This is a genomic window from Bacillus sp. (in: firmicutes) (assembly GCF_031983925.1).
GTDB lineage: Bacteria > Bacillota > Bacilli > Bacillales > Bacillaceae_G > Bacillus_A > Bacillus_A pacificus.
In genome coordinates, this window is record NZ_DALYZR010000004.1 from 184,439 (window position 1) to 235,715 (window position 51,277).

The window sequence follows — 51,277 nt, forward strand, 5'->3', positions numbered from 1 at the left end:
TAGCTCCCGTTGGACCTTGTATTCCTTGCGGGCCTTGAATTCCTTGTGGGCCTTGAATTCCTTGGAGACCTGTCGCTCCGGTTGCTCCTGTAGCTCCCGTTGGACCTTGTATTCCTTGCGGGCCTTGAATTCCTTGTGGGCCTTGTGGGCCAGTCGGACCTATCTCTCCTTGCGGACCTTGGATTCCCTGTGGACCTTGTGCTCCTGTGGCCCCCGTCGCTCCTTGGATTCCTTGAGGGCCTTGTGGACCTTGAATTCCTTGGGGGCCAGTTGGACCTATGTCGCCTTGTGGGCCTTGAATTCCTTGTGGACCTTGTGCTCCTGTGGCCCCCGTTACTCCTTGGATTCCTTGGGGACCTTGAATACCCTGTGGACCGGTTGGACCTATCTCTCCTTGAACACCTTGTATTCCTTGCGGTCCCTGTAAACCCGTCACTCCGGTTGCTCCCGTTTCTCCTGTCGCTCCTGTCACTCCAGTTGAGCCTGTCGCCCCGGTATCTCCTGTTACTCCTGTCGCTCCTGTTGCTCCTGTTGCTCCTGTCGGGCCAGGTGGTCCACCAGATGGACCGGTTACTCCCGCCGGACCTGATGGCCCCGTTGGGCCGGTCGGTCCGGCAGGTCCTCCAGATGGGCCTGTTACCCCTGTTGGACCGGTTACTCCTGTTGGGCCTGTAGTGCCTTCCCCTGTCGCTCCTGTTGCTCCCGTTTCTCCTGTTGCCCCCGTCGGACCTTGTATTCCTTGAATTCCTTGTGGACCTTGCACTCCTTGTGCGCCCGTCGCTCCTTGAATTCCTTGCACTCCTTGCACTCCTTGGGGCCCCATTGGACCGGTTGGACCTATCTCTCCTTGTACTCCTTGCACTCCTTGTGGGCCCTCTGGACCTGTTGCTCCTATTTCCCCTTGTATCCCTTGAATTCCAGTTGCTCCTTGTGCTCCAGTTGCTCCCGTTATCCCTTGCACACCTTGGATTCCCTGAATTCCTTGTGGACCTTGTGAGCCTGTTGCTCCTTGCACTCCTTGAATGCCTTGTATCCCCTGAGGACCCTCTGGACCCGTTGCTCCAACTGGTCCTTGAACACCTTGTATTCCTTGCGGACCCTGAAGTCCCTCTGGGCCTTCTGGACCGGTTGGACCTATCTCTCCTTGTATCCCTTGAATTCCAGTTGGACCTTGTGGCCCAGTCGGACCTACGTCACCTTGCGGACCTTGGATTCCCTGTGGGCCTTGTGCTCCTGTTCCCCCTGTCGCTCCTTGGATTCCTTGAGAACCTTGTGGGCCTTGAATTCCTTGTGGGCCGGTTGGACCTATGTCGCCTTGTGGGCCTTGAACCCCTTGCGGACCTTGATCTCCTGTGGCCCCCGTTACTCCTTGAATTCCTTGCGGACCTTGAACACCTTGGGGACCCGTCGGACCTATCTCTCCTTGCACTCCTTGGATTCCTTGCGGACCTTGTAAACCCGTCACTCCGGTTGCTCCCGTTTCTCCCGTCGCTCCTGTCACTCCAGTTGAGCCTGTTGCCCCAGTATCTCCTGTTACTCCTGTCGCCCCAGTTGCTCCTGTTGGGCCAGGTGGTCCACCAGATGGACCTGTTACTCCCGCCGGACCTGATGGCCCCGTTGGGCCGGTCGGTCCGGCAGGTCCTCCAGATGGGCCTGTTGGACCGGTTACTCCTGTTGGGCCTGTAGTGCCTTCCCCTGTCGCACCTGTTGCTCCCGTATCTCCTGTTGCCCCAGTCGGACCTTGTATTCCTTGTATTCCTTGTATTCCTTGTATTCCTTGTGGACCTTGCACTCCTTGTGCGCCCGTCGCTCCTTGTATTCCTTGTACTCCTTGCACTCCTTGGGGCCCCATCGGACCGGTTGGACCAATCCCTCCTTGAGCACCTTGCACTCCTTGGGGCCCCTCTGGACCTGTTGCTCCTATTTCCCCTTGTATCCCTTGAATTCCAGTTGCTCCTTGTACTCCCGTTGCTCCCGTTATCCCCTGCACACCTTGTATTCCCTGAATTCCTTGTGGACCTTGTGGGCCAGTTGCTCCTACAGGTCCTTGAATGCCTTGTATCCCCTGAGGACCCTCTGGACCCGTCGCTCCAACTGGCCCTGGCACACCTTGTATTCCTTGCGGGCCCTGAAGTCCCTCTGGGCCTTCTGGACCTGTTGGCCCTATATCACCCATCGGACCTTGTAGCCCTTGAACTCCCTGTGGGCCTGTTGCTCCTGATGGCCCTGGTACTCCTTGTATTCCTTGTGGACCTTGATCTCCTGTGGCCCCTGTTGCCCCTTGTGGCCCTATAGCCCCCTGTATACCTTGTGGACCTTGATCCCCTGTTGCACCCGTTGCTCCTTGAATACCCTGAACTCCTTGTATTCCTTGTTCACCGGTTACTCCCGTCGGACCAGGAATCCCTTGAATACCCTGCGGACCTTCTGGACCGGTTGGCCCAATTGGCCCTTGAATCCCTTGTATTCCTTGCAAGCCCTGTGCTCCCGTGCTTCCAGTCGGACCTGTACTTCCCGTCGCTCCTGTTACCCCCGTACTTCCTGTTACCCCCGTACTTCCTGTAGCCCCAGTATTTCCCGTTGCTCCTGTTGCTCCTGTACTTCCACTCGGTCCACCGCCCGGACCTGTCGCACCAGTTGGCCCCGTCGGACCAGGAGGTCCTCCTGACGGACCAGTGATCCCTGTCGGACCTGTTACTCCAGTCGGACCTGTTATCCCCTGACCTGTCGCTCCGGTTGCCCCTGTATTTCCACTCGGCCCTTGTAGCCCTTGCATTCCTTGTGCCCCTTGTATTCCTTGTGGACCAGTTGCCCCAGGTAATCCTTGCACTCCTTGGATTCCTTGTGGTCCCTCTGGCCCGGTAGCTCCAATGGGCCCTTGTAATCCCTGTATACCTTGTATACCTTGTGCTCCTGTCGCTCCAGTTGGACCAGCTGGACCTTGCAATCCTTGTACTCCTTGAGGTCCTGTCGCTCCAGTTTCTCCCTGTGGTCCCCTTAATCCTTGTGGCCCCTGCTGTCCTTCTGGTCCCGTTGCACCTATTGACCCAACGGGTCCTTGAATTCCTTGTACTCCTTGAGGTCCTGTTGGGCCCATCTCTCCCATTGGACCTTGTAATCCCCTTGGCCCTTGAGGTCCTGTCGGGCCTTGTGGACCGGTTGGACCAGTAATCCCAATACCAGTAAATCCCGTTGGAACAGGAGGAAAGGTAGGTCCAATAAGATTTGGTGAGATTCTGAAATTAGAGTTTAATGAATTTTGTTTATCGCGCTCTTTCATACTTTCACCACCTACACACCATCTTTTTTACATTACAAACCTCTTCTTAATATGTATTTACAAAAATAATCTCAAAGACTATTTTTATTTTAAATAATAAAAACTCCCTTAATTCCTTAAGGGAGTCCAGCAACTGAATCCATATTATCTGTATTAGGGACAGCTTGTGCTATACCCGATGCATTTACACTTTGCCCCATATTTGTTCCTGTTACAGTACCAGCAGGGGTGCCTCTTGTATATGTTGTCGTCACCGAATCACCCGGCTGTAAACAAAGCTTCGTCTCCGTCCCTATTACTGTAACAACGTCAATCCAAGTGCATCCCATTGAACCACTGTACGATTTCGAAGCAGTAAATGAAGTATCACTCAAATTATCACCTGTAAATATATTCCCAGTGTTATTCACAATAACAAACTCTTTTATATGTGCTGGCATACTAACACTCTACCTTTCCCTTACTAACCCAATGTACGTGTACTCGTTGACAATGGTGGAAGAAATACTGATGTTCGAATCACCTCTGGTGGCTGCCTTTTTCCATTTAAAAAAATAGCCGCACTTGATCCTCCAGCACCCGCATAAGCTTTCGATACAGCAAAAGGCGCGATATTATAACAGTCGCCAACATTAACGGCTCCTGTATTGTTAATAATTTTTACTTTACGCATATTAATCCCCATTTACCTATCCCCCTTTTGTACACTGTATGCAAAAGAAAAAAACTTGAAACAGACTCGTTTCAAGTTTTTTAACTACTTATTTCGTTTCTCCCTCATATTGAAGCATTCCGCCTACCATGTTCACTGTTTTAAATCCTTGCTCATTTAAATAATGGCATACATTTTCACTGCGCATTCCCGAACGACAAATAAAGATATATTCATTCTCTTTATCAAAGAAATCTACTTTATTTGGGATATCGCCCATTTTAATATGTACAGCTTCTGGAATTTTTCCTGCCGCTACTTCTTCATCTTCCCTTACGTCTACTAAAAATAACGTTTCTCCTTTTTCTAAACGCTCTTGCACCTCTTCTGTAGTAATTGTTTTAACTTCTGTCATATGTTGTTCCTCCTTATATACAATAAAACCTTTAGTTTCCTCTTTAAATAATCATTCCTCATCAATTTTAGCACGCAAAAGAAAGAACGCAAAGAATCGAAAAACTATTTCTCAATTTTCTCGCAAAACTTATTCTTTACAAACATAACCCTTGCATTGTATCCTCAATATACTTGTTTTATGAAAGGAGCCAATGAAAATGACACTTTTCCTTTTCATTATGGGCATCATTTTCTTAATCGCTGCAATTATTGCACTTAGTATGAAAAATAATAGAAAGATAAAATCACCACAAGAAATGTCATTCTTATTTCTATTGCTTAGTATCGCATTCTTCGGTATAGCAATTGCCACATATATTTTCCGCCTACAAATCATGTAAAAAAAGGTGCCTACTACATACATTGCACCTTTTTCACATCATTTATTTTCTACACAAAACTAGACACTTTCCGATTTAAAAATTCATAAACTTTCTTTTCAAATAAATGAATATCAAATGCCCCCGCCATATGTCCATTTATACTTTCTATCTCATACACTTCCGCATACTTCCCTTGTTTTTGCAACATGTCTACCATTTTGTAATTATAACGTGACGGCTGAAGCAAATCTTGTTTACACGGAATCATAAGTACATTTGCTTCTATATTAGACAGTGCCTCTTCTAAAGACGAAAATCCATGCGCAATATCATGTAATAAAACTGCTTTCGCGGTATACATCCATGAATTTGCATCAACTAAAGCTATACTTCTATTTGTCACTTTGTTAATTTCTTTCTCAAATAATGTTAATGCAGAAAATGTTTCATAAGGCTCTTTCTCTATACTATTACGAGGAAATGTCGTTTCGTAAAAATGCTCGTCAAACGCGTTCATAAACATCATTCTATTTGCTAAATGAAGCCCCTTCATTGGCTGCTCTTCTCCATATTTTCCGCCCTTCCAACTTGGATCCAGCTCGATAGCCTCAATTGCATTTTGCGCTACATTTACCGACGTAATAATTGGATTTTGCGGGTTCGTAATAACACCAATCATCCGCTCTACCATATGAGGATAATGAACAGCCCATTGCTGCGCAATCATCCCGCCAGCTGACGGCCCCATTACAGCATGTAGCCTTGCGATTCCCATATCTTTTATTAACTCATATTGCATACGAGCTACATCAAGAAATGTAAAAACCGGAAAATCCATCGCATATTCATCTCCAGTTTTCGGATTAATCGATTTCGGTCCCGTTGTAATTACATTCGGGTTCTTCACCTGCACATTACAAAGATTATCAGTGCATATAACGAAGTATTTATTTGTATCAATTGCTTTTCCCGGTCCAATTAAACCATCCCACCAGCCAGACTCCTCATCATGCGCTGTATATTTTCCTGCTGCGTGACTAGTTGCACTAAAATAATGACAAACCAAAATCGCATTTGACCTTTCTCTATTTAAAGTACCATAAGCCTCATACCCCATTTGAACAGGAATTGTCCTACCATTTTCAAATGTAAACTCCTTTAAAATAAATTTCTCCTTTTTTACAATTTGCACAGACTCGCCCTCTTCTCGTCATAGTATGTACTGCTTACTAAAGGATTTTTTCTATGCAAACCAATCTCCTCCTTCTTTTCATAAATAAATGAATAATATACAAAATTAGCCACAAAATAGCACTATATTACAAAATTAAAGAGGGCATACATATGATTTGGAATTGGCTACGTAAGAAAAAAAAATCAAATACAACAGAGAAAAACGAAACAGATAACTCGGAGCAACACGCTAACAAACAAGAGGATGATAACAAAAAACTGACTAGAAGTATGAAGCATAATAAAGATAACAATGGCGAGCAAAAAAAAGAGGGACACAAGGAGTCTTCTCAAGGTCAGCAACAACATACTAAGCAAAATGAATCCAATCAAGATCAACAACAACGCTCTAAGCAATATCATTCGGATCAAGAGAAACAGCAACACTCTGAACAAGATGACCGTGATCAAAATAAACAACAACACGCTAAACAAAACGACTCAAATCAGCAAGATAAGCAGCAAAATTCTAAGCAAAACGACCCCGCTCAGGATAAACAACAAAGCTCTAAACAAGACGACTCAAATCAGGGTAAACAGCAAGATTCTAAGCAAGGCGACTCAGATCAAGATAAACAACAAAACTCTAAACAAGACTACTCTGATCAAGGTAAACAGCAAAACTCTAAACAACACAACTCTGATCAAGGTAAACAGCAAAACTCTAAACAACACAACTCTGATCAAGATAAACAGCAAAACTCTAAACAACACAACTCTGATCAAAGTAAACAGCAAAACTCTAAACAAGACAACTCTGATCAAGGTAAACAGCAAAACTCTAAACAAGACTACTCTGATCAAGGTAAACAGCAAAACTCTAAAGGTAATAGTATTTATGATTTTACGAAACCAGAAAAAGACCGTATTCATTCTCTACAAGATTTAATAGAGAAACTCAAAAAATCTAGTGATTTCGTTAATTATCACACATCTGACGATGAAACGATGCCTTATTGGATTTCTTACTATCGTCCTTCTCTTGATGGTGAGAAATTGCAAAAGTATTTAATGCCTACTCTTTTAGAACGACCTAATGCTTCACTAGAAGAGCTGAAAGAGCATATTCCGATGAGCGGCATTACAATTACGAACGATTTACAAAAAATTGAGGACATGGTGTTAAAGGGGCATGCGATCGTTCAAGTAAATCAACAAGATCAAAAATGTATGCTCGCAAATATTGCAATTGATAATTATCGTGCACCAACTCCTCCTTTAAACGAATCGACTGTTATTGGTCCGCAAGAAGGTTTTGTAGAGGATATTGATACAAATATTAATTTAGTTCGAAAACGTCTTCCTGTTTTAGATTTACAAACAAAAGAGATGATTGTTGGTGAGTTTTCCAAAACAAAAGTTGTCATGATGTATTTAGACAACCTTGCTGAAAAAGATAATGTTGATTTTCTAGAAGAGTCATTACGCGCTCTTGAATATGATCAAATTAATGATAGTGCTTATTTACAAGAATTAATGGGTGAAAAATCGATCTTTCCTCTCTATATCAATACAGAACGCACTGATAGAGTTACAAAAGCACTAATCGATGGGAAAATCGCTATTTTTGTTGATGGTTCTCCAAGTGTTTTACTAACACCTGTATCCTATTTCGATTTTTTCATTTCACCAGAAGACTACAACGTCTCTTGGTTATACGCTACATTCTCAAGAATTTTACGCCTTATCGCCGTTCTATTCTCAATATGCGCTACACCGTTATACGTTGCAATTTTAAATTATCATTATGAACTCATTCCGAGTGATTTACTTGAAACTTTAATTTTATCAAGAGCACAAGTACCATTCCCACCTTTAATTGAAGCACTCTTTTTAGAACTTGCAATCGACTTACTGAGAGAAGCTGGCGCGAGGTTACCGATGAAAGTTGGTCAAACGCTCGGTATTGTAGGCGGTATCGTAATCGGGCAAGCATCTGTACAAGCTGGTTTAACGAGTAACATTTTATTAATTATCGTTGCTTTATCAGCACTCGCTTCCTTTATTACACCTATTTATAAAATGGGTAATGCGGTTCGATTACTACGTTTCCCGTTTCTCATATTTGCAGAAATAGGAGGTCTCTTCGGGATTTCTCTTGGATTTATCTTTTTATTTACCCATCTATTTAGACTTACTTCTTTACGCAAGCCGTACGCTTTGTTCTACCCAACAAGACAACAATCTGTTAAAGATTCTTGGATTCGTTTCCCTTTAACAATGATTGATACACGTGATGTACAAGCAAGACCACAACATGTAAAAAAAGCAGCGAAAGGAATTTCAACAAAACATAGATCAGACTTTGATGATTAAGAAATGAGGTGCATTCGATGAGTAAAGTTCAAGAAAAATATCAAATATCTCCTATCTTCGTTTTCTTCTTAATTCACGGTGCACAGTTCGGTGCTGGCGTTCTCGGTTTCGCTCGAATCACCGCAAAGGCCGCTGGTTACGACGGATGGATGGGCGTTGTAATCACAGGGCTCTGTATCCATCTTCTTATATGGATGATGTATTTTTTATTAAAAGAAACAAATGGAAATTTAATTGATTTACAAAGGCAAACGTTTGGAAAGTGGATAGGGAATGTCTTTAATATCATCTTTGCAGCTTATTTTTTAATCGTCAGTATTTCGGTTATTCGAACGTATGTTGAAATTATTCAAGTATGGATGTTTCCTACCGCTTCCACCTTTATGTTAACACTCTTTTTGTGCTTAGTTAGCTATTACATTATCTCTTCTGGATTTCGTGTAATTACCGGTATTTGCGTCATCTCTGTTGGTGGTACATTAGGATATTTATTTCTAAGCTTATTCGTTTTGAAATATTCACATTGGGATAATTTACTCCCTATATTCACCCATTCTTTTTCAGACATTTTAAAATCCGCTCAACTGTCAATCTACAGTATGACCGGTTTTGAGATTTACCTCATGGTGTATCCATTTGTAAAAAAGCCTATGCAATCTCATAAATACGCTCAGCTCGGAGCACTATTTTCAAATCTTCTATATCTATTTAGCACCCTTTTAGCTTTTGCATTTTTTAGTGAAAAACAATTGTTAAAAACGATATGGTCCCAACTTTCTATGACTCAAGTCATTCAATTACCATTTATAGAAAGACTCGAATATATTGCAATTTCAGGCTATGCACTCGTTATTATTTCAAGTTTTATCCTCCCTTTATGGGCGTCAATGAGAGCAACTCACGAAATATTCCGCGTAAAGCAAAGAGGTGTTTTAATCGCTTTTATCTTTATCACGCTCATTGTTTCGCAACTTTTAACAAACAGACACGATATTAATAACTTTATTAGTAATGCATCGAAGGTTAGTTTTTGGCTCATTTATGTATACATCCCAATTCTATTTATTATTGTGTGGGTGAAAAGAAAATGGAAAAAATCAAAAGCACAAGCAAATTAATACTTATTTCTTGTATAACATTCTTCAGTCTAACTGGGTGTTTACAAAAAAATATTATCGATGATGTACAACTTATTCAAGGAACAGTATTTGATGTTGCAAAAGATAAAAAACTAAAAGTGACATTCGTTTGTCCCATTCAGAAAAAAGGAAATAAAGTTCAAGTTTTTGAAGGCACCGCAAATGCCGTAAAACAAGTAAAAGCTGAAACATCTTTAGAGTCTTCTCAACCATTTGCTAGTGGGCAAATGCGTGTCGCTCTATATACGATAAGACTTGCCAAAACAGGAATGTCTACTTCATTCGATACATTACTTCGAGATGTAAACATAGGGAACGCTTTATATGTTGGTTTATTAGAGGGGAATGGTACTGAACTTTTAAAAGGCAAATATTCGACTTCATACAACGTTGCAATTTATATAAAAAAGTTGTTAGAACATAATATGGAGACCGGTCCTTTACCAACAGATAATCTGCATGTAGGAGCATTCCGTTATTATCAAGAAGGGCAAGACTACTATATTCCCATTCTAAAGAAGCATGGTGATAAAATAAAAATCAACGGAATTGGTCTTTTTAAAAAGGATAAATATATCGGGAAAATCGCAGAAAAAGATATGTTCATCTTTAAAGGACTATTAGAGAAACATAAATTAGATTCACATGAATTCAAAACAGATTCCGCGTACGTAATGATTAATAATATTCGTTCTGTTCCAACTTACGATATAAAAATTAAAAACGGGAAGCCTTCTTTCTTCATTCACGTTCATCTTGATGCACGTATTCAAGAACTATCGAAGCAAATTAACTTAGAAAATAACAAGAACACAAAAAACATTGAAAAAAACATCCAAAAACAATTAGATAAACAAGCTGCTAAATTAATTAAGCAGTTTAAATCTTTAGGCGTTGATCCTCTCGGGCTAGGAGCTAAATATAAGCAACATTATCGCCCATTCAAATTAGAAAAATGGAGACAGCTGTACAAAGATGTCCCTGTCACTGTAAAATACACCGTAAATATTACAAATTCTGGTGTAATTGAATGAGAAATGATTGAACTCCTCTCTCCAGCATGATACAACGGAAAGAGGAGTTTTTATTTTAGATAGAGAGAGAAGATATTTATGGGGGAGCTTATGTCTAAAAAATTAGTAAAGCCTATTTTAAATGGTATTTTATTTCTCGGCGTCTTTTTATTTGCTCATACATATTTAAAAAATGTTTCCTTCACACGTTATTTACTTGTCGTTATACCAATGTTACTCGTTGGTATATTTGGCATCGATCTTATTTTATCCATTTTAATTAAGAAAGAAGAATAACAGGCGAGCATCTTATTTTCTATAAGATGTTCTTTTCATTTCATAATCACCTTATGTTACAATGAGATTCGGCACTAAGCGAGAAAGGATGAAACAACATGACAAACGAAAAAGGTCTAGATAAAGGGTACGAACTTGTTGCGAAAATGCATGAAGTATTCGGACATCCTGTGACAAATACTCCAACAAAATTAACAGAAGAACGCGCAAAAATCCGTGCGAGTTTTATGCAAGAAGAGCTAGAAGAATTTCTAGAAGCAACGACTGTTGAAGATCAATACGATGCACTGATTGACCTTATTTACTTTGCATTCGGCACGTTTGCCGAAATGGGCGTACGTCCTGATAAAGGATTCGAAATTGTAAATAATGCAAACATGGCAAAACTATTCCCTGATGGGAAACCAAGATTCCGCGAAGGCGACGGCAAAATTCTAAAACCTGAAGGCTGGCAAGCACCAGAGCCACAACTTCGTGCTGAAATCGAACGTCAACGCCAAGAAGCTGAAAAAAACTGCTAGGATTTCCTAGCAGTTTTTTATTATGTCTTTTTTTCTGCAATTCATTAATGACCCACGTGTCCAGCATGCCCTGCTGCTCCACCAATGCTAGCTGCTCCTGCCGCTGCCCCTGCTCCTCCTGCCCCAATTCCACCTGTCCAAGGAGAAGATTGTTGTTGTTGATACTGTTGATATTGTTGATATTGTTGATGTTGTTGATGTTGTTGATGTTGTTGACCTTGATGACCATGTTGGCCATGATGACCGTGCTGACCTTGATGGTGATGCTGGCCATGGTGACCGTGCTGACCTTGATGGTGATGATGACCATGGTGACCGTGTTGATGGCCTTGATGTGTTTGATAAAGAACAGCTTGCGGATGAATATGGTGTTGACCGTGGTGATGTACTTGTTGTTGGTGATGATGACCGTGCTGACCTTGGTGATGATGATGTACATGGTGGCCGTGTTGGCCTTGGTGATGGTGATGACCATGATGACCGTGTTGACCTTGATGATGGTGATGACCATGATGGCCGTGCTGACCTTGGTGATGGTGATGACCATGATGACCGTGCTGACCTTGGTGATGGTGATGTACATGATGACCATGAACAGCTTGCGGATAACCACCTACTCCGCCTGCCACAACACCTACTCCCGGTACCGGAAATCCTGTTTGTACCCCTCCAACGAAAGATGGGAATGTAGTTGGTACCCCTACTGGAATTCCTGTCTGTACGCCAGCTACTGATGTTGGAAAGCCTCCTGTTACTGTAGGCATTCCAGCCCCTGATGTCGAAAAGCCCCCCATTAATGTAGGCATTCCAGTTTGCATACCAGCTACCGATGTCGGAAAACCTCCTGCTCCTCCGCCCATCCAGCTCGGAATACCACCGTATCCTTGTTGGCCAGCTCCTCCCATTAACATCATTTGTTCATAACTATCCGAACCACCTCCGAAAAAACCATGTGGTGCATTATTGTCCATCCCTTTCATTCCTTTCACCTCTTCTACTCAATTTAGCCTACCTTTTTTATCATATTTCCTATAGAAAAATAGGTGTTTGTCTGTATGGGAATTCCGCTCCTTTTTCTTCATTCATGGTAAAATTAATTAACTGAATATTTTTTCTAGGGGGTATTTCCATTGAAGAACGTAACAAAAGCTTCTATCGATGATTTAGATTCAATCGTACATATAGATATTGATGTAATCGGAAATGATAGTAGACGAAATTATATTAAGCACTCTATTGATGAGGGACGATGCGTCATCGTAAAAGAAGATAATTCTATTTCCGGTTTTCTAACATACGATACAAATTTCTTTGATTGTACTTTCCTCTCATTAATCATCGTTTCGCCAACAAAAAGAAGGCGAGGCTATGCAAGCTCGTTACTCTCATATATGTTAAGTCATTCTCCTACTCAAAAAATATTTTCTTCAACGAACGAATCAAATGAAAGTATGCAAAAAGTTTTTAATGCGAACGGTTTTATACGTAGTGGAATAGTTGAAAACTTAGATGAAGGGGATCCTGAAATTATTTTCTACACAAAAAAGCTCAGAGCATAAGCGCTCTGAGCTTTTCTTTCATACATTAGTTTGCAACAACGTTAACAAGTTTTCCAGGAACTACAATTACTTTACGAACTGTTTTCCCTTCAATTTGGTCCTTAATTGCTTCAAGTGCAAGTTGTTCCATTTCTTCTTTTGATGCGTCTTTACTCATTGTTAGTTTTGCGCGAACTTTACCCATAACTTGAACAACGATTTCAACTTCATCTTCTACAAGTTTAGACTCATCAAATGTTGGCCAGCTTGCATATGTGATTGTTTCATTGTATCCAAGTTTGCTCCATAGCTCTTCCCCGATGTGAGGTGCAACTGGTGCAATCATTTTTACGAAACCTTCTACATATTCTTTCGGAAGTGTTTCAGCTTTGTATGCATCGTTGATGAATACCATCATTTGAGAAATCGCTGTGTTGAAGCGAAGCTCTGCATAGTCTTCTGTTACTTTCTTCACTGTTTGGTGGTAAGCTTTTTCAAGCTCTTTATTTGGTGCATCAGTAATTTTCTCACTTAATTCACCGTTATCTTGAACGAATAGACGCCATACGCGGTCTAGGAAACGACGAGCTCCGTCAAGACCATTTTCAGACCAAGCGATTGAAGCATCTAATGGTCCCATGAACATTTCGTATAGACGAAGTGTATCTGCACCGTGGCTTGCTACGATATCATCAGGGTTTACAACGTTACCTTTTGATTTACTCATTTTCTCGTTGTTTTCACCTAGAATCATACCTTGGTTGAATAATTGTTGGAACGGCTCTTTCGTTGGAACTACACCGATATCGTATAATACTTTATGCCAGAAACGAGCATATAGTAAGTGAAGTACAGCGTGCTCTGCTCCGCCGATATAAATATCAACTGGAAGCCATTGTTTTACTTTTTCAGGATCTACAAGTGCTTCGCTATTGTTTGGATCGATGTAACGTAGGTAGTACCAGCAGCTACCAGCCCATTGTGGCATTGTGTTCGTTTCACGACGACCTTTTTTACCAGTCTCAGGATCAACAACATTTACCCACTCGTCAATGTTAGCAAGTGGTGATTCACCTGTACCTGAAGGACGGATGTTGTCTGTTTTCGGAAGAACTAATGGTAATTCTTCTTCTTTTACAGCTGTCATTGTACCATCTTCCCAGTGAATAACTGGAATTGGCTCACCCCAGTAACGTTGACGGCTGAATAACCAGTCACGTAGACGGTATGTTACTTTTTGATTTCCTGCGCTCGTTACTTCAAGCCATTCAATCATTTTTGCGATTGCTTCTTCTTTATTTAAACCATCAAGGAATGCTGAGTTTACGTGTTCACCATCACCTGTGTATGCTTCTTTCGTAATGTCTCCGCCTTTTACAACTTCCTTCATCGGAAGATTGAACGTTGATGCGAATTCATAGTCACGCTCATCATGAGCTGGAACTGCCATTACAGCACCTGTTCCGTAAGTTGCAAGAACGTAATCAGCGATCCAGATTGGTAATTTCTCACCATTTACTGGGTTAACTGCGTAAGCACCAGTGAATACACCAGTTTTCTCTTTCGCAAGTTCTGTACGCTCTAAATCACTCTTCATTTTTACTGAATTAATGTAAGCTTCTACAGCTTCTTTTTGTTCAGCAGTTGTAATATCAGCAACAAGTGCATGTTCCGGAGCAAGTACACAGTAGCTTGCACCGAATAGTGTATCAGGACGCGTTGTGAAAACTGTGAACTTCTCGTCTGTACCATCGATATTGAAGTGTACTTCGGCACCTTCAGAACGACCGATCCAGTTACGTTGCATATCTTTTAAGCTTTCTGGCCAATCAAGCTCATCTAGATCTTCTAATAGACGATCTCCGTAAGCTGTAATTTTTAACATCCACTGTCTCATCGGACGACGCTCAACTGGATGTCCACCGCGCTCACTCTTACCGTCAATGATTTCTTCGTTTGCAAGTACTGTACCAAGTGCTGGGCACCAGTTTACAGGTACTTCATCAACGTAAGCTAAGCCTTTTTCAAATAGTTTTAGGAAGATCCATTGTGTCCACTTGTAGTAGTTTGGATCTGTTGTATTTACTTCACGGTCCCAATCGTAAGAGAAACCTAATGATTTAATTTGGTTACGGAATGTATTAATATTATGCTCTGTAAATTCAGCTGGGCTGTTTCCAGTATCAAGTGCATATTGCTCTGCTGGAAGACCGAATGCATCCCATCCCATTGGATGAAGAACGTTATATCCTTGCATACGCTTCATACGAGATAAAATATCTGTTGCTGTATAACCTTCCGGATGTCCTACGTGTAAGCCTGCACCTGATGGATATGGGAACATATCTAGTGCATAAAATTTTGGTTTTTCTGTCTCATCTGGCGTACGGAATGTTTTATTCTCTTCCCAGTACCCTTGCCACTTCTTCTCAATTTCTTGATGATTAAAGCTCATGAGATACCCTCCTTGAAATTCTATTTATTTTCACCGCCCAAAATACAAAAAACCTCTCATCCCTAGAAAGGGACGAGAGGTTATAGATTCCCGCGGTACCACCCTAAATTAATGTACAAATATACATTCGCTTAGATCCGTAACGTGGATTAACGGCAATTGCTACTATTAGTTTCACAACTGCAACTCAAAGGCGAGTTCATAACGAAACGTGGATTGACTTGCACCGACCGTCAACTCTCTAAACCAGCTTCTATTACTACTACTCCTTCTCACTGTTATTACAAATATGAGTTAAGTGAACTACCCTTCGCTTAAAATCTCTTAAGAGCTTACTTAAAGCGGGGCTTCTCGATTAATCGTTACTCTTCATAACTAATGAATTGTCTTACGACAGCCGAGCTATCTCCCTTGTTCCAAAGGTTGTTTTATTTAAATATATTCTAAAACATGTGAACATGTTCCGTCAAACTAAACTGCAATTTTTTCTTCAACTGTTTCTTCTACTTTTACTCGTTTATCATAAATGCTCGTTGCGATAAGCGCTACTACAAGCATTACCATGATCGCTATAAACAATACTTCCATATTATATAAATCAACAATCGCTCCGCCAACGACCGGCCCGAACATTTTCCCTACAGTCGCCGCACTATTTACAACACCTTGATAAAAACCTAGCTTATCTTTTGGCGCAAGTATATTTGCAATCGTTGGAACTGCTGGCCATACGAATAACTCACCAATTGTTAATGTTACCATCGCAACGAGGAACATCGTAAATTGCTGCGCTTGACTTAAAACAATGAATGAAGCCGCAAAAATGATGATTCCGATTATAATTTGTTGTTTTAAAGAACGCTTCATCCAGCGAATTAGCATACTAACTAGCGGCTGCGCACAAACGATCATCGCTCCGTTTATCGTCCATAATAAACTATAGTGACGAAGGCTAATGTTTAATTCTTGCATATGTGTTGCAATCGCTCCTTGCCACTGTACGTATGTAACCCAGCATAAAGCATATGCTACACATACGATAAGAAGTGCTTTGAATCCAGGTGTAAGCGACCAACCTTTTTTCGTTTCCACTTCTTTTTGTACTCCTGGCTCTTTCTTGTCTTCCATACCACGGAATCCAATAAAAGCAATTAAGAAGAAAACAAAGTATAAAATAAAGTTCGCTAAGAAAATATAATCAAAACGATACGATGCAACTAATCCACCACACGCTGTTCCAATCGCAATACCAACGTTTTGTCCAACATACATCGCATTAAATGCTCGTCTTCCGCCCTCTGGCCAAACCGTACCAACCATCGCATACATCGATGGGAAGACCATTCCAGAACCAAAACCGATTAACGCTAGCCACACAACGTATAAAGGCCAACCGTGGAAGAACACAAGACCTAAAATCGATACGAGTGTAATCACAATCCCTACTAAAGTTGATTTATAACCGCCCCATTTATCAAATAAAACACCGCCGAGCAAGTTTCCGATTACACCAGTAAGCGAGTTGATCATTAATACCATTCCGGCCACAGATAAAGATTTTCCTAGGTGATCATGCAAATAAATTGTATTAAAAGGCCATAAAAAAGAAGCACCCGTGACATTAATAATCATCCCAGCTACTAATAGCCATACTTTCCTTGGCATAGTCTCCCCTCCTATTCTATTTTTTCGTTCATCTATAACAGTAAAATTGTAGTCGTTTTTAAATAGGAAGGCAACTGATTAATAGTTGATGAAATTCAGATAATGGTTTGTCGGTAAATGAAATTATATTGATTGCTGTTTGAAAATATATCGGCGATTTTGGAAATATATCAGCGATTATTAAGATATATCGACGATTCTCGAAATATATCAGCGATTATTAAAATATATCGACTTACCGACAAAAAACGACAACAGTAACAATATATAAAGAGGCTGCATGAAGTTCATGCAGCCTCTTTATACTATCCAACTTCCTTTTCTCGCTTTGCACGTTCTTTCGCACTCCATTTAAACACCTTATCTAGTAGCGAGTATATTCTCCCAGACTCTTTCGTTAATAACGGTCCTAACGATGCCAATATTAAAACATATAAAGCAGAGAACGGTTTAATCGCTGCCATTAAGCCTCCTGCAATGCCGATATTCGCTACAATAATGGAGAACTCTCCGCGTGATACGAGTGTTAAACCGATATTCGTAGAAGCCTTATGCGATAACCCGGCTTTACGTCCCGCCATCATTCCAGCTGTAAAATTACCGATGAGTGTAATAAGAACTGCTCCTAACGTCAACCACACTGCTCCTCCAAGTGAAAACGGATCTATACTTAAACCGAAGCTGAAAAAGAATATAGCTCCAAAGAAATCACGAAACGGGACGACGAGATGCTCAATCCGATCGCTATGCTCTGTTTCAGAAAAAACGAGTCCTAACAATAATGCTCCAATCGCCTCAGCAACATGAATCGTTTCTGAAAATCCTGCTACAAAGAATAAAATAGCGAATATTACGATAATAAAAATTTCATTTGACGAAATATCTAATATTTTATTTAGAAACGGCGTAGCTTTTCTAGCAATTACAAAGAATAGTAGCATATATCCTACTGCGATTAACACCGATGTAAGAGCACCTACAAATGATGTTGCACCACCAAGTACTAACCCTGAAACGACTGATAAATATACAGCTAAAAAAATATCATCAAACATAATGATTCCTAATATTAATTCAGTCTCTTTATTACCAGATCTTCTTAAATCAACAATTACTTTTGCAACAATTGCACTCGATGAAATTGTAATGATTCCAGCAATAATTAACGTCTCTAATAAGGGGAAGCCCATAACATATCCATAAAGCAAACCTAATATGAAATTAAGTGATATGTGGACAGTCCCCCCAAAAGCAATTGATTTTCCTGATTTAATTAATTTTTTTATTGAGAATTCTAAGCCTAAATAGAATAGGAGGAATATGACGCCAACACGGCCGAGGAAGGAAATAACTTCTCCGCTTTCAATAAACCTTAAATCGATAAGTCCTAAATCGGGGGCATGAGGCCCCACTAACATACCGAGTATAATGAGAAACGGAATAATCGAGAACTTTAACTTCGCAGCGAGGATAGCTGCAAAAGCTACTAATACTAACGCAGTTCCAACTTCAAAGATTAAAGTATCCATCGATTATGAATCACCTCCTGATGAAAGCAATTCATTAATAATTCTTTTCACTTCATGTCTTTCACCCGATAACACGAGCATATCGCCAGCTTCAATAATAGAGTCTGGACCTGGATTAAAGAATTTCTTCATATTCTTTTTTAAAATAGCAATAATCGTTACGTTATATGTTTTTCTGACATGTAAGCTACCAATTGTTTTTTGTAAGACTGGTGCATGATTCTCCACCTTAAACCATTCAATTGATAATCCTTCAAAAGCCATCTCAATTGTGTCTAACGCTTGTGGTCTATATACCATTCCGCCTAATATAGCTGCAATTTGTCTCGCTTCAGAATCACGAAGAGAAATGCTTGAAATACTTTCATCATGATTTGCATCAAAATGATACATTTCTCTTCGGCCATCATCATGAATAACGATAACCATTTTTTCATTACCTTTTGTTATAACTTCAAATTTACATCCAATGCCCGGTAATTCACTCTCTCTAATATTCATAATTTCCGCCTCCTAAAGTTTTTAGTTACGGCTTTTACAAATCTACATCAATCTCTGTTTTAAATTCTTCATCTTTTGAGATTCCCAAATACTTTAATGTCTCTGAAGGTGTCGCGTGATGGAAATGCTTTTGCAATAGCGCAATTGCTATTCCCCTTTTGTACGCGTGAAATCCAAATGTTTTTCTCATTGAGTTCGTTCCAATTTTTCCAACAATCCCAACCGCTTCAGCAGCATTATGAATTACACGATACGCTTGTTGACGAGTAATTGAATTTTTCGTTTTATTAGATTGAAATACGTAGTTTTCTCTTTTCACATCAATAGATTGTACGTACTCTAAAAGTGCTTCTTTTACTTTTGTATTTAAATAAATATCTTGTTTAAACTTTTCATCTTTCACAGGAAGAGAATAAAACTCTTTAACAGTTCCATCTTCATTTAATATCTCTTCAAATTTCATACTAAGTAGCTCAGTAATCTTTAATCCAGTGTTAATTCCAATAACAAATAAAAGATAATCTCGCTGAGAGTGCTCTTTTAAATACTTTTTCATAGCCTCAATTTGGCTTATATCTTTTAATGCCTCTACAACTTCCATACATGTATTCTCCTCATCTTATGAACGGTAATTTTCTCATCATGTTGTCCATTTTACCTTATCAGGCTATGAGATTTCCATGTATTATCCATTATTTTTACAATATACTTTTAGGTTTGGAAATTTATAATTGTGCAAATACAGTAGGGGTAGGAATAATAGGGGGGATACAAGTTCAGCCTCTTTCTACAGATCGGATTCCTCCTTTCATTTTCCAGCTGCTTCTACTTTTATATTATGTTACTTATTTGCATTATATTATACATTTCAGTAACATTGAAGTGTTTTTTCTGAAAATAATAAAAACCGAGCGTTTTTGCTCGGTTTTTATTATTAATCTTCTTTCGGAAGAACAATTCCTTTATACAATTGAACTGTAATGAAGTAATAAATCGCATAAATAACTACGAAAATTACGATTGGTACCCAAATACGGAAGTACGGATCAACTAAAATAAATCCGAAAATATTCATACCAACTAATACGTGAGCGATACCTACAATCGCTGGGAATAGGAAGACTAAGAATAACTCTTTATAAATGGATTTTGTTAATAATTCACGGCGCACACCGATTTTACGAAGCATTTGATAACGTATAATATCTTTTGATGCACCAGAAAGAATTTTAAACATTAGGCAGCTTGCCATCATTGCTAAGAACGCAATTCCAAGGAAGAATCCCATAAATACTGTCCCGCTCGCAAGACCGTAGAACATGTCATACATTTGATATTTACTACTCATTTGTTCAGCTTTTATATTTTTATATTTAACTAGCTGCAACTCGTCAAGTTTTTTCCATTCTTTTGTGTATGCTACGAAATCGTCTGTTTTTCCAATAAATACGATTCCTTCTTTACCGTTTACAGTATCGTACATTTTTTGATCTACAATTTTAACGGCATGATCTTTGTATATATAGTATGGTTGAATTGTTCTAAATGCCTCTTCCCATTCTTCAGGCATTGCTTTTTCATTTTGATCTTGCACTGCTCCTGCTACTGTACCTACTGGAGCTTCTCCTGAAACTTCTTTATATTTACCGAAACTTTCCTTCCCTACACCATCTCGAATGAATGGTTTATGTTTCTCTAAATCTTCTTTTACATAATAAATATATTTGTCGTCTACTTTATAACGATACTCAGTTTTATTTTTAAATGATATACCATCTAAAATTTTCTTCTCTTCAGCTGTAGGATTATGAATAATCGAATCATAAATTTCAAATCCATCAACCGTTTTTATAACGTTATTTTTAAATGCCATACCACCTGAAATTGCACCGGCTCCAAGAGCAACTAACATTGCTACTGTTGCAAGTACCTTTGTTAAACTATTAATACGGAAGTTTAATTGTGCAAATGTAAAAGCGTTAAGTCCCTTTTCACTACGCTTTTTATTACTTTTTAACTTTTTAATAATGACTGGAAGAAGTGAGCCAAATAGCATGTAAGTACCAGCTGTTGTTGTAATTAATGCAATAAGGATTCCCATTTCTCTTAACGTTTCCATATTTATCATCGATGCATATCCAATACCTAATAAAATAACCGCAAGGAATGCAACTACACCTGTCATTTTTCCTTTTACCGCAACACGTTCTGTTTGTGCATCTGCATGTACAAGTTGCAATACAGAAATACGTGATAACTTAATACTATTCATAATTGCTGATAATACAAATAGTGCGAAGAAGAAGATACAAGTAACAGTCATTGATGGAAGGTAAAATGCTTTATAGCCTTCACCAGCAAATTCTAATTGTTTCATTAATAACTGACCGATACCTTCTGCAAGTCCTACACCAACTGTAATACCAATCGCAAGAGACGCAGCGCCTAATACGATTGTTTCGATAAACATAAGTAATGTAACTTTATGCTTTTTTGCTCCTAACATCATATACATACCAAACTCTTTTTGACGAAGAGATAATAAGAAAGAGTTCGCATATAAAATATAGAAGAACGTTATAATAGCAAGTAAAAATGAACCTGCCTGGAATACAAATCCAATTGATTGAATAACTGAGTTAGATTCAATAAACGCTTTATTTAGAGCTAACGTTTGAAACATATAAAAAATTGAAATCGACATGACAAGGCCGACAAGTAAGACGATGTAATCTTTCAGCTTACTTTTCAGTCCTGACATGGAAAGTTTAAATAACATACTGGAGCCTCCTTTCTTACGCTTTTTGTGTGCCTAAGTCTGCAAGCACATCTAAAATCTCTTTATAAAATTCTTCACGTGTACCACCGCGGTGAATTTCTTTATATAGCTCACCATCTTGAATGAATAAAATACGCTGACAGTAACTTGCACTGTACGGATCATGTGTAACCATCATAATCGATACACCTTGATCTTTATTTAAGTTTGTCATCGCATCAAGTAAACTCGTTGCATTTTTAGAATCAAGCGCTCCTGTTGGCTCGTCCCCTAAAATAATTGCAGGTTCATGCACCAGTGCGCGCGCCGCTGCTGAACGTTGTTTCTGTCCACCAGATACTTCAGATGGATACTTTTGAAGAATTGCTGAAATGCCTAACATATCTGCTACCTTTTCTACTTTTGGCCCAATATTTCGCGACGAGACACCTTGAAGAGAAAGTGGAAGTGCAATGTTTTCGTAAATAGATAAGTTCTCTAATAAGTTAAAGTCTTGGAAGATGAATCCTAATTTTTGTGAACGGAAATCTGAAAGCTCACCTTGCTTCATTTGTGTAATATCCGTTCCTGCAATTTCAACAACGCCGCCCGTTGCTTTATCTAGCGTTGAAATTACATTTAATAATGTCGTTTTACCCGAACCAGATGGTCCCATAATCCCAACAAACTCACCCTCTTGAATTGAGAATGATACACCTTTTAATGCATGTGATTGATTCTCACCTTTTTTACCGTACACTTTTTGAACGTTTTTCACGTCTACAACTGGTTTCGTCATATATATCCTCCTACGCTTGTTTTTCCATTACCTATTTTGCGCCTTTTGGAGATGAACTGCTATTTGTTAACATTACAATTACCTTACACTTTTGTAATATAACAAAGGTGTACTTGTAAGCTTGGCTATTAATACTAGTAACATATTGAATTGGTAAATGAAATTATATCGGTGATTTTTCAAATATATCGACCGTAACTCCAAATATATCGGCGATTTTCAAAATATATCGACTTATCGACGAAAAATGACAATAAAAATAAGCTGTTCCACAAAAGGAACAGCCCACTTCTCTCTTTATTTCTTTAAAGGTGTTACCGTCCAATACGTAATAACACGCCAAATCCATTCTAATGGACCCATTTTAAAGATTTTCATCCAAATTACACTAAACACAATTTGAATTGTATAAATTGCGATACATACATATAACGTCTGCATGTAAGTTAAGTTTTCCACAAAATTAAATACACTTCCTGCGATTAAAATCATTGCAGTTTGACCGATATAATTCGTTAAAGCCATACGACCATAATATTTCAGTGGCGCTAACAATGTTTGAACTGGTTTTAATTGAAGTAGTAAAATTAATGCTCCAACATAGAAAGCTGAAATAATTGGTCCAACTGTAATACCAATTTTTAAAAATTGGCTTGCAGCATCCACTGTTCCATCTTCAATTTCCACTATCCCATTTATAAATGGTTCAGCAGGAACGTGCCCATATTGATACCATACAGCTATTACGCTTAAAACAAACATAATACCTGTAAAAATAGCGACTTTCTTTATGTTCTGCGTAAGATTTTCAAATACACGATATTGTCCTGCAGCAAGCCCTAATAAAATTAAGCCAAGTGGTAATAATTCTTTAACTCCCATTACACTAAAAGCTATTGTCAAAATAAGACCAATGACTAAGTTCACTTGTTTTTTCGCCTTATAAAATGGTAAAACGATTAACCCGCAAATTGCGTATAACGCTAGTGCTTCTCCAGGCTGAAACATTTGATGAATCAAACCGAAAATAAATAGTGCAACTAAGCGGCGGAAAAATAAAACATATCCATTTTTCCCCTTTGCAATTGCTCTAGAGATAAAGATATAGAATCCAACTCCAAATAAGAATGAGAAGATTGAGAAGAAACGCCCTTCTACAAATAAGTATAAAAACCTTTGATAGCTAGCATCCACTGTATTAGGATCCGGGATTTTAATGTTAAGTAGTGCAAGAATATTTACTAAAATAATCCCCAGTAATGCGAAGCCACGAATGTAATCTAACTCATCAATTCGTTTGTTTGTCATATTGTTCCCCATAAAGCAACTCCTTGTCCAAAATTTAATCCTCCCCTACTCTACTGGAAATGTAGTCTTACAACTATCGACAAACCTTACAGAAATCTTACATTATTGTCATATAGCAAAATAAAACCAGGTCATATTGCGACCTGGTTTACTCTGATTGTTTCGATTTTTGAGGTTGTCCTTTTTTACTGTTGCGCTGTTTCACTTGAACAACTGGATCAAGTTCATTTGAAAACTCAGCGTTATGTCCATTTTGCGTTTTTTGTTCTGGATTATTTTGATCTGAACGTTTCGCCATTACATTCACTCCTTATTAGTGCGGTGTAATAATCATTTGATGTTGCAATTGGCGAATTGCCATACGTGCTCTATTTAATTGCTCACGTTGCTCATCATTTGCATGTTGTTGCATCGTTTGTAAATCGTTATATGCTTGTTCTAATTGTAACTGCGCATCCGAATACTCCATCGTATTATAATGCTCTTGTCTCATACCAAGATTTAGTTGTTCTTTCGCATATTCCACCGCTTGTTCCGCTTGTGTAATATACGATTCAAGTGATTGACGCTCTGCCATAATTGTCCCTCCTTGCTTCAATTCCCCTTTAGTGTGTCCCTTCCATATGAACCTTATGAGTATGTTATAATGGATTTTGTTTCATTTTGACTCGGCTTAGGAGGGAAAGTAATGAAGGTTCAAAACCCTTTTCCATATACAAACGACAATAAACGTTATCATACGTGGAATTACCATTTACGAAATGAATTTGGTGAAAAAATCTTTAAAGTTTCATTAGATGCTGGCTTCGATTGTCCGAACCGTGACGGTACAGTTGCTTATGGCGGTTGTACATTTTGCAGTGCTGCTGGATCTGGTGACTTCGCTGGCGATCGCCGCGATGATGTTATAACGCAATATCATGAAATGAAAGAAAAAATGCGCTCAAAGTGGAAAGATGGAAAATGTATCGCTTATTTTCAGGCTTACACAAATACACATGCACCACTTGACGTATTAAAAGAAAAATTCGAACCGCTTCTAGCTGAAAAAGACGTTGTCGGTCTTTCTATCGCAACTCGTTCAGATTGTTTACCAGACGATGTTGTTGAATATTTAGCGGACTTAAATAAACGCACATATCTTTGGGTTGAACTCGGATTACAAACTGTTCATGAACGTACTGCAAATCTTATTAATCGTGCTCACGATTATCCTTCTTACGTTGAAGGCGTAAATAAATTGCGTAAGCACGGCATTCGAGTTTGTTCTCATATTATTAACGGTCTTCCTCTTGAAGATTACGACATGATGATGGAAACAGCTCGTGAAGTAGCGAAGCTTGATGTACAAGGAATTAAAATTCATTTACTTCATTTATTAAAAGGAACGCCAATGGTGAAGCAATATGAAAAAGGACAACTAGAATTCCTTTCTCTTAAAGATTACGTAAGTCTCGTTGTTGACCAGCTTGAAATGATTCCAGAAGACATAATTGTGCACCGTATCACAGGTGACGGTCCACCTGATTTAATGATTGGTCCAATGTGGAGCTTAAATAAATGGGAAGTATTAAATTCCATCGATGCAGAATTTGTACGCCGCGGAAGCTGGCAAGGAAAATATGCAAATGAGGAGAAACAAAAATGAAATTAGAACGTGTATTACCGTTTGCTCGCACTCTCTTGCAAACGGCAGTAAAAGAAGGCGATTATGCTGTAGATGCAACTTTAGGAAACGGATATGACACTTGCTTCCTAGCTGAAATCGTTGGAGATAACGGAAAAGTATTTGGATTTGATATTCAAAAAGAGGCAATTGAAAGCTCAACAACTCGTCTAAAAGAAAAAGAACTTTTCGAACGCACTGTTTTAGTTCACGATAGTCACGATACACTTCTATCCGTACTACCAGAAGATGCAAAAGGAAAAGTAACAGGCGCAATTTTCAACTTAGGTTATCTTCCAGGCGGAGACAAGCATATCGTTACAAAACCGAACTCAACAATTTCAGCGATCGAACAATTACTAGAAGTAATTGCACCTGAAGGAATCATCGTCCTTGTTATTTACCACGGACATCCAGAAGGACAAGTAGAACGCGACGCTGTTCTCAAATTTGCCGAAGAATTAGACCAAAAACAAGCACACGTACTGCGCTACGGCTTCATTAACCAACAAAATAACCCGCCATTTATTGTGGCGATTGAGAAGCGCTAAATATATCGACGATTCGACACACTATATCGACTTATCGACAAAACATAACAAAAAAAGACGTGCACTTATTGCACGTCTTTTTGTTATTCTCCTATATAATGGATATATACACTGTATAGGAGGATAGAACTTTGCTAGTAGAACTAAGGGGAATTCAAAAGAAGTACGGCAAATCACTTATACTAGACAACATTGATTTATCCATTCCAGAAGGAGAAGCACTCGCCATTGTTGGCGGGAACGGGACTGGAAAAAGTACTCTACTCAAAATAATTGCAGGCTTTATTTCACATACGGCAGGGACAATTCAAAGGAAAGAACATATACAAATCGGTTATGTACCTGAACATTTTCCTGAAGGGATTCGTTTTACATTAGAAGATTATCTATATCATCTCGGTCGCATTCACGGTTTATCAACAAAATATGTAAAAGATAAAATTCCGCTGCTTCTTGAAAGGTTTCATTTACTTCATGCAAGGCATTCCGTTGTACGAAATTTTTCAAAAGGTATGAAACAAAAAACAGGCATTATGCAAGCGTTACTATGGTTTTTACCACCTGTCGAAAGCTTTCTCATGCTTGGACAATACAAATATAATATACTGACTCACACGCTATGGCTCACAGCTTGGGCTATCGTATATTCATTTTTATTATTTACCTTATTTCTGTTTATCGTTCGCAAAAAACGTTTTTAATTACATATTAAAGGAGACAAAACAATGATCGGAATACTAGCAGGAATGGGACCAAAATCAACTGGGCCATTCGTCGATACAGTTGTAGCAAAGTGCCAAACAATATACGGAGCAAAACATGATATGGACTTTCCTCATATGATGATTTACTCGTGCCCAACACCGTTTTATATGGATCGCCCTATTGATCACGAAGCGATGAAAAAAGCGATTATTAAAGGCGCACAAAAACTTGAAAGTACTGGCGTAGACTTTATCGCTATGCCGTGTAATACGGCGCATCTTTATTTCGAGGAATTACAGCATTCTCTGTCCATTCCGATTTTAAATATAGTCGATGAAACGTTACAAATAATTCCTAAAAACGTAAAAAGAGTCGCTCTTCTTGCAACGGAAGCAACTGTTCAAGCTGGGATTTACCAAGATGGGATTACAAAACGTGATATAGAGTACATTCATCATGAAACATGGCAGGAAATGATTAATCAAATCATTACTTATATTAAATATGGAGAGGTTGAAGAAGCTCGCGAATTGTGGAATGCGCTCGTTTTACAATTGAGAGAGGAAGTTGATACGGCAATTATCGCATGTACCGATTTGAATGTGGTGGCGAGTGAGGATTTTGTTGATTCTTCTCAATGTCTTGCGAAAGCGGTTGTTAGGATGTATGTAGGAAATTGTTCGAACCCAAACCCTTAACCTAAATGAAAAAATCAATGCAAAAGAGGCGGTTTCCTTATAAATTAAAATTTATTGAAGACAAAACTTTTTGAGATACCTGTCTCATTTTGATACAAATCTAATATTTTGTCTATCGATTTCCTATATTCATTATGATAAATTGAAAAGCATGCGATAGTATAATTACGCTTCTCTCAATACGCTCTCAAAAATATTGAGATATTATACTTCGGCTCCCAGGAAACTGGGAGTTTTTTATATTCATACGTTTCATTGAAACCCTTCCACTACTCCATATTCAAATTTAAAGTCCTCTTCAATTAACTTTTTCACTCTCTTTTGTCTAATGTTATATTACTGTTATAGGATTTCTTTTATTGAATACTTAATATGTGACTGAACACATAGATTCCTATACTCTAATTACATTGCATGAAGTTATCAGTTCTATACACCATATTTTAAATCTTTATGTAGGAAAAAGAATTCTAAATCTTGATTTATTAAGACATACTAAAAAAATAAGAATTAGCCAATTAAAACCAGTATAATTTAAAGCGGTACTACGCTTCAAATATAAGGAGGATAAATCACTTGGGTAATCTCACTAGCTCACGTACACAAGTTTTAATAAAAAATACATTCATGGATTTATTAAGAGAAAAACCATTCTCATCCATTACAATAAATAACATTTGCGAAAAGGCAATGATTCACAGAAGTACCTTCTATCGTTATTATGATGACAAGTATGAACTGTTTAGTGATGCAGCAAATACTATCGCAAGAAACCTCTTTGAACAAACAAAGCAAGGTTTAGAGTTAGAACACACATTATTTGAGGAAGTAATCAAATATATAGATGTTAATCGTGCTTTATTTTTTAACGTTACGATTAAAAATAATAGCCGTGAATTATACGACAACTTAATTCAACTTGGCTCGGAAATTTTATATGAAAATTCAATAAAATATAATGACCTACTTTCCATGCAAATTCGAAACTCTGTTTACCCAAAAATAATATGTGATTTCTACTGTAGTGGATTTTTTGAAATTATAAAAAAATGGGTAAATAATGAATATCCATTTTCAAAAGAAGAACTAATTTATATAATTAATAATTTTCTGATAAATAAACCAAAATAAGATAAACGTCTTATTTTAAGACACATATTCATTTTTGTTCATCGATTTCCTCCAAAACCAATGCTAGATTAAGGAACATAGCAAAGGAGGAACTAAAACATGAATAAGATTTTTGATAAGATTGGACATTTTATTATCAAGTACGCAAAGATTAATATTGCATTTATATTATGTCTAACAATCTTTTTCTCATTTGGTATAACAAAACTTGAGATGAAGATGGGAAACGATGTATTTATAAGTAATACATCAGATGTTTATAAAGATACTACGACGTACCAAAAACATTTTGGTGGAGATGGTATATATGTGGTGCTTAGTGGGGATAGCGATAAATTACTTTCACAAGAAACAAACAAAGCAGTTGTAGAATTTACAAACAAAGCAGAAGGTATTAACGATATTACGGGATCCACTCACTATGTCGGTTTATTAAATGAAATGTTATCTTCTCCTTCTCCTTCACTTTCAGCATTCAATACAGAAGAAACAAATACAAAATTAGAAACATCTTTGAAAAATTCTATTTCAAGCGAAAAAATGAATGAAATTAATAATAGCGTAAAAAGTAGCCTAACTGATGAGCAACGTGAAAAAATGGGTGCATTCATTCAACAACAACTTACTCCTGAACAAATGCAAGAAATACAAAAACAAATGCTTGCGTTAGGTCATACTCCTACAGGTGACGAACAAGAGCAAATCACGCAAGCTGTTTTAACTGAAAAACAAAACGATGAAGTCAAAAAGTATATACAAGGCATCTTAACACAGCAACAAAAAGACAATATGCAAAGAGATATTATTAAGGCTCTACCAAATGTCCAGAATATGAATAATGAATTACTTCATGAAATTATTTTTTCTGATAAAGGCAAAGTACCAGAACAATTCAAACAACTTATCCCTGAAAATGGGAAATATGTTATCATTCAGCTTCATACATCCGATAATACAGAAATGACTACCTATGTACGTATAAATAAAGAGCTAAATGAACTGATCGAGAAGACAAATTTCGGTTCGGGTGTAACAGTCAAAGTAGCTGGAATGCCAGCTATCCTTGGTGATATACAAGAAGAAGTTATCACGACTTTAGGGATTATGCTTGGTTTAGCAATTATATTAATGATTGTTGTATTATTCTTTGTCTTCCCTGTTAGACGACGTATTATTTCATTAGGCTTCGTATTAATTGGGCTAATATGGACATTTGGTTTCATGGGATGGGCTGGAATCCCAATTACACTCGCAACCATGGCAACATTACCAATTATTATTGGTCTCGGTACTGACTTTGGTGTTCAATTCCATAATAGATACGAAGAGGAATTTGGAGATAGTCAATTTCAAGCGGAACTTGCAACACTAAATGCAGTCCGCCACATTGGACCTGGTGTTGGGATTGCGGTTGTTATCATGGCCTTAAGTTTTTTAACAATGTTCTTATCTAAAGCGCCAATGATGCAACAATTTGGATTAACTCTAGCTATTGGTGTTTTATTCTGTTATGTTGTTGAATTAGTATTGATGTTCTCAACATTCTACTTATTAGATCGTAAAAAAGCAGCACCTAAACTTAAAAGCAATACAGATAAAAGCACAATGTTATCACGCTTCTTAAATAAATATGCTAATCTGGCAATGAAACTGGCAATTCCTATTTTAATTGTTTCAGTTATCTTATCTGGCCTTGGGTTTATGGCAGAAAAGTCTATACCGACGGAAACAGATTTAACCAAAATGATTCCACAGAACATGGAAACTTTAAAAAATACAAAGCATTTACAAAAGATAGTTGGATCTACAACGTATATTACGTATTTAGTAGAAGCGAAGGATGTCACGGAACCGAACGTGATGACTTGGGTGCAAGAGGAAAGTAAAAAGGTTGAAAATAAATATAAAGATGTGAGTGACGTTATCTCGCTTCCTAGTGTTATTTTACAAATCAATGGGAAAGATACATTACCAGATTCGCCTTCGCAAGTAAAAAATGAACTTGAAAACGTACCAAGTTCATTAAAAGAAACTGTTATGAGTGAGAATAAAAAATATGCAACCATTCAATTTCAAGTGAATCCAGACCTTTCTTCTGCTGAGCAATTGAAATTGATGCATAACATATCGAAAGATATGAAAGCGATAGATGGTGTGAAAATCAAGCCTGCGGGTGCACAAGTTATGATGCTTTATGGTATTGATAATATCGGTGCCAATAAGGAGCTTATGATAGGTGCGGGACTTTCAATTATTTTTCTATCTTTATTAATTGTGTATCGTCGCGTAAAGCATGCGTTATATCCGTTGATACCAATTATTTTAGTATTAGGTTTCTCACCTGGCGCTTTAAAATTACTCGATATTTCATATAATCCACTTACAACTGCTCTTAGCTGTCTTGTACTTGGAATTGGAACGGAGTTTACTATTCTTATTATGGAAAGATTCCATGAAGAAGAAGAAAAAGGGTTGCCTGCTCAAGAAGCAATTCGTGTTTCTCTTTCAAAGGTGGGGCAAGCTATTACTGCTTCTGGATTGACAGTAATTGTTGGATTTTCAACACTAATTTTTGTTAACTTCCCAGTTTTACGTGAATTTGGTATTACAACCGTTATAGACACAACACTTTCTTTATTCTGTGCCTTAACAATATTACCAGCTTTAATTGTTTTATTTAGAAAGCGTAAATAGGTTCCATTTATAATAAAAATTAGATATAGAGTAAATTCCCACTTAAACAGGTTCATATCTTCTAACGATTATACAAGTTAATACAAATTTAGAACTTCCCTGATTTAAATATAGAATATAACAACCAAAGAAACATCAAGATTGCTACTCCAAATCCAATTTCAATGGCTGGTAGGTTCCAAAGAAGTGTGGATTTCCTACTCAATGACGAACCAATAATAAGCCCAACCATGATGATGCTAAAAGAAAGTAATACAATACTAAATGAAAGCCGATTACTGATACGATCTAATTTAGTTAAAAACAGGTTCAATTCTGGGATCGTTATGGCTATACGCATATTCCCCTTTTGCATAACGGCAGTTAATTCTTTGAGTTGTTTTGGTAGTTGAATCAAAATTTCTCCATTTTCTATTACATAGTCTAGTACATCCTCTGTAACTTTCCTTGGATGATAACGTTCCTTTAATAATTGACGACCAAAAGGTTCAGCTACTTTAAGGATACTAAGTTCGGGATCTAACTTTTCCACCAGCCCCTCAATAGTAAGTAGAGTTTTTCCTAATAAAGTTATATCCGACGGAATTTGAATATGATGTTTATATGCAATATTAAACAGTTCCTGAACAGCTTTACCAAGACTAAGTTGGCTTAAAGGGACATCATAATAGTTTTGCTTTAGATACTCCACATCCGCTGTCAGTTGTTTCATATTTACATCATCAGGTACCAAACCCATCTGTGTAATTGCTTTGATAACCCCTCTTGTATTTTGGCGCATCATAGAAATAACTAACGACGCTAAATGCTGTTTTAATTCAGGACTAAGACTTCCAACCATACCAAAGTCCATAAAAACAATAACTTCACCCGGTAAAAAAATGATATTACCAGGGTGGGGATCACCATGAAAAAAGCCTTCAATTAGAATTTGGTGAAGGATAGATTGAACTACCCGTTCAGCTAGTACCTTGCGATTTAGTCCTTGGTTATCCATTTTTTTTAATTCATTTAATTTTATTCCTTCTATGTATTCCATAGTCAGTACTTTTGAAGTTGTATAATCCCAATATACTTTCGGAACACAAATATTAGGATTATACTTAAATTGGTGAGCTACCTTTTCTGCATTTTGCCCCTCTATTGTGTAGTTTAATTCAGCTCGAAGGGATTTAGAGAGTTCTTCAATTATATCGCGTAGCTGATATCTAGCAGCCCACTCTAATCGAATTTCAGCTAGTTCCGCTAAATGCTGTAAAATTTCTAAATCGGTTTCAATGATTTTTTCAATATTAGGACGTTGAATTTTAATTGCTACTCGTTCACCAGATTTCAATAGCCCATAATGGACTTGTCCGATAGAAGCTGCAGCTAAAGGATTTTCTTGAAATTCTTCAAATATATCTTCTATCGCACAATCTAATTCCTCTTCAATAATCTGTTTTACTTCCTGGTAAGAAAAAGAAGATACTTTATCTTGAAGTTGCTCTAACTCATGAATGATATCGGCCGGAATTAAATCCGGTCGAGTGCTAGCAATTTGTCCTATTTTTATAAAGGTGGGACCCAATTCCTCCAAGAACGATCGAATTCGCTCAGCTTTTGTTTTCAAATGAATTTCTTGTTGTTCTACCTTATTAAATCGTTTAGGAAATGAAAGTAAGTCTTGAAGTCCCAATTCCTTAACAATCAACCCAAATCCATTACGAGAAAAGGCCATGGCAATATCACGATAACGTTGAATGTGTCGTATTCTTATTTTCAAGAATCATACATCCTCCTCATAACACACTTACTCCAATTTATTTTTCTGATTCTCTATGTTTGCAATACGCTGTTCTAATCGTTGAATATCTTCTTTAGTTGCTAGATTTAATTCCCCTAATACTTCTTTTGTTTTTGTATTGATTAGCTGTTCCAGCTCTAATTTGGTTTCTTTTCCTTTTTCGTACATCTCTTTAACAAACTCTTTAGATTCCTCTTGACTTAGTTCTCCTCGTTTCACCAATTCATCCGCTATTTTTTTAGCTTGTTCCTGTGTAGTAGCTATCATTCCTAACCCTAATGCCAATCCTTTTTTTATTATGTTTGTCATTAAAGCCAACTCCTCATCATCTATTTCGATTTTACTTATTCAGTAATGAAACTACTTCCATGATTTTTCGTTCAGCCTCTTGTTCTCCAGCTTCTATACACTCTTTAATCTTTGTAATATCAAATGCTTGAAATTGCCCTACTCTTGGACGAAGAATTACATCTGCAAACTGAAGGTTTTTCCTTCTCATTTCAACCATCATAAGAGATAAGGAGCGATTTAATACATCAATTATACTTCTTGGCTCTCTTTCCTCATGCTCCCTCTCCACATCTACAGCAAGTACAATTTCTACTCCTGCTTTTCGCGGGATATCCGTTGGCAAATTATTAAGTATCCCTCCGTCCACTAATACTTTCTCTTCGTGCTTTACAGGTATAAAAAGTCCCGGAACGGATGTCGTTGCTCGAATAGCTAAACTTAAATTTCCTTGTTCAAAAATGAAAGCTTTTCCCTTTTTTAAATCTACGGAAACTACACGAAATGGAATAGGCAGTTGCTCAATTTGAATATTAGCTAATCCCTTTTGCTCTAAAAATTGAAGTAGCATTCCATATAATTTATTTCCTGCCACGAGTCCCCTTTTTCCAATCCCAAAATCAACCATGCGATACGATGGTGTAGTAGTAAGAATAAAATCTTCAATTTCTTCGACATCAATGCCAGCAGCAATTAATCCACCAATGGCTCCTCCCATACTTGTTCCTGCAATAAAATCAATTGGAATGTTATGCTTTTTTAATACTTTTAATACACCAATATGTGCTAACCCCCGTACAGCGCCACCGCCTAAGGCTAAACCTAGTTTCATTATTTTTCCCTTTCCTAAATCTACTCTTTTTATCAATGAGAAGATCTCAAAAACAAAATAATTGTTTTTACAATATCCGTAAAGGATTCCGCTACAATCTATAGAATGTATTTTTATTTATTGGTTTCACTTAATTTATTTTCCCCTCTAAAAAATATAAAATACATAATAGATTTAATAAATAGAACAAAAAAAGCAGTTATTAAGGTCGTCTGAAAGCAAACATTACTTATTATATGTCTCATCAATAAAATCCCTAAAAACTTTTAACTTTCTTCACAATTCTTTCAAAGTAATCACACTTAATCTCGCTATATTAAATAAGTAGTTATTCATATAGGGAAGGTTAGGGGAACTGAAAGTATGAAAGTAAATCGTTCGCTTCATTACATTTTTTGGCGTTGGCATTTTTATGCTGGGCTTTTTATTACACCGCTTCTTATTACGTTGTCACTGAGCGGAATTGGGTATTTATTTCGGGAAGAGGTTGAGGATTTCATCTATAAAGATTTATATTTTGGGAAGAGTGCTCAAACAGAATCTATTTCGATGGCTGATTCTATTTCCTTAACAGAGAAAAAATATCCACATTATAGTGTGACGAAAATTAGTGAGTTTAATGGGGATTATAATACGAGACTTACGATTGCAAATGAATATACGGGACAACAAAAGTATGTGTATTTAGATAGCAATAATCAAATTGTTGGGGATCAAAATGCAAGTGAAACGTTTGCGAATATAATGCGTGAATTACATAGTTCTCTTTTAGTTGGTGGCACTGTCGTCAACTATACTGTAGAACTTGCGGCATGTTGGACAATCTTCTTAATTGCTACTGGGCTCTATATGAGTATACGCCAATTCAAAAACACACCGGCATCCAATAAGCGAGAAAAAGCAAAACGACGTCATTCTATTATCGGTATTATATTTACAATTCCTCTCGTTTTGTTAGTTGCATCTGGATTGCCATGGTCAGGATTTATGGGTAACCAAATTTATAAAATTGCATCGTCGAATGAATCGATCGGATATCCAAAGTTGTATATGGCACCGCCTGAATCAAAGGTAAAAGAATTGCCGTGGGCAACTAGAAAAGAAGCTCCTCCTGAATCGAATTCGAATGAGCCAAAAGCAATTTCAGTTGATACATTACAAAAAGGAATTGAAATAAAGAAGCCATACGTTATTTCACTACCAACTGATCCGAAAGGTGTATTCACCGTTTCAAAATCAAGCGGTTCTGGTATTACGGGCATGGATGTGGCACCAAATGAAGAAATAACAGCTTACTTTGATCAATATAGCGGAGAACTTATTTCCAAAACGGACTATCGTGATTATGGCTTATTTGCACAATGGTTCACTTACGGTATCCCGCTTCACGAAGGTCATTTATTCGGATGGCCCAATAAAATATTATGCTTACTAACGACATTATCTTTATTACTTCTCATTTATTACGGAGTAAAAATGTGGTTAGCAAGAAAACCGAAAGGAAAATTAGCAGCACCGCCAAAGCAAAGAGATAAGAAAAGCATAATCGTTTTCTTTATCATGATGGTTATACTAGGCGCTGTCATGCCTTTATTTGGACTATCTGTATTAGTTATTTTTGCGATTGAACTTCTTATATATGTATTTTCAAAAATACGCTCATAGTGAAAAAGCATTTGTACTACCGTGTACAAATGCTTTTTATTTACTATTTTCTTTTTTTCTACCACTTATTAAAAAGACAATATCTACTATAATAATTGTGCCAATAATTACTTGTGGCACATAATCCATCATAGTAGGACCAATTGGCCTATTCATCATCATATACATTCCAGTTACAAATGAAACGGAAAGTAGCACGAGTAACGTTATTTCAATATGGTCATATAGCTTTTGAAATAATTGCTTCATTTCGCCACCACCTTTACCATATTATAACAAAAAACCACTCTACATGAGTGGTTTTCTTCATCACTGCGCTGTTTTCTTTCGGTACATCTTCCCGTTCCAATAGAAGAATCGTGAAGTGAGACCCCCGTATTTTACAATGCGCCGTGCCATTTTGTGCATATTCTTTTGTGCTGATACTTTTTGATCTGATAAATAAATACCAAGTAATCCTCGGCTTATAAGGCGATGAAACTTCGCATGAGGCAAGTCACCAATGCTCTTCTCTGCTTCTTCTACAAAATGTTTCATACGATCTAATATCACTTGCTCGTTTTCGTAATAACTACAGAAATTTAAATCTCCACCTATACGGTCTTCTTCTTGATCAATGAAATAATCAAGTAAAATATGAAGTCCTTGTACGTAAGGAAAATATCCTTGTCTAATTTTCGCAATATCTTCATCATGTAATTCATCATGAAAGGCATATGCGACAAGACAGAAGATTCCAAGTGTAGAACCAGCACATGCTGAAAATTCAAACCAACTCATCTCCGGTAAGTTTTCTTTATGCGCTTCAAACCATGTTTGTAATCGTGGTTCTCTTTCTTCTAATTTTACATGTTTATGAATTTGCAAATCACAATAATAACAAGCAAGTTCATGAAGAATAGGAGCAATTTTGTCATAGTGCTTCGTTTTCTTTAAAACATCTTGGCATGTTTCAACAAGTTCGTCTAAATAACCACCATCATCTTGATCATCACGATAGCGATAATAATTACCGCCACCTTCTACTTCAGGTGATAATGCCATTAACATAGATTCATGCAACGCGGCAAAATCATTTGGATCAAGTGATGTACTGCGATCACATAAATTATCTAAATAGTCGCTGATCGTTTGATACGCTACGATAAAACGAATACATTCCTCTCGGTGTTCATTTGCTAATAGCGCTAAAATACCACCGCCTTCGCAATGAAACGTTTTATGCTCAATACTTGCGATTGCCTGACTATGAAGCTCATCATTCGGAATATGGTAGGCACGCTCTTTCCACATCGCTAGCTCATGGTGTACAACCGGAAACACATCACGGTATACTTTCGCCATGAGCGTTATGGGATTACTCGGTACGTTCACTTCTTCCTTCATCTCCTCTATTCAATGTACAAATAATTTACTTATTTGTTTCTATTATGTTATTGATGCGTATTTCAGTAAATGACTGAATATAATTCAAAATTTCATCACGCTCATACTCATTTAATAACTCATGGTAACAATTCGGCCATTCTTTAAAAGCCTTATCACTTATTTTAACATTATCAAACCAAGTGCGGACACGTGTTTTATCTACAAGTTTATCCTCACATGCTTGCATTAGCAAGAGCGGAACATCTGGAAAATCATCTATTTTCTTATGGGCAATTTCGATAGACTTAATCAATTCACTATACCAACGTACTGATACTTTGCGCAAGAACAATGAATCATTCTCCATCGCATCTCTCACTTCATGATTACGAGTTGACATTTCCACTGTAAGATTCGTTGCAAATTGCAATTTTGGAGCGATAATATTTAATATTTTTGAGGCAGCTTGCAGCGGTGCAGAAGGTCCAGCTAATACACCTAAACATGGCGAACTTAAAATAATACCGTCTACATCTTCTCTCTTCGTTTCTTGCATCATACGAATGACGATAAGACCACCCATACTATGACCGAATATAAAAATAGGTAACCTATACTTTCTTGCCTCTTTCACCCATAATTTAACTTCCTCTATGTATTCATCAAATGAATCAATATGTCCTCTATTTCTTGAAGTCGTTCCATGTGACGGAAGGTCTCCCATCACGACGTGGTAGCCGTTATGATTCCACATTTCCGCAACGGCTTCATAACGTCCGTGATATTCCATCGCGCCGTGCACAATAACGATTACAGCCTTTGCTTCCTCCGCTTCGTAATTCCACATACGAACCTCCTCCATTTCACTCTTTTTCATAATTTGATACACTGAAACTAGTCTCTAGGAAAGGAAGGCTTTACATGATATATCCTTATAAAGAAAAAAATCCGAAAATTGCGAGTAGTGCTTTTATCGCTGACTACGTTACCATTACAGGTGATGTTTCCGTTGGCGAAGAATCAAGTATTTGGTTTAATACAGTCATACGCGGCGATGTTTCACCAACAATCATCGGAGACCGGGTAAATGTACAAGATCAATGTACACTCCACCAAAGCCCACAGTATCCTCTTATTTTAGAAGATGACGTTACAGTTGGGCATCAAGTTATTTTACATAGCTGTCATATTAAAAAAGATGCTTTAATTGGAATGGGATCTATTATATTAGATGGTGCTGAAATTGGCGAAGGAGCCTTTATCGGTGCTGGCAGCCTCGTTTCACAAGGAAAGAAAATCCCGCCAAACACGTTAGCTTTCGGTCGTCCAGCGAAAGTCGTTCGTGAATTAACAGAGGAAGACCGTAAAGACATGGAGCGAATTCGCACGCAATACGTTGAAAAAGGTCAATATTATAAATCACTACAAAAATGATTTTACTGCTGCCATAACACTGGCAGCTTTTTTATATAAAATCTAACTTTTTCTTTACAAAACATTATTACTCCCTCAACAAAATCTTATTAAAATAAAAGCTAATATCTCCATATATATGTAAACGAGGGAGGAGAATTTTCATGAAGGTCAGTGGACTGTATAAAATAGAATGTTACATTTTCAAAGGAATTAACCGATACTTTGATCAAAAAACGTTAAACGTCTTTTTCAGCAATATTACTCATATCGGTGGCGCGACTTTCTCCATCGCACTCACACTGTTCTTTTTAATTTTCGCAGATGGAACTTTGCACCAAGCTGCAATTGCAACTGCTATTTCGTTAGCAATTAGCCATGTCCCTGTGCAAATATTAAAAAGATGGTATCCACGAAAACGTCCTTATTTAACAATTCAAGATGCAAAATATCCAGTCCATCCATTACAAGACCACTCTTTCCCGTCTGGTCACACAACAGCTGTTTTCTCTGTCTTTATTCCATTTATTTGCTATGATCCAAGCTTACTTATTTTCCTATTACCGTTAGCATTATGCGTTGGTATTTCGCGCATTTATTTAGGGCTTCACTATCCGTCTGATGTATTCGTCGGTATGTGCCTCGGCACTTGCTCTGGCATCATCTCTTTTTATCAATTCATCCCACTTTTCACATAAAGGAGTGATATGATGAGAGTCGCCATTTTTACCGATACTTTTACGCCACAAGTGAATGGAGTTGCGAAGACGTTAGAGCGGTTAACACGATATTTTCAGAAAGAAAAAATCGCCTATTCTGTTTTCGCTCCTCAGCATACAGCTGAAGATAATTTCGTAGCGAATGTGAACAAGATGAGAAGTATCCCGTTAACAATATTATATCCAGAATGTCGCTTTTCTTTTCCTACTCCGCGCATTAAACGAGAACTTCTTTCCTTTAAACCTGACATGATTCACATTGCTACACCTTTCAACATGGGACTTTGTGGATTGTATTATGCAAAAAAGTTAAACATACCAGTTGTCGGTTCTTATCATACTGATTTCGATGCTTATTTACGTTATTACAAAATCGAATTTCTCTCCAATATGCTTTGGAACTATTTAAAATGGTTTCATAGTCATATGCAAAAAAATTTCGTTCCATCCCCTGAAACATTACATCAATTAAAACATAAAGGCTTTCAGGCCCTCTCCATATGGGGACGTGGTGTAGATTGCAATCTCTTTCATCCAGCTTATAATACAGACCTATTCCGAAAAAAATATAATATTACAGCGAAGTACGTCCTTTCCTATATTGGACGGATTGCTCCTGAGAAAGATATTGATACGTTGCAAAATCTTATCGTTAAATCAACGCATACTCGAAACGATATTCATTGGCTCATCGCAGGAGACGGTCCTCTAGCAACAAGTCTTCGTGAAGATGTTTCGAAAACAAATGTCACTTTTACTGGCTATTTACAAGGCGTGGATTTAGCTGAAGCATATGCTTGTTCTAACTTGATGGTATTTCCATCAACTACTGAAACATTTGGAAATGTCGTACTTGAATCGCTTGCATGCGGCACACCTGTCATCGGTGCAAATAGTGGTGGAGTTAAAAATATTATTACAGATGGAAAAACGGGAGTTCTTTGTCCGCCCAAAAATGAGGACGCATTTCTATCATCCATTTATTCTTTATTACAAAGTGAAGAAAAACTGGAGCAGATGGGAATAGCAGCTTCATCTTATGCGAAATCAAAAAGCTGGGATGAGATCTTTCGTGGCTTGCTTAACCAATATGAAGAAGTCCTTCAGCATAACGAATCAGAGTTACTTGCTTAAATAGAAAAACTCCCTTCAAAAAAACGAAGGGAGTTTATTACACAGTTGTAAACTTTACTTAAATAAAGTGAAACTTTAATCAGTGGGGGTTTTCTTCATCCCCCACTGATTATTAGTTGAACCAATCGGACTTTTATGGGCAGCCCGACCCCCACCTAACTTCTTTGCTTTTCCTGAATTTTGAGGTGGGGGTCTTACTGCCCATTAAAGTCGGATAAATAATACACAAGGTGAAATATCACTTTATTCCTATATTCATTATAACAAAAATAAACATAACTAAATAGACTTGTAATAAAAACCCATAAAAATTAAAATATGGTTATACAGTATTTTAACTGTATAGTGATTTTAAGAAATCCCCCTTAAAATCAACTTACTCACATACCTTTATACAGTAATTGTTCCCCAATTTCTGTATACCAAAAAACCTTTCATTCATTTGAAAGGTCTTTTTGAGCCTGCACATATTCTTCTTTCGTATTCACATTTATAAACCAATCCGCATTTGCTTGTACATCTTCACCAGCAATATATTTCACATTACATTGTGATAAAAGCTGACCCATACTTCTTTTTTCTTCCTGAAGCAAAGCATAAATCTTTTCTTTCACGCGGTTATGATACGCCGCAAGTAACGGTTGTTTCCTTCCATTAATAATAGGTACAACCGCATCGTATTCCTTGCTCGTTTGCTCGAGCAAAATGGTAAACCATTCTTGCGAAACATTTGGCGCATCGCAAGGCATAATAGCGTACCAATCTGCTTCTATATATTCCATTCCTGATACAATTCCAGCAAGTGGTCCGTCCCCTTTATAATGCGGAATATCTTCGATAACAGGAACTTGTACGAATTGCTCTACTCGCTCTTTTATATCGGAATGACTAATGACTACAACTTCTTGGAGCGCACTTGTCATCACTTTCAAAATATGCTCAATAAACGTACTCCCTTGCCAGCTTGCTAATGCTTTCGGCTCACCGAATCTACTCGACATACCGCCCGCTAATACAATTCCAGCCCACTTACTCATTGGCGATGCAACTCAAATGTAATATGACCTAATTCTGGTAAAATTAATTTATTCATCGCAAGACGAACTGCGCCGCTAGATCCTGGCATCGAGAAGACTACTTTGCGCCCAATTGTACCACCAATCGCTCTACTTAACATTGCGCTGCTTCCGATATCTTCTAAATAACTAATCATGCGGAACAACTCACCAAATCCAACAATTTCTTTATGTAATAACGCTGATACTGCTTCAATCGTCACATCGCGTTTCGTAATGCCAGTACCGCCATTTGTTAATACAACATCTACATCTTCTCTATGATAACCATCTAAAACTGCTTGCTGAATACTTTCTTTATCGTCTTTTACAATTTCATAAGATGTCACTGTATGGCCTGCTTCTTTTAACAATTCATGTAATAGTTGTCCGCTCTTATCTGTCTCTTCTGTACGTGTATCGGAAATCGTCACGATCTTACAACGCACTTCTTTTGGCGCTTGTTTTTTATGTTCGGTTACGCTCATTTTTTATCTTTCCTTTCATTTCATTGTAAAATTATGTATGAATCAAAGAATTCAACATGATACAATATAAGTATATTTATCCATATAAAGGAGCTTTTCATGATTCAAAATATAAAACGATACGTACCCATTATACCATTCTTAATTATATTATCCCTTTTTCAATGCATCGCTTACGGGTTCGATATTAACTTTTTAAAATTGTATGCTATTATGCCTGATGGTGGTATTACTCACTCTACAGGAATAGTTTCCACATATGTATCAGATAGATGACACTATATACTTCTTAAAAAGGAGATTCATTATGGAACTATACAAAAAATTAACAACAACATTCATCCTCTTATTCGTCGCTTCCATCACTGTCGGCTTTTCCTTAAAAGGAGCAATCCCATACGCGACATTGGTGAGCATTATATTTGCAACACTATTTTTACTAAGCAGTGCTTTTTGCGCAGGCAAAGCACGTAAAATGAAAGGATAATTACATATGTTCAAGAAGAAACCAATCCTTTGTAAATCATGCGGGAAAGAAATACAAACGTATGAAAAAGCGTGGATTCATATGCCATTTCCGCCAAGTGGTATGACTAATATAAGAAAGTATATTGAACTAGAAGGACACATTTATTGTAGCTCGTGTATTGAAATAATGAACAAAAACTAGTAAATACAAAAGGTGGGCTTATATTGTTTGAATCAAACCGTATCCAGTTACGAAAGTTTTCCGAAGATGATATTCTAACGTATTATAAATGGCATAATGATATAGACGTTATGAGTTCAACTACACTTAACCTTGATAAATATTCCTTTCAAGATACAGAAAAACTTTGCCAGCAATTTATTCATTCTCCAAACGCTAAGAGCTATATCATTGAAGAAAAAGCTACGAACCTTCCAATTGGCATTACTTCTTTAATTCATATTGATTCGTATAATCGAAACGCTGAATGCATTATTGATATTGGTAAAAAGGATTACTGGGGGCAAGGTTATGGGAAGGAAGCTTTCACCTTATTATTGAATTATGCATTTTTAGAATTAAATTTACATCGCCTTTCTTTACGAGTATTTTCTTTTAACGATAGAGCAATTAAATTATATAAATCACTCGGTTTTCAACATGAAGGAACTTGTAAAGAAGCTATATTCCGCAACGGCACTTGGCATGACATTGAACTCTTCGCTTTATTCCAACGTAATTATAAATAAAAAAAGCTTTGCGCTCACCGCGCAAAGCTTTTTTTCATATATTATAGACCAGCTTGCTCTTTTAAAGCTGCAGCTTTGTCTGTACGTTCCCATGATAGATCTACATCAGTACGTCCGAAGTGGCCGTAAGCTGCTGTTTGTTTGTAAATTGGGCGACGTAAGTCTAGCATTTTAATAATACCAGCTGGGCGAAGATCGAAGTTGTTACGAACTAGTTCTACTAGTACGTCTTCAGATACTTTACCAGTGCCGAATGTATCAACTGAAATTGATACTGGTTGCGCTACACCGATTGCGTATGCAAGTTGTACTTCTGCTTTTTCAGCAAGACCAGCTGCTACGATGTTTTTCGCAACATAACGAGCTGCATATGCTGCAGAACGGTCAACTTTTGTTGCATCTTTACCAGAGAATGCACCGCCACCGTGGCGAGCGTATCCACCGTAAGTATCAACGATGATTTTACGTCCTGTTAAACCAGCATCACCTTGTGGTCCACCAATTACGAAGCGGCCAGTTGGGTTAATGAAGAATTTTGTTTCTCCATCGATTAATTCTGCTGGTACTACAGCTTTAATTACGTGCTCTTTTAAGTCGCGATCGATTTCTTCCCATGTAACATCTGGGTGATGTTGTGTAGAAATTACGATAGTATCAACACGTACTGGTTTACCATTTTCATCATACTCAACTGTAACTTGCGTTTTTCCATCCGGACGTAGGTATGATAATGTATCATCTTTACGTACTTCAGTTAAACGGCGAGCTAATTTGTGAGCAAGCGAGATTGGAAGTGGCATTAACTCTTGTGTTTCATTACATGCGAAACCAAACATTAAACCTTGGTCTCCTGCACCAATTGCCTCAATCTCAGCGTCAGTCATTTGACCTTCGCGTGCTTCTAGCGCTTGGTCAACACCCATAGCGATGTCAGCAGATTGCTCATCGATAGATGTTAAAACTGCACAAGTTTCTGCATCGAATCCGTATTTTGCGCGTGTGTAACCAATGCCTTGAATTGTTTCACGAACGATTTTTGGAATATCTACGTAAGTAGAAGTCGTAATTTCCCCCGCTACCAATACTAAACCAGTTGTTACAGTTGTTTCACAAGCTACACGTGCATTTGCGTCTTTTGATAAGATCGCATCTAAAATTGAATCAGAAATTTGGTCACAAATTTTATCTGGATGTCCTTCAGTTACAGACTCAGATGTGAACAGATGACGTTTTTTTGTCATGTGGTAAACCTCCCTACAGTAATTGTATATATTGTACGGAACTCATCCTTAATTTGCCACAGATTGCGACATACATTTATTCTCCCACACAAGCATACAGAAAAACCTTTCCTACATAATAGAGAGGAAAGGTTTAATTTGCTACTTGCATACTGCTTTTTGCCCTTCGCTCTTATCGTTCGAGACCTGTAGCCTCGCACAGGTTTTAGCACCTATTCACTTGTGTTTACCAATACAAGTGAGGTTGCTGGGCTTCATCGGGCCTGTCCCTCCGCCAGCTCGGGATAAGAGAGTATCCGTCCCAACCTATACTAAAGAAATGATATTCATTTGTCAATTAATATTCACATTTTCCTGAAAGTTTTTCTCAGTGCGCCTGAAATGAAATATTAATAAGGAAATAATGCATTCACACAAACAAAAAGAAATAAATAGTATACATTATTTATATAATTGTGTTATACTCTTGTTGGGGATTACGAGAAATATTTCATTAAATGAAAAGGATGGTATATAAATATGAGTACTGTGAATGTCCAAATTGGTTTACACGAATTATTGAACGGAAGCAATGCACAGATTCAACTAAGTGTTCCGCAATTAGTGGAAAAAGTATTAATGCGAGATGAAGGGAAATTAACTTCGACTGGTGCCGTTTCTGCTTCAACTGGAAAATATACAGGACGTTCTCCTAAAGATAAATTTATTGTGAAAGAAGCATCGGTTGCTGACAAAATTGCTTGGGGAGCAGTGAACCAACCGATTTCTGAAGAACATTTTAATAAATTATATACGAAAGTTTTAGAATACTTAAAAGAGAAAGAAGAGTTATTCGTCTTCAAAGGATTTGCAGGCGCTGACCGCAATTACCGCCTACCAATTCAAGTTATTAATGAATATGCATGGCACAATCTATTTGTACATCAATTATTCATTCGTCCAACTGAAGAAGAATTAACAACTCATGAATCAGAGTTCACAATTGTTTCTGCACCGAATTTCAAGGCTGATCCAGCTGTTGACGGCACAAACTCTGAAGCATTTATTATGGTTTCATTCGAAAAACGTATCGTACTAATTGGTGGTACAGAATACGCTGGAGAAATGAAAAAATCAATCTTCTCTATTATGAACTTCTTATTACCTGAACAAGATATTCTTTCTATGCATTGCTCTGCAAACGTAGGTGAAGAAGGCGATGTAGCACTATTCTTCGGTTTATCTGGAACAGGTAAAACAACATTATCTGCTGATCCAAACCGTAAATTAATCGGTGATGATGAGCACGGTTGGTCTGATAACGGTGTATTCAATATTGAAGGCGGTTGCTACGCGAAATGTGTAAACCTTTCTCACGAGAAAGAACCACAAATTTTCGATGCAATCACATTTGGATCTGTTTTAGAAAACGTTATCATTAATGACCAAACGCGTATCGCAGACTATAACGATACTACTTTAACAGAAAATACTCGTGCTGCATACCCTATGCATGCGATCGACAATATCGTACTGCCAAGTGTTGCAGGACACCCAAATACAATTATCTTCTTAACTGCTGATGCATCTGGCGTATTGCCTCCAATCAGTAAGTTATCAAAAGAACAAGCTATGTACCACTTCTTAAGTGGTTACACTAGTAAACTAGCAGGAACAGAGCGCGGTGTTACATCTCCGCAAGCAACATTCTCAACTTGCTTCGGTTCACCATTCTTACCACTTGATGCATCTCGCTATGCTGAAATGCTTGGTGAAAAAATCGAGAAACACGATGCGAAAGTATTCTTAGTAAACACTGGCTGGACTGGTGGCGAATACGGCGTTGGTAAACGTATGAACTTAGGTTACACTCGTGCAATGATTCAAGCAGCATTAAACGGTGAACTTGCGAAAACTGAAACAGCTAAACATGACATCTTCGGTCTTGAAGTTCCACTTCACGTACCAGGTGTACCTGACGAAGTGTTAATGCCTGAACAAACTTGGGCTGATAAAGCTGCTTACAAAGCAAAAGCAATCGAACTTGCAAATGAATTCAAAGCTAACTTCAAAAAGTTCGACAGCGTATCTGAAGACATTATTAACTTAGGCGGCCCAATCGCTTAAGTGCAAACTTTCTGTTGGAATCACCCTTTACTCATATGAATAAGTGTCGTGTAACCGTAAAGTTTCGCGTACTCACCGACAAAACCCAATGCGGCTTAACGGTTACACACACTTACATAAAAAAGAAGCTTACGTTTTTTACGTAAGCTTCTTTCTATATCTTCTCTCTTCATCTATGATTTCTCTCAATAAATCACAGAAAATTCATTCTATAATCATTCGTTTTTTATTTTTTCATGATACAATTTACATATACAGGAAAGGGGGAGGCCTATGAAAAATTTTTCTCGTACAGGAAAAATTTTATTCAGTTACGGAGCGATTCAAATGTTTTGGGGACTTGTAATGCTTAACGTTAATGTATTTGAGCATACAAGCGAAACAATAAAATATGTTATTCTAATTACCGGAATAGTTTTTTGTATTATATCCAACTTTTTTAAAGAACATAAAAGTCATACTATTACGTGATTTTATGTTAACTTATTGGAAGCAGAAACCTGTATTTTATGAAAAGTTTCGCTTCCTATTGTACTATTCATCGCCGGATCCCTTATTCCAGGGTAAATTCATTTTTACACATATAACTTACGGATATATCCCTCGCTAGATCCTCTATTCCATCTAAAAAGAGGCTTTTTATCTTTTGGTTAGTTCCTTTTCATCTTTCATACTATAATAACCTAAGTTAACGACGATTAAAAAATAACCGCCCATAATCCCTACTGCAAATGCCCACATAACCATATGGTGCTCAATTTCGTACATAATAATAGCGCCCAAAATAGCAGCCGCAAAACGATTAAACATACCGAGCGTCGGTGCTTTCGTTTTCTTTACGATACTATCTCCAAGCTTCTCAATTCGTCTCCCTAAAAGCCACACGCAATACATACTTACAATAAGTCCAATTCCTGCACCTAAAAAATGTGCTGAAAACGGTGTTACCATCCAGCCTAGCAAAAGAAAACCTAGTATATAATACGATTGAATTTTAAACGACCTTAACGACATACTAATCATGCTGTTCTCCTCTTCTTCAGTAATTTTTATCTATCCAACAAAAGACTTCTTTCAAGTTCATACTACTTAAACCCATTTCACTCAAATTAAAAAACAACATAAACACAATGTTTATGTTGTTTAAATGTTTTTAGAAAATAATATTATACAAGATTTCCAACATCATATTTTCATAATTTGTGACGTTTTTTCAAACATTTTTCGTCCATTTATGAAAAAATTGATATCAATCTATGAACATACGGATATGATGTAATAAGTACACAAATAAAGGGGGCGTCTAATGATTTATTTTTTAATGGCTCTCATTCACCTCATTATCCCTGCACTTATTGGACTTTCATTGTATTGGTACACGAAAAACCATAGTATTTTCTACGCTGTCCTCGGTGTCCTTCTTCCAGGTATTATTCTTATCACACTCTTCCGTATTCCATTTTTAAACTTAATTCCTCTTGTTACTGCTATCTTATTTCTCATATTCTTACCAAAAATAAAAAAATAGGAAAGCAGATCATAGGTGATCTGTTTTCCTATTTTGATATAGGTTCCCCCGCAGTAGAATGCACTTTTACTTTCTCCGATTTCACAAACCATAAACCGAAGAAAATAATAATTCCACCGATTATTTGTTGAAACGATACATATTCATTTGCCCATACAGCTGCAAATAAAACAGCTACAAGTGGCGTTATATACATATATACCATCGTATGTGACGCTCCAATTTTTTGAACACCAACATACCACATCACTAAACCAAATACTGTTACAAAGAAAATAGAATATAGTAAAGCGAATAGTGTTATTCCATGTGTAATGTGAAATGGCATTATAAATACGTATGGTCCACTTAAAAGCAAGAGTGGAATCGCGCCAACTAGTGCTGACCATGCGGTAACACGTAGCGCTGAATATTTTTTAATTAATGGGCTTGCTAAAACAGGATAAAGCCCCCAGCATATTGATGTAATGAGTCCAATCCCATTTCCATAAAAAGAACTAGCAAGTGAATTCCCAGCTACTAAAACTAAGGCTGCACCACAAAAGGCAATGATTGAACCGATAAGCTTTCGAGAAGAAAACTTTTCTTGTTTTAAGATAATCGCAAATACAGTTGTAAAAATAGGTGAAATAGAAATGAGTAAAGAGGCATTTGTAGCGGATGTATATTTTACAGTTTCCATAAATAACGTTTGATACAGTACAATACCTACAACGCTAACGATAATTAATCTAGGTATATCCTTGCGCTCCATATAAACCGACTTTTCAATAAAAAATGTAAGGAGTAACATAAGCGGTGCCGCTGATATCATCCGAAGTGCAGTAAACTCAATTGCTGTAAATTCTAAAAGTCCATATTTCGCAATCGTAAAATTAATCCCCCAAATAATAACGACTGCTAAAATTAATAATTCAATTCCCCATCTTCTCATGCGTATCCCCTCCGCAAATATTATTATACAGAAAATTCAATCATATGTACATTTCATTATGTGAAAAAACCTTTGTATTGTATGAAACGTTTTGGTACATGAAATTATATCGGCGATTTTCTGAATATATCAGCGTAACTCCGATTATATCGGCGATTTTTCGAATATATCAGCGCAACTCGAATTATATCAGCGATTTTTTAAATATATCGACTTATCAACAAAAAACGACAAAAATAGCAGCTTATTCAATAAAAAAAGTGGTTCCAAAATACATTTTGGAACCACCTTTCCTTTACTACACTCGAACATGTAACTTCATATTTGGATTATAAAATTGGCTCGGGCTCTTCAGTTGAAAAGTCCCTCCACCTTCATGCCAATCAACTGTTAACTTATCATCCATAAATACAAGCTTTGTGCGATCTGCGATAAAGCTAAACTTGCTTGATTCAATATCCACATCGCGCTCATCTTTTTCTGCTACAGCTACTAAATCGATAATTCCGCTCATTACACAACCGCAACCTTCATTATCGTAAAATAACTTTATATATTTCGCTTCATTTGGAATCGTATCCACAATCTTTTTATATGCTGCTTCTGTTACAGTAACGTACATACTCTAATCTTCATCCTCTCTTCTCGTATCCTTCATATATTGTACCATCATTTTTCTTTAAAGATATATACAGAAAATTATGAACAATATACAATGTATGTAGTAAAGGAGGTTGTATCACCCATGCTCAAATTACTACGATACCCCATCTTCCTAGGTCTACTCGGTAGCTTTTTTATTTCTAGCGGTATAGTATTACACCATATATTTCCCTATACTCCTTCTATTGGTTGGATTTTAGGTTTTATTTGTTTTCTATCCGCTTCTTATTTTGCTATAAAAAACAAAAACATCTAATTAATTCAAGGAGGATAACATGCCAACTTTAAAAGAAATAGAACAATCACTCAATCATTTATTCGAAATAGAAAAATACGGAAAAGACAGTGCCTTTAGTCGATTTATCCCGGCCGTATATGATCCTATCCCATTTCCATGGCAAAATTTTTTTGAAGCCAATTTTATTGAGCTATTTAACGGTCTTATGATACGAGGAGCTGAAACTGTAAATAAAGTATTTTTAGCTGTTTTTCCTACAAATGACGTTCTTGAAACATTCATTTCACAATCCACATCTGGTGATTTACTTTTTATGCACCACCCACTTGTAATGGAATGCGGTGATCCGCTTGGAAAATCAGGTCGTGGTTTTATTCCAATACCTGAAAAATATTTGCAAGCGATAAAAGAAAAACAACTTTCTATATATACATGTCACGGACCAATGGATATTCATCAAACGCATGGAACGAGCATTTCAATTGCAAAAGTCTTACATGCTCACGTAGTTGACAGCTTTGCATATGAAGGCCCCGAACAAGAGCCAGTTGGCCTTATTTGTGAAATAGATGAAACATCCACAGAAGCACTCCAAAAGCGTCTAAAAAATCTCTTCCATATTCCTTATACAGACTTCGAAGGTAAACAACATGATTCTATCAAAAAAATTGCAATTATTGCGGGATGTGGCGATGTCGTTTCTCTCATGAAAGAAGCAGAAGCAAAAGGTGCTGAAGCATATATTACAGGGGAAATCCATTGCCATATCGACAATGATTACGGTAAACAGAAATACTCCCTCATTATGGATTACGTAAAAGAAACGAATATGTCACTCATCGGTGTATCACACTCTGCCTCTGAATATTTAGTGAAAGAAACATTGATGTATGATTGGTTTAAAGAGAATTTTGAAGTGGATGTTACTTTGGTTCCACAGGAAAAATGGTGGTTATAAATTTTTAAAGAGATAGCTAATTTAGCTATCTCTTTTTACTAAACTTAAAATAGAAAAAAATTCGATATACGATACACTTTCACCCTACTGTTAAAATCTAAACACACAATACAATCAACCACACAAAAATATAGAATTCCTAATATACATATAGTAGTTCTATTTTAAAAACTAGATTTTCAAAATATAGAAAGGAGAACATGCATGTACCCACGTAATTGTTTTAGTTGCGATGGCAGACGCCCCATTGGTTCTAACGGGAACACTGGACCCACTGGTAACACCGGATCTACCGGTATCACCGGACCCACTGGAAGCACTGGACCTTCTGGCATCACCGGATCCACTGGCATCACTGGACCCACTGGAGCTACCGGCGCTACTGGGGGTACAGGAGCTGGCTTACAAAGTACTA

55 protein-coding genes, 1 riboswitch and 1 other annotated feature are annotated in these 51,277 nt (G+C 37.5%); of the genes, 26 read left to right on the plus strand and 29 right to left on the minus strand.

Going from position 1 to position 51,277, the window contains the following annotated elements:
• The 4 genes from RTP99_RS15890 to RTP99_RS15905 all read right to left on the minus strand — a co-directional run.
• The coding region (locus RTP99_RS15890) for a BclA-related collagen-like exosporium protein (protein WP_312366250.1) at positions 1-3,280 on the minus strand (3,280 nt) is incomplete at its 3' end.
• Positions 3,281-3,396: 116 nt separating this feature from the next.
• Positions 3,397-3,720, minus strand: a complete 324-nt coding sequence (locus tag RTP99_RS15895; RefSeq protein WP_001110853.1) for a hypothetical protein — start codon at positions 3,718-3,720, stop codon at positions 3,397-3,399.
• Between the two features lie 23 nt (positions 3,721-3,743).
• The gene (locus RTP99_RS15900; RefSeq protein WP_000512597.1) at positions 3,744-3,965 is read right to left on the minus strand and encodes a spore germination protein; all 222 of its coding nucleotides are present in this window, start codon (positions 3,963-3,965) and stop codon (positions 3,744-3,746) included.
• 76 nt (positions 3,966-4,041) lie between these two features.
• Positions 4,042-4,347 (minus strand): rhodanese-like domain-containing protein, encoded by a 306-nt coding sequence (locus tag RTP99_RS15905; RefSeq protein ID WP_000141203.1) that lies wholly within the window; start codon positions 4,345-4,347, stop codon positions 4,042-4,044.
• 199 nt (positions 4,348-4,546) lie between these two features.
• Here RTP99_RS15905 and RTP99_RS15910 point away from each other — a divergent pair, with 199 nt between their 5' ends.
• A complete protein-coding gene (locus RTP99_RS15910) occupies positions 4,547-4,729 on the plus strand; it encodes a hypothetical protein (RefSeq protein ID WP_000171883.1) in 183 nt (60 codons plus the stop codon).
• 49 nt (positions 4,730-4,778) lie between these two features.
• Here RTP99_RS15910 and RTP99_RS15915 read toward each other — a convergent pair whose 3' ends face one another.
• Positions 4,779-5,903, minus strand: a complete 1,125-nt coding sequence (locus tag RTP99_RS15915; protein ID WP_001167605.1) for a homoserine O-acetyltransferase family protein — start codon at positions 5,901-5,903, stop codon at positions 4,779-4,781.
• Between the two features lie 152 nt (positions 5,904-6,055).
• Between RTP99_RS15915 and RTP99_RS15920 the strand changes: the two genes are divergently transcribed.
• The 5 genes from RTP99_RS15920 (at position 6,056) to RTP99_RS15940 (ending at position 11,230) form a co-directional block, all read left to right on the plus strand.
• Complete coding sequence (locus RTP99_RS15920; protein WP_080344568.1) at positions 6,056-8,260, plus strand: spore germination protein; 2,205 nt, start codon at positions 6,056-6,058, stop codon at positions 8,258-8,260.
• A gap of 17 nt (positions 8,261-8,277) precedes the next feature.
• Positions 8,278-9,378, plus strand: coding sequence for a spore germination protein (locus RTP99_RS15925; RefSeq protein WP_000049076.1), 1,101 nt, complete (start codon positions 8,278-8,280; stop codon positions 9,376-9,378).
• Positions 9,348-10,433, plus strand: coding sequence for a Ger(x)C family spore germination protein (locus RTP99_RS15930; RefSeq protein WP_000411395.1), 1,086 nt, complete (start codon positions 9,348-9,350; stop codon positions 10,431-10,433). The genes RTP99_RS15925 and RTP99_RS15930 overlap by 31 nt, the downstream gene beginning before the upstream one ends.
• A 90-nt stretch (positions 10,434-10,523) precedes the next feature.
• The gene (locus RTP99_RS15935; protein ID WP_000038779.1) at positions 10,524-10,709 is read left to right on the plus strand and encodes a hypothetical protein; all 186 of its coding nucleotides are present in this window, start codon (positions 10,524-10,526) and stop codon (positions 10,707-10,709) included.
• Positions 10,710-10,807: 98 nt separating this feature from the next.
• Positions 10,808-11,230: a pyrophosphohydrolase domain-containing protein gene (locus RTP99_RS15940; RefSeq protein WP_000180554.1), complete on the plus strand. Its 423-nt coding sequence runs from the start codon at positions 10,808-10,810 to the stop codon at positions 11,228-11,230.
• 44 nt (positions 11,231-11,274) lie between these two features.
• Here the strand turns inward: RTP99_RS15940 and RTP99_RS15945 are convergent, their stop codons facing one another.
• The gene (locus RTP99_RS15945; RefSeq protein ID WP_000677571.1) at positions 11,275-12,210 is read right to left on the minus strand and encodes a hypothetical protein; all 936 of its coding nucleotides are present in this window, start codon (positions 12,208-12,210) and stop codon (positions 11,275-11,277) included.
• Between the two features lie 150 nt (positions 12,211-12,360).
• On the opposite strand from RTP99_RS15945, the gene RTP99_RS15950 reads away from it, so the two are divergent.
• Entirely contained in the window at positions 12,361-12,789 is a 429-nt protein-coding gene (locus RTP99_RS15950) for a GNAT family N-acetyltransferase (protein ID WP_000800320.1), read from the plus strand.
• Positions 12,790-12,814: 25 nt separating this feature from the next.
• Here RTP99_RS15950 and leuS read toward each other — a convergent pair whose 3' ends face one another.
• The 10 genes from leuS to RTP99_RS16000 all read right to left on the minus strand — a co-directional run bounded on the left by leuS (position 12,815) and on the right by RTP99_RS16000 (position 24,360).
• Positions 12,815-15,223: a leucine--tRNA ligase gene (leuS, locus tag RTP99_RS15955; RefSeq protein ID WP_000009457.1), complete on the minus strand. Its 2,409-nt coding sequence runs from the start codon at positions 15,221-15,223 to the stop codon at positions 12,815-12,817.
• A 65-nt stretch (positions 15,224-15,288) separates the two neighbouring features.
• Positions 15,289-15,508, minus strand: a binding site (T-box leader).
• 186 nt (positions 15,509-15,694) lie between these two features.
• Complete coding sequence (locus RTP99_RS15960; protein ID WP_001137558.1) at positions 15,695-16,888, minus strand: MDR family MFS transporter; 1,194 nt, start codon at positions 16,886-16,888, stop codon at positions 15,695-15,697.
• A 305-nt stretch (positions 16,889-17,193) separates the two neighbouring features.
• Positions 17,194-18,417 carry a cation:proton antiporter gene (locus RTP99_RS15965; protein WP_000380185.1) on the minus strand — a complete coding sequence of 408 codons (1,224 nt, stop codon included), beginning with the start codon at positions 18,415-18,417 and terminating at the stop codon, positions 17,194-17,196.
• A gap of 3 nt (positions 18,418-18,420) precedes the next feature.
• Positions 18,421-18,918: a cation:proton antiporter regulatory subunit gene (locus RTP99_RS15970; protein ID WP_001026055.1), complete on the minus strand. Its 498-nt coding sequence runs from the start codon at positions 18,916-18,918 to the stop codon at positions 18,421-18,423.
• A gap of 34 nt (positions 18,919-18,952) precedes the next feature.
• Entirely contained in the window at positions 18,953-19,519 is a 567-nt protein-coding gene (locus tag RTP99_RS15975) for a tyrosine-type recombinase/integrase (RefSeq protein ID WP_000454214.1), read from the minus strand.
• A gap of 333 nt (positions 19,520-19,852) precedes the next feature.
• The gene (locus RTP99_RS15980) at positions 19,853-21,697 is read right to left on the minus strand and encodes an FtsX-like permease family protein (protein ID WP_000897780.1); all 1,845 of its coding nucleotides are present in this window, start codon (positions 21,695-21,697) and stop codon (positions 19,853-19,855) included.
• Between the two features lie 16 nt (positions 21,698-21,713).
• Positions 21,714-22,475: an ABC transporter ATP-binding protein gene (locus RTP99_RS15985; protein WP_000165859.1), complete on the minus strand. Its 762-nt coding sequence runs from the start codon at positions 22,473-22,475 to the stop codon at positions 21,714-21,716.
• Positions 22,476-22,772: 297 nt separating this feature from the next.
• Positions 22,773-23,795: a DUF418 domain-containing protein gene (locus RTP99_RS15990; protein WP_000527875.1), complete on the minus strand. Its 1,023-nt coding sequence runs from the start codon at positions 23,793-23,795 to the stop codon at positions 22,773-22,775.
• Positions 23,796-23,931: 136 nt separating this feature from the next.
• The gene (locus tag RTP99_RS15995; RefSeq protein WP_001129344.1) at positions 23,932-24,081 is read right to left on the minus strand and encodes a hypothetical protein; all 150 of its coding nucleotides are present in this window, start codon (positions 24,079-24,081) and stop codon (positions 23,932-23,934) included.
• Positions 24,082-24,096: 15 nt separating this feature from the next.
• Positions 24,097-24,360 carry a YtzC family protein gene (locus tag RTP99_RS16000; RefSeq protein ID WP_000840873.1) on the minus strand — a complete coding sequence of 88 codons (264 nt, stop codon included), beginning with the start codon at positions 24,358-24,360 and terminating at the stop codon, positions 24,097-24,099.
• Between the two features lie 111 nt (positions 24,361-24,471).
• Here RTP99_RS16000 and mnmL point away from each other — a divergent pair, with 111 nt between their 5' ends.
• The 6 genes from mnmL to RTP99_RS16030 all read left to right on the plus strand — a co-directional run bounded on the left by mnmL (position 24,472) and on the right by RTP99_RS16030 (position 31,228).
• Positions 24,472-25,431, plus strand: coding sequence for a tRNA modification radical SAM protein MnmL/YtqA (gene mnmL, locus RTP99_RS16005; RefSeq protein ID WP_000868014.1), 960 nt, complete (start codon positions 24,472-24,474; stop codon positions 25,429-25,431).
• A complete protein-coding gene (gene mnmM, locus RTP99_RS16010; RefSeq protein WP_000764501.1) occupies positions 25,428-26,000 on the plus strand; it encodes a tRNA 5-(aminomethyl)-2-thiouridylate-methyltransferase MnmM in 573 nt (190 codons plus the stop codon). Before mnmL ends, mnmM begins: the two co-directional genes overlap by 4 nt.
• A gap of 131 nt (positions 26,001-26,131) precedes the next feature.
• Entirely contained in the window at positions 26,132-26,701 is a 570-nt protein-coding gene (locus RTP99_RS16015; RefSeq protein ID WP_011040773.1) for an ATP-binding cassette domain-containing protein, read from the plus strand.
• 24 nt (positions 26,702-26,725) lie between these two features.
• Entirely contained in the window at positions 26,726-27,403 is a 678-nt protein-coding gene (locus RTP99_RS16020; protein ID WP_000579335.1) for an aspartate/glutamate racemase family protein, read from the plus strand.
• A gap of 627 nt (positions 27,404-28,030) precedes the next feature.
• Complete coding sequence (locus RTP99_RS16025; RefSeq protein ID WP_085965937.1) at positions 28,031-28,534, plus strand: TetR/AcrR family transcriptional regulator C-terminal domain-containing protein; 504 nt, start codon at positions 28,031-28,033, stop codon at positions 28,532-28,534.
• Positions 28,535-28,633: 99 nt separating this feature from the next.
• Positions 28,634-31,228, plus strand: coding sequence for an efflux RND transporter permease subunit (locus tag RTP99_RS16030; RefSeq protein ID WP_001033158.1), 2,595 nt, complete (start codon positions 28,634-28,636; stop codon positions 31,226-31,228).
• A gap of 88 nt (positions 31,229-31,316) precedes the next feature.
• Here the strand turns inward: RTP99_RS16030 and RTP99_RS16035 are convergent, their stop codons facing one another.
• The 3 genes from RTP99_RS16035 to RTP99_RS16045 form a co-directional block, all read right to left on the minus strand.
• A complete protein-coding gene (locus RTP99_RS16035; RefSeq protein ID WP_046648559.1) occupies positions 31,317-32,948 on the minus strand; it encodes an ABC1 kinase family protein in 1,632 nt (543 codons plus the stop codon).
• Between the two features lie 72 nt (positions 32,949-33,020).
• On the minus strand, positions 33,021-33,323 hold the full coding sequence (locus tag RTP99_RS16040) for a phasin family protein (protein ID WP_000181752.1): 303 nt from the start codon (positions 33,321-33,323) through the stop codon (positions 33,021-33,023).
• A 31-nt stretch (positions 33,324-33,354) separates the two neighbouring features.
• Positions 33,355-34,134, minus strand: a complete 780-nt coding sequence (locus RTP99_RS16045) for a patatin-like phospholipase family protein (protein ID WP_000765974.1) — start codon at positions 34,132-34,134, stop codon at positions 33,355-33,357.
• A gap of 363 nt (positions 34,135-34,497) precedes the next feature.
• Between RTP99_RS16045 and RTP99_RS16050 the strand changes: the two genes are divergently transcribed.
• A complete protein-coding gene (locus RTP99_RS16050) occupies positions 34,498-35,799 on the plus strand; it encodes a PepSY-associated TM helix domain-containing protein (RefSeq protein ID WP_000867815.1) in 1,302 nt (433 codons plus the stop codon).
• Between the two features lie 36 nt (positions 35,800-35,835).
• Here RTP99_RS16050 and RTP99_RS16055 read toward each other — a convergent pair whose 3' ends face one another.
• The 3 genes from RTP99_RS16055 to RTP99_RS16065 are packed head-to-tail and all read right to left on the minus strand — an operon-like array spanning position 35,836 to position 38,014.
• A complete protein-coding gene (locus RTP99_RS16055; RefSeq protein WP_000811312.1) occupies positions 35,836-36,048 on the minus strand; it encodes a hypothetical protein in 213 nt (70 codons plus the stop codon).
• 60 nt (positions 36,049-36,108) lie between these two features.
• Positions 36,109-37,173: a tetraprenyl-beta-curcumene synthase family protein gene (locus RTP99_RS16060; RefSeq protein WP_001102457.1), complete on the minus strand. Its 1,065-nt coding sequence runs from the start codon at positions 37,171-37,173 to the stop codon at positions 36,109-36,111.
• A 37-nt stretch (positions 37,174-37,210) separates the two neighbouring features.
• Complete coding sequence (locus RTP99_RS16065; protein ID WP_000267430.1) at positions 37,211-38,014, minus strand: alpha/beta hydrolase; 804 nt, start codon at positions 38,012-38,014, stop codon at positions 37,211-37,213.
• Between the two features lie 74 nt (positions 38,015-38,088).
• Between RTP99_RS16065 and RTP99_RS16070 the strand changes: the two genes are divergently transcribed.
• The 3 genes from RTP99_RS16070 to RTP99_RS16080 all read left to right on the plus strand — a co-directional run bounded on the left by RTP99_RS16070 (position 38,089) and on the right by RTP99_RS16080 (position 40,433).
• Complete coding sequence (locus RTP99_RS16070; RefSeq protein ID WP_000640209.1) at positions 38,089-38,601, plus strand: gamma carbonic anhydrase; 513 nt, start codon at positions 38,089-38,091, stop codon at positions 38,599-38,601.
• Positions 38,602-38,744: 143 nt separating this feature from the next.
• Entirely contained in the window at positions 38,745-39,278 is a 534-nt protein-coding gene (locus RTP99_RS16075; protein ID WP_000868590.1) for a phosphatase PAP2 family protein, read from the plus strand.
• A 12-nt stretch (positions 39,279-39,290) separates the two neighbouring features.
• Positions 39,291-40,433 (plus strand): glycosyltransferase family 4 protein, encoded by a 1,143-nt coding sequence (locus RTP99_RS16080; protein ID WP_001261615.1) that lies wholly within the window; start codon positions 39,291-39,293, stop codon positions 40,431-40,433.
• 434 nt (positions 40,434-40,867) lie between these two features.
• Here the strand turns inward: RTP99_RS16080 and RTP99_RS16085 are convergent, their stop codons facing one another.
• Both RTP99_RS16085 and RTP99_RS16090 read right to left on the minus strand, forming a co-directional pair.
• Positions 40,868-41,470: a molybdenum cofactor guanylyltransferase gene (locus RTP99_RS16085; RefSeq protein ID WP_000049469.1), complete on the minus strand. Its 603-nt coding sequence runs from the start codon at positions 41,468-41,470 to the stop codon at positions 40,868-40,870.
• Positions 41,467-41,976 (minus strand): MogA/MoaB family molybdenum cofactor biosynthesis protein, encoded by a 510-nt coding sequence (locus RTP99_RS16090; RefSeq protein ID WP_000117138.1) that lies wholly within the window; start codon positions 41,974-41,976, stop codon positions 41,467-41,469. The genes RTP99_RS16085 and RTP99_RS16090 overlap by 4 nt, the downstream gene beginning before the upstream one ends.
• 99 nt (positions 41,977-42,075) lie before the next feature.
• On the opposite strand from RTP99_RS16090, the gene RTP99_RS16095 reads away from it, so the two are divergent.
• Genes RTP99_RS16095 through RTP99_RS16110 form a run of 4 tightly spaced genes read left to right on the plus strand, consistent with a single transcriptional unit; the run spans position 42,076 to position 43,194 of the window.
• Positions 42,076-42,252 carry a hypothetical protein gene (locus RTP99_RS16095; protein WP_011040774.1) on the plus strand — a complete coding sequence of 59 codons (177 nt, stop codon included), beginning with the start codon at positions 42,076-42,078 and terminating at the stop codon, positions 42,250-42,252.
• Between the two features lie 31 nt (positions 42,253-42,283).
• On the plus strand, positions 42,284-42,463 hold the full coding sequence (locus RTP99_RS16100; protein WP_000424803.1) for a hypothetical protein: 180 nt from the start codon (positions 42,284-42,286) through the stop codon (positions 42,461-42,463).
• Between the two features lie 6 nt (positions 42,464-42,469).
• A complete protein-coding gene (locus RTP99_RS16105) occupies positions 42,470-42,646 on the plus strand; it encodes a hypothetical protein (RefSeq protein WP_000473608.1) in 177 nt (58 codons plus the stop codon).
• 23 nt (positions 42,647-42,669) lie between these two features.
• A complete protein-coding gene (locus RTP99_RS16110) occupies positions 42,670-43,194 on the plus strand; it encodes a GNAT family N-acetyltransferase (RefSeq protein WP_000464115.1) in 525 nt (174 codons plus the stop codon).
• Positions 43,195-43,235: 41 nt separating this feature from the next.
• Here RTP99_RS16110 and metK read toward each other — a convergent pair whose 3' ends face one another.
• Entirely contained in the window at positions 43,236-44,435 is a 1,200-nt protein-coding gene (gene metK, locus RTP99_RS16115; protein WP_000163115.1) for a methionine adenosyltransferase, read from the minus strand.
• Between the two features lie 169 nt (positions 44,436-44,604).
• Positions 44,605-44,726: riboswitch (SAM riboswitch) on the minus strand.
• A gap of 228 nt (positions 44,727-44,954) precedes the next feature.
• Between metK and pckA the strand changes: the two genes are divergently transcribed.
• Positions 44,955-46,541 (plus strand): phosphoenolpyruvate carboxykinase (ATP), encoded by a 1,587-nt coding sequence (gene pckA / locus RTP99_RS16120; protein WP_000108797.1) that lies wholly within the window; start codon positions 44,955-44,957, stop codon positions 46,539-46,541.
• A 273-nt stretch (positions 46,542-46,814) separates the two neighbouring features.
• Positions 46,815-47,012 carry a hypothetical protein gene (locus tag RTP99_RS16125; protein WP_000788118.1) on the plus strand — a complete coding sequence of 66 codons (198 nt, stop codon included), beginning with the start codon at positions 46,815-46,817 and terminating at the stop codon, positions 47,010-47,012.
• Between the two features lie 168 nt (positions 47,013-47,180).
• On the opposite strand, the gene RTP99_RS16130 is transcribed toward RTP99_RS16125, so the two are convergent.
• A complete protein-coding gene (locus RTP99_RS16130; RefSeq protein WP_000624920.1) occupies positions 47,181-47,564 on the minus strand; it encodes an ATP synthase subunit I in 384 nt (127 codons plus the stop codon).
• Between the two features lie 283 nt (positions 47,565-47,847).
• On the opposite strand from RTP99_RS16130, the gene RTP99_RS16135 reads away from it, so the two are divergent.
• Complete coding sequence (locus RTP99_RS16135) at positions 47,848-48,069, plus strand: hypothetical protein (protein ID WP_000639044.1); 222 nt, start codon at positions 47,848-47,850, stop codon at positions 48,067-48,069.
• A 28-nt stretch (positions 48,070-48,097) separates the two neighbouring features.
• Here the strand turns inward: RTP99_RS16135 and RTP99_RS16140 are convergent, their stop codons facing one another.
• Both RTP99_RS16140 and RTP99_RS16145 read right to left on the minus strand, forming a co-directional pair.
• Positions 48,098-49,003 carry a DMT family transporter gene (locus tag RTP99_RS16140; RefSeq protein WP_001255401.1) on the minus strand — a complete coding sequence of 302 codons (906 nt, stop codon included), beginning with the start codon at positions 49,001-49,003 and terminating at the stop codon, positions 48,098-48,100.
• Between the two features lie 298 nt (positions 49,004-49,301).
• Positions 49,302-49,625 carry an iron-sulfur cluster biosynthesis family protein gene (locus tag RTP99_RS16145; RefSeq protein ID WP_000289576.1) on the minus strand — a complete coding sequence of 108 codons (324 nt, stop codon included), beginning with the start codon at positions 49,623-49,625 and terminating at the stop codon, positions 49,302-49,304.
• Positions 49,626-49,718: 93 nt separating this feature from the next.
• On the opposite strand from RTP99_RS16145, the gene RTP99_RS16150 reads away from it, so the two are divergent.
• Both RTP99_RS16150 and RTP99_RS16155 read left to right on the plus strand, forming a co-directional pair.
• The gene (locus tag RTP99_RS16150; protein WP_073569507.1) at positions 49,719-49,922 is read left to right on the plus strand and encodes a hypothetical protein; all 204 of its coding nucleotides are present in this window, start codon (positions 49,719-49,721) and stop codon (positions 49,920-49,922) included.
• 19 nt (positions 49,923-49,941) lie between these two features.
• Positions 49,942-50,862, plus strand: a complete 921-nt coding sequence (locus tag RTP99_RS16155; RefSeq protein ID WP_001142607.1) for a Nif3-like dinuclear metal center hexameric protein — start codon at positions 49,942-49,944, stop codon at positions 50,860-50,862.
• 179 nt (positions 50,863-51,041) lie between these two features.
• Here the strand turns inward: RTP99_RS16155 and RTP99_RS16160 are convergent.
• A partial coding sequence (locus tag RTP99_RS16160) for a hypothetical protein (RefSeq protein WP_312366366.1) occupies positions 51,042-51,277 on the minus strand: 236 nt, incomplete at its 5' end.

Bases quoted from the DNA above. Each gene is read 5' to 3' on its own strand.
- RTP99_RS15895 (WP_001110853.1), bottom strand. From the start codon at position 3,720: ATGCCAGCACATATAAAAGAGTTTGTTATTGTGAATAACACTGGGAAT.
- RTP99_RS15900 (WP_000512597.1), bottom strand. From the start codon at position 3,965: ATGGGGATTAATATGCGTAAAGTAAAAATTATTAACAATACAGGAGCC.
- RTP99_RS15905 (WP_000141203.1), bottom strand. From the start codon at position 4,347: ATGACAGAAGTTAAAACAATTACTACAGAAGAGGTGCAAGAGCGTTTA.
- RTP99_RS15910 (WP_000171883.1), top strand. From the start codon at position 4,547: ATGACACTTTTCCTTTTCATTATGGGCATCATTTTCTTAATCGCTGCA.
- RTP99_RS15920 (WP_080344568.1), top strand. From the start codon at position 6,056: ATGATTTGGAATTGGCTACGTAAGAAAAAAAAATCAAATACAACAGAG.
- RTP99_RS15925 (WP_000049076.1), top strand. From the start codon at position 8,278: ATGAGTAAAGTTCAAGAAAAATATCAAATATCTCCTATCTTCGTTTTC.
- RTP99_RS15930 (WP_000411395.1), top strand. From the start codon at position 9,348: ATGGAAAAAATCAAAAGCACAAGCAAATTAATACTTATTTCTTGTATA.
- RTP99_RS15935 (WP_000038779.1), top strand. From the start codon at position 10,524: ATGTCTAAAAAATTAGTAAAGCCTATTTTAAATGGTATTTTATTTCTC.
- RTP99_RS15940 (WP_000180554.1), top strand. From the start codon at position 10,808: ATGACAAACGAAAAAGGTCTAGATAAAGGGTACGAACTTGTTGCGAAA.
- RTP99_RS15945 (WP_000677571.1), bottom strand. From the start codon at position 12,210: ATGAAAGGGATGGACAATAATGCACCACATGGTTTTTTCGGAGGTGGT.
- leuS (WP_000009457.1), bottom strand. From the start codon at position 15,223: ATGAGCTTTAATCATCAAGAAATTGAGAAGAAGTGGCAAGGGTACTGG.
- RTP99_RS15960 (WP_001137558.1), bottom strand. From the start codon at position 16,888: ATGCCAAGGAAAGTATGGCTATTAGTAGCTGGGATGATTATTAATGTC.
- RTP99_RS15965 (WP_000380185.1), bottom strand. From the start codon at position 18,417: ATGGATACTTTAATCTTTGAAGTTGGAACTGCGTTAGTATTAGTAGCT.
- RTP99_RS15970 (WP_001026055.1), bottom strand. From the start codon at position 18,918: ATGAATATTAGAGAGAGTGAATTACCGGGCATTGGATGTAAATTTGAA.
- RTP99_RS15975 (WP_000454214.1), bottom strand. From the start codon at position 19,519: ATGGAAGTTGTAGAGGCATTAAAAGATATAAGCCAAATTGAGGCTATG.
- RTP99_RS15980 (WP_000897780.1), bottom strand. From the start codon at position 21,697: ATGTTATTTAAACTTTCCATGTCAGGACTGAAAAGTAAGCTGAAAGAT.
- RTP99_RS15985 (WP_000165859.1), bottom strand. From the start codon at position 22,475: ATGACGAAACCAGTTGTAGACGTGAAAAACGTTCAAAAAGTGTACGGT.
- RTP99_RS15990 (WP_000527875.1), bottom strand. From the start codon at position 23,795: ATGGGGAACAATATGACAAACAAACGAATTGATGAGTTAGATTACATT.
- RTP99_RS15995 (WP_001129344.1), bottom strand. From the start codon at position 24,081: ATGGCGAAACGTTCAGATCAAAATAATCCAGAACAAAAAACGCAAAAT.
- RTP99_RS16000 (WP_000840873.1), bottom strand. From the start codon at position 24,360: ATGGCAGAGCGTCAATCACTTGAATCGTATATTACACAAGCGGAACAA.
- mnmL (WP_000868014.1), top strand. From the start codon at position 24,472: ATGAAGGTTCAAAACCCTTTTCCATATACAAACGACAATAAACGTTAT.
- mnmM (WP_000764501.1), top strand. From the start codon at position 25,428: ATGAAATTAGAACGTGTATTACCGTTTGCTCGCACTCTCTTGCAAACG.
- RTP99_RS16020 (WP_000579335.1), top strand. From the start codon at position 26,726: ATGATCGGAATACTAGCAGGAATGGGACCAAAATCAACTGGGCCATTC.
- RTP99_RS16025 (WP_085965937.1), top strand. From the start codon at position 28,031: ATGGATTTATTAAGAGAAAAACCATTCTCATCCATTACAATAAATAAC.
- RTP99_RS16030 (WP_001033158.1), top strand. From the start codon at position 28,634: ATGAATAAGATTTTTGATAAGATTGGACATTTTATTATCAAGTACGCA.
- RTP99_RS16035 (WP_046648559.1), bottom strand. From the start codon at position 32,948: ATGGCCTTTTCTCGTAATGGATTTGGGTTGATTGTTAAGGAATTGGGA.
- RTP99_RS16040 (WP_000181752.1), bottom strand. From the start codon at position 33,323: ATGACAAACATAATAAAAAAAGGATTGGCATTAGGGTTAGGAATGATA.
- RTP99_RS16045 (WP_000765974.1), bottom strand. From the start codon at position 34,134: ATGAAACTAGGTTTAGCCTTAGGCGGTGGCGCTGTACGGGGGTTAGCA.
- RTP99_RS16050 (WP_000867815.1), top strand. From the start codon at position 34,498: ATGAAAGTAAATCGTTCGCTTCATTACATTTTTTGGCGTTGGCATTTT.
- RTP99_RS16055 (WP_000811312.1), bottom strand. From the start codon at position 36,048: ATGAAGCAATTATTTCAAAAGCTATATGACCATATTGAAATAACGTTA.
- RTP99_RS16065 (WP_000267430.1), bottom strand. From the start codon at position 38,014: ATGTGGAATTACGAAGCGGAGGAAGCAAAGGCTGTAATCGTTATTGTG.
- RTP99_RS16070 (WP_000640209.1), top strand. From the start codon at position 38,089: ATGATATATCCTTATAAAGAAAAAAATCCGAAAATTGCGAGTAGTGCT.
- RTP99_RS16075 (WP_000868590.1), top strand. From the start codon at position 38,745: ATGAAGGTCAGTGGACTGTATAAAATAGAATGTTACATTTTCAAAGGA.
- RTP99_RS16080 (WP_001261615.1), top strand. From the start codon at position 39,291: ATGAGAGTCGCCATTTTTACCGATACTTTTACGCCACAAGTGAATGGA.
- RTP99_RS16085 (WP_000049469.1), bottom strand. From the start codon at position 41,470: ATGAGTAAGTGGGCTGGAATTGTATTAGCGGGCGGTATGTCGAGTAGA.
- RTP99_RS16090 (WP_000117138.1), bottom strand. From the start codon at position 41,976: ATGAGCGTAACCGAACATAAAAAACAAGCGCCAAAAGAAGTGCGTTGT.
- RTP99_RS16095 (WP_011040774.1), top strand. From the start codon at position 42,076: ATGATTCAAAATATAAAACGATACGTACCCATTATACCATTCTTAATT.
- RTP99_RS16100 (WP_000424803.1), top strand. From the start codon at position 42,284: ATGGAACTATACAAAAAATTAACAACAACATTCATCCTCTTATTCGTC.
- RTP99_RS16105 (WP_000473608.1), top strand. From the start codon at position 42,470: ATGTTCAAGAAGAAACCAATCCTTTGTAAATCATGCGGGAAAGAAATA.
- metK (WP_000163115.1), bottom strand. From the start codon at position 44,435: ATGACAAAAAAACGTCATCTGTTCACATCTGAGTCTGTAACTGAAGGA.
- pckA (WP_000108797.1), top strand. From the start codon at position 44,955: ATGAGTACTGTGAATGTCCAAATTGGTTTACACGAATTATTGAACGGA.
- RTP99_RS16125 (WP_000788118.1), top strand. From the start codon at position 46,815: ATGAAAAATTTTTCTCGTACAGGAAAAATTTTATTCAGTTACGGAGCG.
- RTP99_RS16130 (WP_000624920.1), bottom strand. From the start codon at position 47,564: ATGATTAGTATGTCGTTAAGGTCGTTTAAAATTCAATCGTATTATATA.
- RTP99_RS16135 (WP_000639044.1), top strand. From the start codon at position 47,848: ATGATTTATTTTTTAATGGCTCTCATTCACCTCATTATCCCTGCACTT.
- RTP99_RS16140 (WP_001255401.1), bottom strand. From the start codon at position 49,003: ATGAGAAGATGGGGAATTGAATTATTAATTTTAGCAGTCGTTATTATT.
- RTP99_RS16145 (WP_000289576.1), bottom strand. From the start codon at position 49,625: ATGTACGTTACTGTAACAGAAGCAGCATATAAAAAGATTGTGGATACG.
- RTP99_RS16150 (WP_073569507.1), top strand. From the start codon at position 49,719: ATGTATGTAGTAAAGGAGGTTGTATCACCCATGCTCAAATTACTACGA.
- RTP99_RS16155 (WP_001142607.1), top strand. From the start codon at position 49,942: ATGCCAACTTTAAAAGAAATAGAACAATCACTCAATCATTTATTCGAA.